Raw genomic sequence first — 53,693 nt, forward strand, 5'->3', positions numbered from 1 at the left:
TGGTCAGGTCGCCGGGATCGCGCCCTTCCGCCACCGCCTGCATCGCGCGCCGCAGCAACTTGCCGGAACGCGTCTTCGGCAGCGCATTGACAAAGAATACGCGCGCCGGCCGTGCCACCGCGCCGAGCTGCTGCTCGACGGTCTTCATCAACTCGCCCTCCAGCGCCAGCCGGTCCGCCTCCGTGGCGGTCCGCGCCGGGTCGCGCGCAATGCAGAATCCCATCGCCACCTGGCCCTTGAGCGCGTCCTGCACGCCGACCACCGCCACTTCGGCCACGGCCGGATTGGACGACAGGCTTTCCTCGATCTCGCGCGTGCCCAGCCGGTGCCCCGCGACGTTGATCACATCGTCGGTGCGTCCCAGGATAAAAACATAGCCGTCCTCGTCGCGCACGCCCCAGTCAAAGGTGGAATAGCACAGCCGGTTCGGCACCGCCTGCCAGTAGGTGCGCACGAAGCGGTCGTCGTCGCCCCACACCGTGCTCATGCAGCCCGGCGGCAGCGGCCCGTCGATCGCGACCACGCCTTTCTGGTTGGGCGGGCATTCCTCGCCGGTGTTCTCGTCGACGATCTTCAGGTCGTAGCCGTAGGCCGGCACGCCCGGCGAGCCAAGCTTGGGTGGCAGCGGCTCGATGCCGCGCTGGATCGCCAGGATCGGCCAGCCCGACTCGGTCTGCCAGTAGTTGTCGACCACCGGCTTGCCCAGGCCGTCCTGGATCCAGCGCGCGGTGGGTTCGTCCAGCGGCTCGCCCGCCAGGAACAGCAGGCGCAGGCTGGACAGGTCGTAGCGGGTCAGCCAGGACGGTTCCTGCTTCTTCAACACGCGGATCGCGGTGGGCGCGCTGAACATCAGGTTGACCTTGTATTGCTCGACCAGCCGCCACAGGATGCCGCCGTCCGGGCGGATCGGCGTTCCTTCGTACATCAGCGTGGTCATCCCGGCCAGCAGCGGCCCGTAGACGATATAGCTGTGGCCGACCACCCACCCGATGTCGGAGGCGGTGAACATGGTGTCGCCCGGCTTGCCGCAGAAGATGTATTCCATTGAGGTGGCCAGCGCCACCGCGTAGCCGCCGGTATCGCGCTGCACGCCCTTGGGCTTGCCGGTGGTGCCGGAGGTGTAAAGCACATACGACGGCTCGCTGGACTCCAGCGATGCGCAAGGAACCTGCGCGCCGGCCACGCGGTCGCGCCAGGCGGCATAGTCTTCATCGCGGCCTTCGGTGCGCGGCATGTCGGCCAGCTGGCGGTCGACCAGCAGCACCTTCTCCGGCTGGTGCGACGACAGGCGCAAGGCCTCGTCCAGCAGCGGCTTGTACGGCACCACCTTGCCGGCGCGCGAGCCGGCGTCGGCGCTGATCACCACGCGCGGGCGCGCATCGTCGATCCGTGCCGCCAGGCTCACCGAGGCAAAGCCGCCGAACACCACCGAATGGACCGCGCCGATGCGCGCGCATGCCAGCATCGCAAACGCCGCTTGCGGGATCATCGGCATGTAGATCAGCACGCGGTCGCCCTTCTGCACCCCCAGCCCCTGCAGGATCGCCGCCATGCGGTTGACCTCGTCGTGCAGCTCGGCGTAGGTGTAGGTGCGGGACTGGTCGACCTCGGTCGAGACCCAGTGCAGCGCCGGCTGGCTGGCGCGCGCCGCCAGGTGGCGGTCGACCGCGTTGTGGCACAGGTTGGTGCGCCCGCCCACGAACCAGCGGGTGAATGGCGCGCGGCTGTTGTCGAGCACCTGGTCGAACGGGGTTTCCCAATCGATGCGCGCCGCCTGTTCGGCCCAGAACCCTTGCGGGTCGGCCAGCGAACGGGCATGCACGGCATGGCTTGCCGTCATGGCAGTCTCCTCCGCGTCTGCGGTCGTTGTGATGATGACGGTAGTTTGCCACCGGCGCTGGCCCTGGGGAAACGGGATTGGGGGTGCCGCCCGCGGCCGGTACCTGCGGCAGATGCAAAAAGGCGTGCCGCCGGCACGCCTTTTTGCTCTCGAGCGCTGCGCTCAGCGCGTCTTGCTGCCCTTGCTGCTGGCCTTGACGCTGGATTTGGCCGACGCCTTCACCACCGGGCCCGCCTTGGCCTCGCGCACCGCCCTGGCCGGCGCTGCCTTGGCACCGCCGCGCGCAGAGGCTTCTACCGTGATGCGCTTGCGCGGCTCGGCCTTGCCCCGGCCCCCCTTCGCCGACACACGCACGATCCCGCCCTTGCTGCCGCGTTCGGCGCGCTCTTCGCGCTCGGCCCGGTCCGCGCGTTCGGCACGCGCCGCGCGCGCCGCGCCGGCGCCGCGCACCGGCACCATCAGCACCAGGCTCTGCCCTGCCACCAGCTTGGTGCCGGACAGCTTGTTCCACGACTGCACCTGACCCTGCGACACGCCGTAGCGCCGCGCCACCGACGCCACCGTATCGCGCCGGCCTGCGCGCACCACCACGCGGCGCGCGTCGGGCAGGTCGGGCTCCATCGCCAGCATGGCGGTGTCGGCCAGGGTCGCGCTGATGTCCTGGTCGTGGCGGCCCGAGCGCGGGATCATCACGGTCGAACCGGCCTTCAGCCGCATGCCCTTGGGAATGCTGTTGATTTCGCGCAGCGTGTCGGCATCGACATTGAGCCGCGCCGCCAGCGACTCGACGCGCTCGCGCCCGTCTACCGTGACCGCCGTCCAGCTCGACAGCCCGCCGCGATACGTATTCAGGTTGTACTGGAAGCGCTCGGCATTGTCGAACGGCAGCAGGATCTGCGGGTTGGACGCGCCCAGGATCACCGGCCGGTTGAACGACGGGTTCAGCGCCTTGAACTCTTCCAGCGTCATGTCCGCCAGCTTGGCGGCGAGATTCACGTCGATATCGCGCGACGTGGTCACCGTGACGAAGTACGGATGGTCCGGGATCTCGGGCAGCCTGACGCCATATGCCGCCGGATTGGCGATGATGTTCTTGACCGCCTGCAGCTTCGGCACGTAGTAGCGCGTCTCGTTGGGCATGGTCAGGCTGGCGTAGTCGGTCGGCAGCCCGCGCGCCTGGTTGCGCGCGATCGCGCGCGACACCGCGCCCTCGCCCCAGTTGTAGGCGGCCAGTGCCAGGTGCCAGTCGCCGAACATGTCATAGAGCCGCTGCAGGTAGTCGAGCGCGGCATCGGTCGACGCCAGCACGTCGCGGCGCTCGTCGCGGAACATGTTCTGCTTCAGGTTGTACGACTTGCCGGTGCTGGGGATGAACTGCCACATGCCGGCGGCCTTGGCGCTCGACTGGGCCTGCGGGTTGAACGCGCTCTCGACGAACGGCAGCAGTGCCAGCTCGGTAGGCATCTTGCGGCGCTCCAGTTCCTCGACGATGTGGTACAGGTAGCGGCTCGACCGCCCGACCATGCGCTCCATGTATTCCGGGCGCTGCGCATACCACTGGGTCCGGTCATCGACCAGCGTGCCCTCCAGGTCCTGCATGGCAAAGCCGCGCCGGATCCGGTCCCAGATATCGTTGGACGGGCCGCGCAGCCAGTCCAGGCCGCCCTGGTCGACATTGATGGTGGTGGATGACAGCGCGGATTTGCCGCTGAGCGAATTGAGCGGATCCGGGCGCCTGGCGGTCTGGGCGGTCGCGCCGTCGGCATCGGCGTCAGGCGGCGTAGGGGTGCTGGCGCAGGCTGCAAGCAGCGCCGCACACGCAACTACCGCCAGTAATCGACCAATTTTCATTAAGTTCTCGAATCGTGACGCTAAAAGGTTGCGTGATGCTAAAAAAAACGACCTATCGCGTCAATCAGATTTTCCAGGTGGCAGCCCGAAAGCCTTGACTCACAAGGGTTTTCGGCCGGGTCTGCCTTCAATTTAGCGGAAATTGTCCTTCCACCCGCGCAGCGCGCCAAATGCTTTGGCGTCGCTGTCGGTGGCACCGCCGTGCGCCGACACGGCGGCACGCACCGCCGGCTCGCGCGAGCGCAGGAACGGGTTGACCTCACGCTCGTGGGCGATGGTGGTCGGCAACGTCGGCGTGTCCGCGGCACGCAGCGCATCGACGCGTTGCTCCCACGCCGCCAGCGCGGCATTATCCGGCTCGACCGCCCGGGCGAAGCGCACGTTGCTGCGCGTGTACTCGTGGGCGCAGTAGACGCGGGTGTCGCCCGGCAGGCTCGCCAGCTTGTCCAGCGACGCCAGCATCTGCGCCGGCGATCCCTCAAAGAGGCGCCCGCAGCCGCTGGCGAACAGCGTGTCGCCGCAGAACACGGCACGGCCCGCTTCGCCCAGGTCACCCACGTAGGCGATATGGCCGGCGGTATGGCCGGGTACGTCCAGCACCCGCAGCGTCACCGCGGGCTCGGCCAGCGTCACCTCATCGCCTTCGCGCAGCGCCCGGGTGCGCCCGCCGATACGCTCGCCGGCGGGTCCGAGCACGGGCATCGGCGCGCCTGAGGGGGTGCGCGGGTGTGCCGCCAGCAGGTCGGCAACGCCACCCTGGTGATCGCCGTGGTGATGGGTGATTACAATAGCGCCCAGAGCCAGCCCCCGCTGCGCCAGAAATTGCTCTACCGGCGCCGATTCGCCGGGATCGACCACGGCGGCGTGATGCCCGTCGTGAATGGCCCAGATATAGTTATCCTGGAAGGCCGGGATCGGCTCAACCTTCAACATGCGCAAGCTCCTATGTCCAATCGTCCCAATCGCCGGCAAGGCGAGTACGGTCAGCACGGCCTGAGTGGCCCGAATGGTCCGATTGTAAGCTGGGAAGACTGGCTGGCCTCGCCGCCCGGCCAGTACATGCTGCGCTGGGAAGCGCAGCAGTACGACCGCACCGTGGCGGACATCTTCGGCTACCACGCCGTACAGCTGGGCATGCCGCACGTCGATACGCTGCGCGAGAACCGGATGCCGTTCTCGGCGCTGGCGCTGGACCCGTCCAGCGGGCCGCACGGGCCACGCGCGGCACATCCGGACGCACGCCAGCTGTTGTGCCGCTTCGACGAGCTGCCGTTCGACACGCAGAGCGTCGACCTGGTAACCCTGCCCCATATCCTGGAGTTTGCCGAAGACCCGCACGAAGTGCTGCGCGAAGTCTCGCGCGTGCTGATGCCCGAAGGGCGCGTGGTGGTCACCTGCTTCAACCCGATGAGCCTGTGGGGCGCGCGCCAGGGCATGAACCGGCTCGGCGCCACGTCCTTCCTGCCGACCGATGCCCAGCAGATAGGCTTTGTGCGCATCAAGGACTGGCTCAAGCTGCTTGGCTTCGATATCATCCGCGGCCGCTTCGGCTGCTACTGCCCGCCCTACCGCACCGAGCGCTGGCTGCAGCGCACCGCCTTCATGGAAAAGGCGGGCGACCGCTGGTGGCCGATCTTCGGCGCGGTCTATATGATCTCGGCGATCAAGCGCGTGCGCAACGTGCGCCTGGTCGGCCCGGCGTGGAAAGCCAAGCCGGCGCTGGCGCCGGTGGCATCGCCCGTGGCCACGCCCACCGGCACGCACGGCAAGGCGCCCCGCGATAAACACTGAATCCGCCGCCGGCGGAAAGACCCATGCGCCGGCCGCGCTACGCGGCCGGCCCTCAACGGAATTCCATGCAAGAAGTCACGATCTACTCCGACGGTGCCTGCAAGGGCAATCCTGGCCGCGGCGGCTGGGGTGCGGTGCTTGTCGCCGGCACCAATGAGAAAGAGCTGTTCGGCGGCGAACCCAACACCACCAACAACCGCATGGAAATGACCGCGGTGATCGAAGCGCTGCGCGCGCTCAAGCGGCCTTGCACCGTGCGCGTCTACACCGACTCGCAGTATGTCCAGAAAGGCATCAGCGAATGGCTGCCCGGCTGGAAGGCCCGTGGCTGGAAGACCGCCGACAAGAAGCCGGTGAAGAACGCCGACCTGTGGCAGGAGCTTGATGCGCTGACCCAGGGGCACCAGATCTCCTGGCACTGGGTGCGCGGCCACAATGGCCACCCCGGCAACGAACGCGCCGATGCGCTGGCCAACCGCGGCGTCGAATCGATCGGCCGCTGAACCTCCGCACCGCCATAACAAGAACCGAGGGGCAATGCCGCTCCGCTAGAATGCCCGCCATGCGACAAATCGTTCTCGATACCGAAACCACCGGCCTGAATGCCGCCACCGGCGACCGCCTGATCGAAATCGGCTGCGTCGAGCTGCTCAACCGCCGCCTGACGGGGCGCCACCTGCACTTCTACGTCAACCCGGAGCGCGACATCGACGAAGGCGCGATCGCCGTCCACGGCATCACGGTCGAGTTCCTGGCAGACAAGCCGCGCTTTGCCGAGGTCGCGCACGAAATCCGCGAATTCGTCGCAGATGCCGAGCTGATCATCCACAACGCGCAGTTCGACCTGGGCTTCCTCGACATGGAATTCCAGCTGCTGGGCATGCCGCCGTTCCGCGAACATGTCGGCAATGTGATCGATACCTTGCGCGAAGCGCGCCAGATGTTCCCCGGCAAGCGCAACTCCCTTGACGCCCTTTGCGACCGGCTGGGAATCAGCAACGCGCATCGCACGCTGCACGGCGCATTGCTCGATGCGGAATTGCTGGCCGAGGTCTACCTGGCGATGACCCGCGGCCAGAATTCGCTGGTGATCGACACGATGGACAGCAGCGCCGGTGCAGGCGGAGCCGCGGCTACGGCCGACCTGTCGCGTTTGGTATTGCCCGTGCTGCGCGCCACCGAAGCAGAACTTGAAGCCCATATCGACGTGCTGAAGGGCCTGGACAAGGCCAGCGGCGGCAAGACGGTATGGCAGGAAGACACTGCCGAGGAACCCGGCACACTGGCTGCCTGAGCAAAAAGTTTGGAAAAGGGCTTTACAAGATACAGGGAGCCCTGCATAATCTCATTTCTCTGCTGCACGACGGCAACGACGATGCAGAAAGGGGTGGTTAGCTCAGCGGTAGAGCACTGCCTTCACACGGCAGGGGTCACAGGTTCAATCCCTGTACCACCCACCAGCATTCAGGAAAAGCCAGCTTCGCGCTGGCTTTTTTCTTTCCCGCCTCCCCCGCGCCCACTTCTCGAGGGCGCAAAATGCGCCCTCCATCACCCCTCCCGCACACCTGCAACAGCCTCTTTATTCTTGTTGCAAACAGTTTCGAATTGATCCTTGACATCTGCTAATCTTGAACGCACGGCTCGAGCAATGGGCGAGGCAACAAGACAAGCCCTGGGACCGGGCCACGGGTCAGTGCGCACAAGAAAGATGTCAATCATGCAGCACTCATTGAAGTACCGGATGGCGTTCGCCACGGCGGGTGTGGTGACGCTGATCATCGTGCTGCGCGCCCTGTACGCCCAGTACTACGCCTACGAGAGCCTCAAGCACGTGCGGCAGCAGCAGCAGGACACGCTGGTTGAACTGGTGGCGGAGCAACTGGACGAAAAGGTGCAAAGCCGTGCAGCGATGTTGCGCCGTGTGGCCCGGCAGCTGGCGCCGATGCTTGCAGCCAGGCCGGCCGAGCTGCGGCGTGCCGCCGAAGCCCTGGTCGACATGCCGGAGCAGTTCAACGCCATCTTCCTTGCCGCGCCCGACGGCCAGCTGGTGTTCAGCACCGCCGTGCCGGACAGCATGCGCCTGCGGGTGGACGACCGCGACTATTTCCGTGATGTCCTGCGTGGCCAGCCGCTCGCGGTGTCGGACCTGATCCAGGGCAAGCTGACCAACGCACCGGGCATGGTGCTGGCCGTGCCGCTGCACGGGCCCAACGGCGAATTGCGCGGCGTGGTCGGCGGCGTACTGAATCTGTCCGCCAGCAATTTCCTGCGCGAGCTGACGCACAGCCGGGTCGGCGTCACCGGCAGCTTCTGCCTGGTTTCGGCGGGTGCCAGTCCGCGCTACGCCATGCATCCCGATTCCACACGCGTGCTGACGCCGGCGCGCGCGGTCGACGAGGCCTGCGGCGCCGAACGTCCCGCCTCGATGCTGGAAGTGGCCAGGCCGACGCAACCCATCGTGGCGCGCTACCTGTTGCAGTCCAACGGCTGGGAAGTGGTTGCCGTGCTGCCAGCGGCCGAGGCCTACGCGGCGCTGGTCGATGTGCGCCAGCGCACGATGGTCGTTGCCGGGGTATCGCTCCTGTTCGCGGCCGCGCTGATGTGGCTGGTGATGCGCCGGCTGCTGGCGCCGCTGCAGCGGCTGCACCGTGCCGTGCGCGAGATGGCCGCCAACCCGTCGGCACTGGCGGACCTGCCGACCGGCCGGGCGGACGAAATCGGCGAGCTTGCCACCAGTTTTGCCGAGGTAGTTGCGCAGTTGTCCGAGCGCGAGGCCGCACTGAAGGCCGCCAAGGACCGTGCCGCCGAGAGCGAAAAGCGCATCGAGGCCATTGCCAACCACGTGCCGGACTTCGTCTCGTTCATCGACCGGCAACAGCGCTACGCCTTCGTCAACCAGGCCTACGCGCAGCACTATGGGGTGCCGGCGCAGCAGATCGTCGGACTGTCCTTGCGCGAGTTGTGGGGCACCCAGGAATACATGGCCTGCCAGCCGTACCTCGAACGGGCCTTCGCCGGCCACGCGGTGACATTCACGCGCGAAAGCCCGGATGGCAACGAGTGCATGGAAGTCACCTACCAGCCGGCCTGGAACGACGCCCAGGACACCGTGGCCGGCCTCCACATGTTTGCGCGCAATGTGACGCATGAGCGCCAGAAGCTGCGCAACCTGGAGGCACAGACCGTCTCCGACCATCTCACCGGCCTGCTCAACCGCAAGGGCTTCGACCGGCGCCTGGCGGAATCCATGGCGCGCACGAGTGCCGGCGGCCGCGCCCTGGCCCTGCTGCTGGTCGACCTGGACGACTTCAAGGCGGTCAACGACAGCTACGGCCATCCTGCCGGGGACCGCCTGCTGGTGGCCTTTGCACAGCGCCTGCGTGCCTGCGTGCGCAAGGGCGATGCGGTCGCGCGCATCGGTGGCGACGAGTTCGCGGTGATCCTCGACGGGGTATCCGACCGCGGCGTGATGGAATCGGTCGCCAACGCTATCGTGCAGAGCGCGCGCATGCCGCTGGTGATCGACGGGCATTCGCTGTCGGTCACCGCCAGTGTCGGCTCGGCGATGCACGAAGGACGCCAGGTCGTGACTGTCAGCGAGCTGTTCATGCACGCCGACATGGCGCTGTACGAGGCCAAGCGGCACGGCAAGGCGTGCTATGCTGCCCAGCCCGCTTGCGCCCCTGCGGACAATGCCCAAGCGGGGGTAGTACCGACGCCTTCCCTGGAGCCTGCCGGCTTGCCCGCCTAACGGATAAAAATAAAGGGCGCACCAGGCGCCCGCTGCAGGTGACATCGCGCCCGGCGCCAGGCCTTGCGGCCTGGCCGGCGCCGCGGTCAGCGCACCTTGCCCTCCTTCCATGCCTGCAGCAGCTTGTCGTAGGGGATGGTCTCGCCCTTCGGCTTTTCATTGGCAAGTTTCTTCCACGGCGCGTGGTCGTTCGACAGCCACTTGGCCAGGTCGCCCTTCGGGTTGAGCTTGGGCGCGCAGTTGCTCATGCCGGCGCGCTGCAGCCGTGCCATCACCTGATCGATCTCGTCAGCGAGCGTGTCCATCGCGGCCTGAGGAGTCTTCTCGCCGGTCACCGCGGTGGCCACATTCTTCCACCATAGCTGGGCCAGCTTTGGATAATCAGGCACGTTGGTGCCGGTCGGCGTCCAGGCCACGCGCGCCGGGCTGCGGTAGAACTCGATCAGGCCGCCATACCTGGCCGCGTTCTTGGTAAGGTAGTCGTGGTTGATGTCGCTGTCGCGGATAAAGGTGAGTCCGGTCAGCGACTTCTTCAGCGACACCGTCTTCGACGTGACAAACTGCGCGTACAGCCACGCGCCGGCGAGCTTGTTGGGATCCGTGTTCTTGAAGAAGGTCCACGAGCCGACGTCCTGGTAGCCGTTCTGCATGCCCTGCTTCCAGTACGGGCCGTACGGCGACGGCGCCATGCGCCACTTGGGCGAGCCGTCGGCATTGACCACCGGCAGGCCCTTCTTGGTCATGTCGGCGGTAAAGGCGGTGTACCAGAAGATCTGCTGCGCCACCTGCCCTTGCGCCGGCACCGGCCCGGCCTCGGAGAAGGTCATGCCCATCGCTTGCGGCGGAGCGTATTTCTTCATCCAGTCGATGTACTTGGTCAGCGCATAGACCGCCGCCGGGCTGTTGGTGGCACCGCCGCGCGCGACCGAAGCGCCGACCGGCGTGCACTTGTCCTCGGCCACGCGGATGCCCCACTCGTCGACCGGCATGCCGTTGGGCAGGCCCTTGTCGGCGGTGCCCGCCATCGACAGCCAGGCATCGGTGAAGCGCCAGCCCAGCGAGGGGTCCTTCTTGCCGTAGTCCATGTGGCCGTAGACCTTCTTGCCGTCGATCTCCTTCACGTCGTTAGTGAAGAAATTGGCGATGTCTTCATAGGCGGACCAGTTGGTCGGCACACCCAGGTCGTAGCCGTACTTGGCCTTGAACTTGTCCTGCAGGTCCTTGCGCGCAAACCAGTCGGCGCGGAACCAGTAGAGGTTGGCGAACTGCTGGTCGGGCAGCTGGTAGAGCTTGCCATCCGGCGCGGTGGTGAACTTGGTGCCGATGAAATCCTTCACGTCCAGGCCCGGGTTGGTCCACTCCTTGCCGGCGCCGTTCATGTAGTCGGTCAGCGGCAGGATCGAGCCATAGCGATAGTGCGTGCCGATCAGGTCCGAATCGGAAATCCAGCCGTCGTAGATCGACTTGCCGGACTGCATCGAGGTCTGCAGCTTTTCGACCACGTCGCCTTCCTGGATCAGGTCATGGTTGACCTTGATGCCGGTGATTTCCTCGAAGGCCTTGGCCAGTGTCTTGGACTCGTACTCATGCGTGGTGATGGTCTCGGACACCACGTTGATCTGCGTGACACCCTTGGCCTTGAGCCTGGCGGCGGCGTCGATGAACCACTTCATCTCCGCCTGCTGCCTGTCCTTGGACAGCGACGACGGCTGGAACTCATTGTCGATCCACTTCTTCGCTTCCGCCTCGCCCGCCAGGGCGGAGGTGCCGCAAGCCAGCGCAGCCGCGCAGGCAAGGGCTGTCATCCCCAACTTCACGTGCACTTTCATCGGTGTCTCCTCATGGTTCCCCTCCCCGGCTATGGTCTGGATGGCGGCCCCGGGGCAGGGATAAGCCGCTGTACCGCTATCGCCCATCGATGCGGAAGCTGGTTCCGATGCTTCGGTCAGCCCTTGCGCAGGATCAACGCCAGTACCAGCATCGATACGCCGAAGCTGATCCAGACGGACGGTTCCTCGGCCAGGGACAGCCATGCGGTGACCTTCTCGCCCAGCCCGACCCATGCCAGGTTGACCCACGCCGCGCACATCAGGCCGATGAACAGCCGGTCGCCACGCGTGGTGGCGATCGGCAGGAGGCCCTTGCGCAGTACCGAAGGCGAACGGATTTCCCAGATGGTCATGCCGATCAGCATGACTACGATGCAGGCGAAGAACACCGCGACCGGTGTCGTCCACACCATCCAGCTCAGCATTGCCATGTCTCCTTGTCTCGCGTTCGCGTATCTACACGCGCCCCATCGCGAAGCCCTTCGCGATGTAATGCCGCACGAACCAGATCACGATGCCGCCCGGCACGATGGTCAGCACGCCGGCCGCGGCCAGCACGCCCCAGTCCATGCCCGACGCCGACACCGTGCGCGTCATGGTGGCCACGATCGGCTTGGCGTTGACCGAGGTCAGCGTGCGCGCCAGCAGCAGTTCCACCCAACTGAACATGAAGCAGAAGAACGCCGCCACGCCCACGCCAGCCTTGATCAGAGGCAGGAAGATGGCCAGGAAAAAGCGCGGGAAGGAATAGCCGTCGACGTAGGCGGTCTCGTCGATCTCGCGCGGCACGCCCGACATGAAGCCCTCCAGGATCCACACCGCCAGCGGCACGTTGAAGACCAGGTGCGCCAGCGCCACGCCCAGGTGCGTGTCCATCAGGCCGATGGTGCTGTACAGCTGGAAGAACGGCAGCAGGAACACCGCGGGCGGCGTCATGCGGTTGGTCAGCAGCCAGAAAAACACATGCTTGTCGCCGATGAACTGGTAACGCGAGAACGCATACGCCGCCGGCAGGGCAACCACGATCGAGATCACCGTGTTCATCGCCACGTAGATCATCGAGTTGAGGTAGCCGGAGTACCACGACGGGTCGGTAAAGATAGTCCTGTAGTGCTCCAGCGTGAATTCGGCCGGCCACAGCGACAGCGTGGAAACGATCTCCTCATTGGTCTTGAACGACATGTTCACCATCCAGTAGATCGGCACGATGGCGAACAGCAGGTAGACCAGCAGGAAGCCGGCGCGCCACCATGTCGTGGTGGTTGCCTGGGTGCGGATTTCAACCATTGGGCATGTCCTCGCTGCCGGCCGTGCCCGCGCGCTGCATCCAGTTGTAGAGGATGAAGCACAGGAGCAGGATGATCAGGAAATAGACGATGGAGAACGCAGCCGCCGGGCCCAGGTCGAACTGGCCCACCGCCTTCTGCGTCAGGTATTGCGACAGGAAGGTGGTGGCGTTGCCGGGGCCGCCGCCGGTCAGCACGAACGGCTCGGTATAGATCATGAAGCTGTCCATGAAACGCAGCAGCACCGCGATCATCAGCACCCCGCGCAGCTTGGGCAGCTGGATATGGCGGAACACCGCCAGCCGCGAGGCGCCATCGATCTGCGCGGCCTGGTAGTAGGCGTCGGGGATCGCACGCAGGCCTGCATAGCAGAGCAGCGCCACCAGCGGGGTCCAGTGCCAGACATCCATCACCAGCACCGTCACCCAGGCATCGAAGGCACTGCCGGTGTAGTTGTAGTCGAAGCCCATCGCCTCGAGCGCGGCGCCGAGCAGGCCGATATCGGTGCGCCCGAAGATCTGCCAGATGGTGCCGACCACGTTCCACGGGATCAGCAGCGACAGCGCGATAATCACCAGCGCCGCCGACGCCCTCCAGCCCCTGGCCGGCATCGATAGCGCCAGCAGGATGCCGAGCGGGATCTCCACCAGCAGCACCGCCAGCGAGAAGCCCAGCTGGCGCAGCAACGCGTCGTGCAGTTCGCCGTCGCGCAGCACGGTGCGGAACCATTCGGTGCCGACAAAGACGCGCCGCTCGGGGGAAATGATGTCCTGAACCGAGTAGTTGACGATGGTCATCAGCGGCAGGATTGCCGAGAACGCCACGCATGCCACCACCGGCAACACCAGCAGCCAGGCCTTCTGGCTAACGGGCTTCATGGGCTTCATGACACCAGTTCCTCGTTGACGTAGTAGCAGGTATGGCGGTTGAAGACCGACAGCCAGGCCGTGTCACCGGGCCGCAATGCGGCTGCCTCGGCGCCCAGGCGGGCACGCAGCGTCCCGGCCTGCGCGCCCGCTTCCTGCACGCTGCCGGTCACCAGCCAGTAGGTGCCGATGTCCTGCGCGCGCTGCACCTGTATCGGCACTGCCTGCATAGCGCGCTCCTCGCGCTCCGGTGCCAGCTGCAGGTACTCGGGCCGCACGCCGATGCGGAAGCTGCCCGCCGCGCGCAAGGCTGCGGCCACCGATGGCGCCAGCGGTGGCGTGTAGCGCCGGCCTGCCACCTCGATGGCGTCGTCGCGCCACTGGCCCGGCAGGAAGTTCATGCCGGGCGAGCCGATGAAATGTCCGACGAAGGTATGCGCCGGCCGCTCGAACAGCGCATCGGCCGGCCCCACCTGCACCGCCTTGCCGCGCGACATCACCACCACCTGGTCGGCGAAGGTCAGCGCCTCGGTCTGGTCGTGGGTGACGTAGATCAGCGTCAGGCGGAATTCGTGGTGGATCTCCTTGAGCTTGCGCCGCAGCTGCCATTTCAGCTGGGGGTCGATCACCGTCAGCGGCTCGTCGAACAGGATCGCCGAGACGTCATGCCGCACCAGGCCCCGGCCAAGCGAGATCTTCTGCTTGGCGTCGGCGGCAAGGCCACTGGCGCGCCGGTCCAGCGTGGCCGACAGGTCCAGCATCTCGGCCACGCGGCCGACGCGCTCGCGCACCTGCGCCTCCGGCACGCCGCGGTTGCGCAGCGGAAAGGCCAGGTTCTCGCCGACGGTCATGGTGTCGTAGATCACCGGGAACTGGAACACCTGGGCAATATTGCGCGCCTGCGGCGTGGCGCCGGTGACGTCGCGCCCGTCGAAGGCAATGGTGCCGTGCGAAGGCCGCAGCAGCCCGGAAATGCAGTTCAGCAGCGTGGTCTTGCCGCAGCCGGACGGACCCAGCAGCGCATAGGCGCCGCCGTCCTCGAAGGTGAACTTCAGCGGCAGCAGCGCGTAGTCGTCATCGTTGCGCGGATGCGGCAGGTAGGAATGCGCCAGGTCAAGCTCAATGCGTGCCATCGTCAGCCCCCGGCTGCCGCGCCGCCCGGCACATCCGCCGCCAGCCCGCCGGGCCGGCGCGGCGCATGGATGCGGCGCCCGGCCACGTCGAACAGGTAGATCTGGTCAGGCAACAGGTGCAATGACACCGGTTCCCCCAGCCGCAGGTCGAGCACGCCGGCGAACTGCGCCACCAGATTGCCCACCGGCGTATCGGCGTGGACAAAGGTGTCCGAGCCCGACAGCTCGGCCAGCGCCACGCGCCCCGGCACCGCAACCGCGCCCGGTTCGCCGGCCAGGCGCAGCGCGGATGCCCGCACCCCGACGGTGACCGGCCCGTCACCGCCACCGGCCCCGGGTACCGGCACCGGGATGTCACCGGCGAGGGTGACCCAGCCGCCGTTGAGCGTGCCCGCGACCAGGTTCATCGGCGGATCGTTGAACGCGCGCGCCACGCGCAGCGAATCGGGATGGTGGAAGACGTCGGCGGTCCTCCCGTACTGCAGCAGCTCGCCGGCATCGAGCACGGCCGTGTGGCCGCCCAGCAGCAGCGCCTCGCCGGGTTCGGTGGTGGCATAGACCACGGTAGCATCGCCATGCGCGAACAGCTGCGACAATTCTTCGCGCAGTTCTTCGCGCAGCTTGTAGTCCAGGTTAACCAGCGGCTCGTCCAGCAGCATCAGCGGCGCTTCCTTGGCCAGCGCACGCGCCAGCGCCACGCGTTGCTGCTGGCCGCCCGACAACTCCGACGGATAGCGGTCGAGCAGATGGTCGATATGCAGCCGCGCCGCCAGTTCGCGCACACGCGCGGCAATGTCGGCGCCGGAAACGCCCTTGCGCCGCAGCCGCAACGGCGAGGCAATGTTGTCGAAGACCTTGAGCGACGGGTAGTTGATGAACTGCTGGTAGACCATCGACACATTGCGCTCGCGCACCGGCACGCCGGTGACGTCACGGCCGTCGACCAGCACGCGGCCGGCGCTGGGCCGATCGAGCCCCGCCATCACGCGCATCAGCGAAGTCTTGCCCGCCTGGGTGGCGCCCAGCAGGATGGTCACCGCGCCGGGAACCGGCGCCAGCGTCATCGGATAGAGATACGCCTGCGAACCTGCGCGCTGCGCCACGGCCTCCAAACTCAGCTGCATCCGGTCTCCATGTTCGATATGCTTTCCGCTTCACCGCTTTCGCGTGAGGCAGGCGCACAATTCTTGGCTTCCGACCGTTTTAGTAACAAAACGAAAAGAAAACAAGTGTGCACCGCATCATTTGTTTTCGTTTCTGTTTGAACTAGAATCCCGGCATGACGCTCAATCCCCGCCAGACCGCCCTGCTCGAAGAAGTCCGCAGCCAGGGCTTTGCCTCCATCGACGAACTTGCGCGCAAGTTCGGCGTCACGCTCCAGACGGTGCGGCGAGACGTCAACCTGCTGGCCGAGAACGGCATGCTGGCGCGCTTCCATGGCGGCGTGCGGGCGGAGGGCTCCACCACCGAGAACATCGCCTACCGGCAGCGGCAGGTGCTGAATGCCGAGGGCAAGGCGCGCATTGCGCGCGCGGTGGCGAAGGCGGTGCCGGAGGGCTGCTCGCTGATCCTGAACATCGGCACCACGGTGGAGGAGATCGCGCGCGAGCTGATGCAGCACCGCGGGCTGCGCGTGATCACCAATAACCTGAACGTGGCCAATATCCTGGCGGACAACCCGGATTGCGAAGTCATCGTCGCCGGCGGCGTGCTGCGCTCGCGCGACCGCGGCATCGTCGGCGAGGCCACGGTCGAGTTCATCCGGCAGTTCAAGGTGGATATCGGCCTGATCGGAATCTCGGGCATCGAGACCGATGGCACGCTGCGCGACTACGACTTCCGCGAGGTCAAGGTGGCGCGGACCATCATCGAGCATTCACGCGAGGTATGGCTGGCGGCGGATACCAGCAAGTTCAACCGCCAGGCCATGGTGGAGCTGGCGCATGTGTCGCAGGTGGACCGGCTGTTCACCGATGAGCCGCTGGCGGCACCGTTCGACCGGATCCTGGCCGACAGTGGGGTGAAGTGTGTGGTGGCGGAGCGGGAATGAGCCTGCCGCAAGGCGAACCAAAGCTGCCGCAGCAGCGGCAGCCGGGTTCTCCGTTCGCGCTAATTCGAGTCGTATTGGCGCATCATTCGCTGGGAAGACAACCCCAGGCTCACTTGAACACCACAGTCTTGTGGCCGTTCAGCAAGATGCGGCGTTCGGCGTGCCACTTGACCGCGCGGGCCAGCGCCACGCATTCCACGTCGCGACCCACGGCGGTGAGCTGGTCCGGGTCCATGCTGTGGTCGACACGCTCGATTTCCTGCTCGATGATCGGGCCCTCGTCCAGGTCGGCGGTGACGTAGTGCGCGGTCGCGCCGATCAGCTTCACGCCGCGGTCGTGCGCCTGGTAGTAAGGCTTGGCGCCCTTGAAGCTGGGCAGGAACGAGTGGTGGATATTGATGGCGCGGCCGGCCAGCTTGCGGCACAGGTCGTCGGACAGCACCTGCATGTAGCGGGCCAGCACCACCAGGTCGATCTTCTGCTCCTGCACCACGTCAAACACGCGCGCCTCCTGCGCGGCCTTCTGCTCGGCCGAGGCGTTCATCAGCGGCAGGTGGAAGAACGGCACGTCGTACGACGCGGCCAGCTGATAGAAGTCGCGGTGATTGGACACGATCGCCGCGATCTCGACCGGCAGGCCGCCCACCTTGGCGCGGAACAGCAGGTCGTTCAGGCAGTGCCCGATCTTGGACACCATGATCATCACGCGCGGCTTGACCGAGGCGTCGTTCAGCTCCCACTGCATGCCGAACTGGTCGCCCACCGGCGCGAACGCTGCCTTCAGCGTGCCCAGGTCCGGGCCGCCGGCAGCCGCGCTGAAGTGCACCCGCATGAAAAAGCGGCCGGTGTACGCGTCGCCGTACTGGTCCGAGTCGACGATATTGCAGCCGTGCTGGAACAGCAGGCCCGAGACGGCGTGGACGATGCCCGGCTGGTCGGGGCACGAAAGGGTCAGGATAAATCCGGTGGTGCTCATGGTGTGTGGTTCTGTCGGAGAGGCGCGGTGTATGAGCGCAAAGGCCATGAAGGCCGTGAAGGCAGTGAAAGCCTTGCAAGCGCGGGCCAGGCCCGCTGCGCAAGCTCAAGCGCGACGGTCTTCGGTGCCCGGCCAGCCGCGCCGGCGAAGGGCATCCAGCGTCACCAGCGTGGCGTCGACCGTCATGGCGCCGCTCGACATGATATCAAGCAATGCGGCCAGCCCCACGCGCCTGTGTTCGCTGACCTCGCCGTCCTGGTTGCGCGGGACGAATCCCGGCGGCAGCATCAGGTCATAGACATAGACCTGTTCCCACTGCACGCCTTCGGGCAGGTCGCGCAGCACCTCGATCATGCCGTGCGGCTGCACGCGCCCGGCCAGCGCCGGCGGGATGCCGGACTCTTCCTCGCACTCGCGCACCAGCGTGGCCAGCGGATCACTGCCGTGCGGCATGCCGCCGGCGACCAGGTTGTCCCACATGCCGGGGTCGACCGACTTGGCGGGGCTGCGCCGCGAGATCCACAGCACGGGGCCGCCGCCGGCATCGGCTGTGTCCACGATCCCGTTCATGTGCGAGGCAAAGGTCAGCAATCCCAGGAAGCGCGCGGCCGCCCGCTCGACCGCCGCCAGCGCGGGCGCGTCCAGCGCCGCGGTGACCGCGAACAGTTCATGGCGCCAGCCGCGCACGTGGCCGGCATCGGCCAGCTGGTGCGCAAGCGCGGCCAGCGCGGCGCTCAGCACGTCGAAGCCGGAGCGTCCCGGCAGCAATTCCACCGCGGCGGTGCCATCCGCGACGCCCTCCTCCGGGCCGAGGATGCAGCCCATGCCGCGCAGTATCGCGGCATGGGACCGAGGCAGCCAGCCGACCTGCTGGCCGGCCACCACCAGGCGCAGCTTGCTGGCGGGATCGAAGCCGGTGCGCGCCGCCACCGAGGCGGCGATGCGCGCCATGTGGCTGGCATCGGCGCTGCTATTGTTGGACGGAACGCCGGAAGGATCGCCGGACGGCACTGTGGGCGGCAGGGAAAAGATTTCGGCCATGTCGGATCGGGGGCCGGCCGGGCCGGCGCATCTTGTCATTTTCAGGATTGAACGCATGAACCAGGCAGCAACGCAAGCCCAGGCGCAGCACGCCGGCCCAGGCCGGCATGGCTCAGAACCGCGCTATGTCCTGGCGCTCGACCAGGGCACCAGCAGCTCGCGCGCCATCCTGTTCGACCACGCCGGCAGCGTGGTGCGGCTGGCACAGCGCGAGTTCCGCCAATACTACCCACATCCGGGCCACGTCGAACACGATCCGTACGAAATCTGGCAGTCTCAGCTTGCGGTCGCGCACGAAGTGCTGGCCGACGCCGGCATCACGGCCACGCAGGTGCGCGCCATCGGCATCACCAACCAGCGCGAAACCACGGTGCTGTGGGACCGCAAGACCGGCGAGCCCGTCGGCCGCGCGCTGGTCTGGCAGGACCGCCGCACCGCGCCGATGTGCGAGGCACTGCAGGCCGCCGGCCATGGCGAGCTGTTCCGCGAGAAGACCGGGCTGATCGTCGATGCGTATTTCTCCGGCACCAAGCTGCGCTGGATGCTAGACAACATCGAGGGTGCCCGCGCACGTGCGCAGCGCGGCGAGCTGGCGTTCGGCACGGTCGACAGCTGGCTGATCTGGCAGCTGACCGACGGCGCGCGCCATGTCACGGACGTGTCCAACGCCTCGCGCACGATGCTGTTCAATATCCACCGCTTCGAGTGGGACGACACGCTGCTGGCGCTGCTCGACATCCCGCATGCGCTGCTGCCCGAGGTGGTGCCGTCCAGTGGCGAGGTGGCGCGCACCGCGGCGCGGCTGTTCGGCGTGGAGATTCCGATCGCGGGCATCGCGGGCGACCAGCAGGCGGCCACCTTCGGCCAGGCCTGCCTGTCGCCAGGCATGGCCAAGAACACCTATGGCACGGGCTGCTTCCTGCTGATGAATACCGGCACCGAGCCGGTGGCATCGCACAACCGGCTGCTGACCACCATCGGCTGGCAGTTCGGCGGGCAAACCCAGTATTGCCTGGAAGGTGGCGTCTTCATGGGCGGCGCCACCATCCAGTGGCTGCGCGACGGCCTGCAGATCATCAACAGCGCGCCCGAGGTCGAGCCGCTCGCGCGCCAGTGCGACGACACCGGCGGCGTGGTGCTGGTGCCGGCCTTTGCCGGCCTGGGCGCGCCGCACTGGGACGCCTTCGCGCGCGGCACGCTGGTCGGCATGACGCGCGGCACCGGCAGGCCGCAGCTGGCGCGCGCGGCGCTGGAGTCGATCGCGCTGCAGAGCGTCGACGTGCTGGAAGCCATGCAGAAGGACGCCGGCATCGCGCTGGCCGAACTGCGCGTGGACGGCGGCGCCTCGCGCAGCGACCTGCTGATGCAGATGCAGGCCGACCTGCTCGGCACGGCGGTGGTCCGTCCGCGCGTGACCGAGACCACCGCGCTGGGCGCCGCGTACCTGGCCGGCCTGGCCACCGGCTACTGGAGCGACCCGGCACAGATCGCGCAGCAATGGCAGGTGGAGCGCCGCTTCGAGCCCAACCTGTCCGCCGACGAACGCGGCCACCGGCTGGCGCGCTGGCACCGCGCCGTCGAGCGCGCCCGCGACTGGGCGCGCGAGGAGGACGCCGGCGGCCACGGCTGAGGGCCGGCCGCCCCCGCTCCGCCAAGACCGTACACACTCCGAACCAAGCGCCATGCAGAAAGTCTCCACCCCGACCCAGCCCCCCGCCCGGGCCGCCCTGCTCTCCACCCTGGAGCGCGAACCGCGCTGGGATGTCATCGTCATCGGCGGCGGCGCCACCGGCCTCGGCACCGCGGTCGATGCCGCCTCGCGCGGCTACCGCACGCTGCTGGTCGAAGCCGCCGATTTCGCCAAGGGCACCTCGAGCAAGGCCACCAAGCTCGTGCACGGCGGCGTCCGCTACCTGGCCCAGGGCAATATCGGCCTGGTGCGCGAAGCCCTGCACGAGCGCGGCCTGCTCGCGCGCAACGCGCCGCACCTGGTGTGGCCGCTGGGCTTTGTGGTGCCGGCGTACCAGATGTTCGACCAGCCCATCTACGGCATTGGCCTGAAGCTCTACGACATGCTGGCGGGCAACCTCAACCTGGCCGGCAGCCGCTGGCTGAACCACCGCGAGGTGCTGGCCGCCGTCCCCAACCTGGCCGAGCATGTCAGCGGGCGCCCGCTGCGCGGCGGCAACCTGTATTTCGACGGCCAGTTCGACGATGCGCGGCTGGCGGTGGCGCTGATGCGCACGCTGTTCGACGTGGGCGGCACCGCGCTCAACTACATGCGCGTGACCGGCCTGAGCCAGCAAGGCGGCGTGATCAGCGGCGTCACCGTCCAGGACGCCTTGGGCGGTGCCACGTTCCGGCTGCGCGCGGATTGCGTGATCAATGCCACCGGCGTCTGGGTCGACGCGGTGCGCCAGATGGAAGACGGCCATGCGCGCACCCTGGTGGCCCCGAGCCAGGGCGTGCACCTGACGCTGCCGCGCAGCTTCCTGCCGGGCGAGCGCGCCATCCTGATCCCCAAGACCGACGACGGCCGGGTGCTGTTCGTGGTGCCGTGGAACGGCCATACCATTGTCGGCACCACCGATACGCCGCGGCGCGACCTGCCGCTTGAGCCCGATGCCGGTGCCGACGATGTCGATTTCATCCTTGAGACCGCGTCGCGCTACCTGGCCAAGGATCCCACCCGCGCCGACGTCACCAGCGTCTGGGCCGGGCTGCGGCCACTGGTCAAGGCTACCGGCGAAGCGTCCACCGCATCGCTGTCGCGCGAGCATACGATCCTGGTCTCGAAGGCCGGGCTGATCACGGTCACCGGCGGCAAATGGACCACCTATCGCAAGATGGCGGAAGACGTGATCGACACCGCGATCCAGCGGCAGATGGTGCGCGCCGCGCCATGCGTGACCGCCGAGCTGCCGCTGCACGGCGCCGCCGGGCTGCCGGCGGAACTGCCGCTGGCGGATGCGGCCGCGCCGGACCGCTACTACGGCAATGAGCTGGCCACGCTGCGCGCCCTGCCCGGCCATGAGCGCGTGCTGGCGGCGGCATCAGGCCTGACCGAAGCCCATGTCCGTTTCGCGGCCCGGCACGAACTGGCGCGGCGCGTTGAAGACGTGCTGGCGCGCCGCAACCGCTTGCTGTTCCTCGACGCGCGCGCCGCGCTGCAGGCCGCGCCGGCGGTGGCCGCGGTCCTGGCCGAAGAGTTCGGGGAAAGCGAGGCCTGGCAGGCGCGCGAGCTCGACAGTTTCCGCGCGCTAGCCGCCGGCTACATACTGGAAGGCGCTCCGCAGCCCGAGGAACCGGCCGCCACCGCCCGCGTCTGACCCGACTGACACAAACCATCAGGAAAAGGCCCATCGACCATGAGCCGCCCGCCCTTGAACGCAAACCGCGGTGTGGTGCTGCTTGCCTTGCTGGCCGCCGTTGGCGGCGCCGATGCCGCGCGAGCCCCTGGCATCGACGGCGTGCGCTTTAGCGACGTACGTACCGTGCGCTACCAATGCGACGGCGACAGGACGCTGACCGTGCGCTACTTCCACAGCGCGGACAACCAGGCCGCCGTGTTCCGGCTGGACGGCAAGCCGGTGCTGGCGGTGACCACGGTCTCGGCGTCCGGCGCGCGCTATGTCGGCGGGCGCTACGAGTGGTGGACCAAGGGCGATACCGGCACGCTGCGCGACCTGATGCAGCAGGAAAACGCCGCGCCGGCGCTGTCGAACTGCCAGGCCAAGCCCTAGCGGGCGGGCACGCATCGCGGCCGGATCCGACGCCAACGTTTGAGGCAACGGCGTTCCGGGCGATAATGCGGGATTGAATCAGGGAGAACACCATGGACGAGATTGAAGATCTGTCCGATCTGCCGATGCCCCGCTTTATCTGGGGCTTCGCTGTTATCGCCGGCAAAAGCGGCGAGGTCATGCACGACGAGTTCGAGTATCTGACCCACACCCGCAGCCCGCGCTTTACCTGCCGCGTGGTCGAGCTGGAAGACATGCCGGCCGAAAGCGAGGAAGACGCCATCGACGGCCGCATCGTCCATCATGACGATCCACGCCGGATGTTCTATATCACCGACGCCGGCATGGCGCTGGTCAACTTCCAGCTGTTCGACAAGATGCCGGACAAGCAGAAGTTCAAGCGCATCTGCGACGAAGCCATCGCCAACTGGATGCTGCGCCGCGAATTCCTCGACGAGGAGGACGAGGACTGACCCACCCGCTTCCGGCCCCGCCGGATCGTTGCGGCCGCCTGCCTGCGCGGCCGCGCCTTTATCAGGCCTGGTCTTGCTCCGGCGGCAGCGCGCTCGTCAGCAGTTCATTGAGCAGGCCGGTCATGCCACCGGGATGATTGGCGGCCAGCGCCTGCAGGCGCCGCGCCAGCGTGCCGTCCAGCTTGCACGCGAACGGCACCAGGCCCTGCTCCTGGTCCAGCCGGCGCTGTTCACGTCGGTCCGGCCGCGCCCCGGCGGCGCCAGCAATCCCGCCCCGGGCCGCCGAGGCCTGTTTCAGGCTGTTGGCGATCTTCAGGCCCTTATTCTTTTCCAGGTCCGTTTTCTTCACGGCAATTTCCGAAAGTCTGTCGAGGCCGGCATTGTACGCGCAGGCTGGAGCCGGGCACGGCAACGCCTGCGCGCTGGAACATGCCACGGTCGCGCGCTACGTGTCGCTGACTTCGATCAGTTCGGCCGCCACACGCTGGATTTCCGCGTAGACCGGGATGGCGTCCATCGGGCCGGTGCAGCCTACCGCCGTCGCCTGGCTGGCATCCGCGCCCGGCGGCAGGAAGACAAAGGCCATGCCGGGTTGCCAGCCGGGATGCTTGCGCAGGCTGTCATTAAGGATGTCGAGATACTGCGCGCGCGTGAAGACGTGCCTTGCCATCGCTACCTCCGGATCCATGCCGATACGCCCTGCGCCTGCGGGCGCGGAGTCATGGCGGGGATCGTAGCATGGCAACCATGGCCGGCGTCACCTTGGGCGCCGGCTCGTGCACGCCTCAGCGCAGCCGCCTCAGCATTCGCCTTTCTTGGCGTGGCCCGGCGGGCAGTGGTAATCCTTGCCCTTGTTGCCCTTGCCGTTGCCCTTGCCATGGGAGCCGCCCTGGTCCCAGCGACCCGGCACCAGCACCCAGCCATCGCGCGACTGGATCCACCGCGGCGACTCATAGACGTAGCCAGTCCGCTCGCGTTCCCAGCGGCCCTTCTTCCAAGCGTGCTTATGGTGGTGGTCGTCCCAGTCCCAGTAGCCCGGCATCCAGACATAGCCAGGGCGCGGGGCGGGAATGGCCTCGTACATCGGAGCCGGCGGCGGCACGCCGATGGCAATGTTGACCGACACCTGGGCCATCGACGCCGCGCTGAAGGTGAGGCCGGAACCCAGTACGGCCGCCAGCAGAACAGTCCGGACGGGCCGGAGCGTGAGATGTGTCATGGACGCCCTTTCTCGTGGAGGAACACGCGCACAGTCTAGCGCGCGCCCGCCGCGGCGCCATGTAAGAAAGGGTATCGGTTGATCACAAAGATGCCGGCGCGCAACACTCGCTTGCACGCCGGCGGCATCAGTGATCCTCTGCCATCGCCTTGAGTTGGGCCTCGCCGGCATCGCGCGCGGCGTCCGCGGTGGTGAAGGTGTCGTCCGAGACGATGGCGCGACGGACCTGCCGTGCATCGAAGTCGACCAGCGCGACCACCCAGACATAGCGCCCAGCCTGGGGAGCGGTCTGCACGAAAGCTTTCAGGTTCGGCCGGGATTCACTCGTCATGATCCATCTCCTTGAGAAACGTTCTGGAAACGTCGTTGAGGGAAGTGCCGTAACACAAAGGTGTCTGAAAACTCTAGCACATGGTCCATGCCCTTACCCGGCTTACCCGGCTTACCCGACCTAGGAGGCTTGCCGGGAGGCGGCCTCGTCGGCAGGGGCCGGCTGGCAGCGAGGCGGCGAAGGGGATCCCAATGCAAGTGTTGCGTGCGGCACCGCCAAGTCCGCGGCGGGGCCACCCTTCAGTCAGCGTCGCGGCAACCGATAAACAGTCCACTGGCCGCCGCCGGCCTGCAGCCCGCCCCCCGGTCCGAACGCTTGGCCGCCTGGACCCGGCGCCCGGGCAATAGCCGCGGCCGCGGTAACCGAATCACCACAATCGCAGCGCACACGCTCCACCTTCCCGAACCATGGCTCCTGCCCCGGCCAGCGCCACGCCCATCTCCCCCGCACGCCGACGACCGCTGCTGCGCCGATGGGCGCCTGCCCTGCTGGGCGCCACGCTCGCGTTGCTGCCCGCGGTGCTGCCGCCCCAGCTGACCGGCCTGCGCCAGGCATTGGCCGAATGGCTGAGCATGAACGCGGCGGATCAGCCTATCCTGCACCAGGCGCAGCAAGTCGGCCTGCTGCGGGTCAGCGGCGATCCCCGCAACCTGCTGCAATTTCTGCTGCGAGGGGCGCTGGGCCTGCTCGGCTGCCTGTTGCTGACGCGGTCGGCGCGCACTACCTGGCCAGCCGCATGCTGGTGCAGATCGTCGAGCCGTTGCGCAACCTGATGCGGGTGGCGCACGCGGTGCGCTCCGAACGAGACTTCGCGCAACGCACGCCGCCGGCGCGCATCGCCGAGCTCAACGCGCTCGGCGACGACTTCAACGGGCTGCTCGATGAGCTGCAGACGTGGCAAAACCAGATGCAGCACGAAAACCGCTCACTCGCCCACCGTGCCAACCATGATGCGCTGACGGGGCTGCTGAACCGCGCCGCCTTCGTCGAAGCGCTGGAGCATGCGGTGCGCCATGCCGCGGCCAACCATGAATATGCGGCGGTGCTGTATCTCGACAGCGACGACTTCAAGGACATCAACGACCGGCACGGGCATGCCTCCGGTGACGCGGTGCTGGTGGCCGTGGCGCAGCGCATCCGTGCCAGCCTGCGCAATGGCGACACCGTGGCGCGCATCGGCGGCGACGAATTCGCGCTGCTGGCCGCGGGCCTGCGCTCGCCAGCCGACGCCGTTCATATCGCCGAACATATCCTGCAAGCCATGGCGCGAACCGATCGCGCTGCCCCACGGCGCCTCGGTGCAAGCGTCCGTCAGTATCGGCCTGGCGGTGTTCCCGGTCCACGCGCAGGCCAGCCAGGCGCTGCTGCACGCGGCCGATGCGGCCATGTACGGCGCCAAGCGGCGCTCCGGGGGCATCTGGCAAAGCGCCGAGCCGCACCTGGATGTCACGACGTGAGCTTCCGATGACTGCTCCCCGCCCCGGCCGGTGGCCGAACGCTCAGACGTCAAAGGGATTCGGCGCGCGGTTCTCGACCGACTCGTTCAGGTCGAACTCGTCGCGCACCTTGTCGACCACCGCGCGGATGCTGGCCTCATAACCGGTTGCGTTGCCAAAGCCGCTCATGTCCCAGTTGCGGCCGCGGGCATCGCGCGCATGCGGCACCGGCGCGGGCACGCGGACTTTGGCGCCGTCCTCGCCGATTTCGTAGATTTGCTGGATGCGCCGGCTGACCTCGTCCTGCAGGGCACGCCGGCCACGCTCGCGCTTGGCCATGGCTGACTCCTCGATGCATGCGCTGGCATGCTAGCACGGTGCGCCGGCGTGGTTCAAAGTGCCGCGATCGCGTCCTGGTAGGCCGCATAGAGCCGCACGAAGACCGGTCCGGGCACGCCGGCGCCAACGGTGCGGCCGTCGATGGTGACCACCGGCAGAAGTTCCTTGCTTGCCGACGACAGCAGCACTTCGTCCGCCGCGAACAAGTCTTCCCTGGCGATCCGGCGGGCCTCCAGCGGAATCTCCAGCGCCGCGCAGACCTCTTCCATGAAGCCGTAGCGGATGCCTTCCAGGATCAGGTTGTCCTTGGGCGGCGCCAGCACGCGGCCGTTGCGCACCACCCAGACGTTGGACGACGAGGCTTCGGTCAGCCAGCCGTCGCGGAACTGGATCGCCTCGGTCACGCCATGCTCCGCGGCGTGCTGCGCGGCCAGCACGTTGCCCAGCAGCGAGGTCGACTTGATCTGGCAGTTCAGCCAGCGCCGGTCCTCCATCGTCACGCAGGCCACGCCCTGTTCGCGCATGTGCGCGGGCGGCAGCGCCATCGGGTTGGTCATGATCAGCACCGTCGGCACGACTTCCTTCGGGAAGGCGTGCGCACGCCGTGCTACGCCGCGCGTCACCTGGATATAGAGCATCTGGTCCGACATGCCGTTGGCACGGACCACTTCGTCGATCAGCGCCTGCCACTGCGCGGCGCTGTGCGGGTCGGGAATCCCGATCGCCTCCAGGCTGCGGTGCAGGCGCGCAAGATGCTGCGCACCGCGGAACGGCTTGCCACCGTAGTACGGAATGACTTCATAGACGCCATCGCCAAAGATAAAGCCGCGGTCGAGGACCGGGATGCGGGCCTCGGACAGCGGGATCAGGGAACCATTGAGGTGGACGACGGGGTCGGTCATGGGACTTCACGCGGTGGAGAGAATGAAACAATTCTTCCACAGGGGCCAAGGCCAGGTTATGCGCAATTTGCATCGATTGCTTCGCAGACCTGGCGCCGCAGCAAAGCGTTGATTCCAATCACCCATGTGGGGGTGTCCGCTGCAGCACTTCACACCCAGAATCAAGGGGTCGTGAGTTGACCCCTCTCGGCATTTTCCCGCAGCCCGCCTTCGTGCGGGCTTTTTTTGCATCACCAGAACTGGGGATGCGCGCCGAACCGGTAACGACGACGATAAGGCTTGGGCGGACTGCGACACGCCCAACGCCACTTCAAGCCCTCGCCTGCCCTGGCCGAGGGCTTTTCTTTTCGATGCCATCACATGAACAGGCCTGCGCCGGTTCATAGCGCGCAAGCGGGCCCAAGATACGCGTCGTGGCGCATATACCCTTCTTCGTAGCCAGTGTTCACAGGCGCAACTGTGCGGCGACGACCATGCGCGTCCGGTGCAGCTGGCGACGAGTTGGTGCTTCAAGGCCGCATCGCGAGTCCCCGGGTGCCCGTCGTCCATGCACAACACCTCTATTTAGAGGGATGCGCGATCCATGCGGCTGTACGACCATCGTCACGGGCGGTTCCGCGACTCGCCCACCACTACTTCAAGCCCTCGACTACCCTGGCCGAGGGCTTTTTTCTATGGCGCATAGAGCCTGTGGCGCATCCGCACCGCAACAAACCTTTACAACTGAGCCCGTGAATTCCCGCAGGGTTGCCCTAGCCTTTCCCCATGCTTTCCGAAGGAGACTGCCATGCCTTCGTCACGGGACACATTCAAGTTGCGCCGCCCCGGGCGCCGGACGATGAACTGGCATGACGTTGCCTTGATTTCAGCGGCGTGGATCGGATTGTGTCTGGGGCTTGGGTGGACGCTTTCCAAGGCGGCCGGGACCTTTGAGTAAGGCGAGGTCGCCATGACCATCACCGATGCCACGCAGCCTGGCAACACCGGGAGCAACCTGGCGTTGGGAGCGTGACACCGGGCGTGGTGAACGGCTACGCTACTTTTACCATGAGCTATCAATGATCTGGCCCGGCGCAGGGCCAAAGCAGTGGCATGCCTGCAGGCAAACAAAAAGGGCCTGGGTCAATGACCCAAGCCCTTGTTTATGACCCAACGGTCAGCACACGCTAACCCGTCAAGCCTTACAGAATCAGTGGCGGAGAGAGGGGGATTCGAACCCCCGATAGGCTATTAACCTATACACGCTTTCCAGGCGTGCGACTTAAACCACTCATCCATCTCTCCGGGAAGTCCGCGATTATAGCAGAGTCGCCCGACGAATCCACAAGTTCGTGCGGCACCGCCCTACCCCCGGCGCAAATATGTCACCAGCCTGCCGATCACTGGCGCGTTGCGCGGCGTGAGCAGGCTGACGATGATCGCCACCGCAAACCCCGCGGGCACGCCAAAAGCGCCGGAAGCGATCGGGTCGACGCCAAACCAGCGGTTGCCGAAGATGCCGGTCATGCGGGTGAAGAACGGGTAGTTGACGAAAATGTAGTACACCGCCACCCCAAGCCCGGCGGCCATGCCGGCAACAGCGCCGGCCGCGGTCGTCCGGCGCCAGAAGATGCCGAGTACCAGCACAGGGAAAAAGCTCGATGCCGCCAGCGAGAAGGCGGCGCCGACCAGGAACAGGATGTTGCCGGGCCGCAGCGATGTGACATATGAAGCGAACAAGGCAACGCCCAGCAGCACGATCTTGGCCGTCGTGACGCGGCGCTGGTGGCTCGCCTGGCGGTCGACCATGTGATAGAAGACGTCGTGCGAGAGCGCGTTGGCGATGGTCAGCAGCAGGCCGTCGGCAGTCGACAGCGCCGCTGCCAGCGCGCCGGCGGCGATCAGGCCGGAGATGACGTAGGGCAGGCCGGCGATCTCCGGGGCGGCCAGTACGATCATGTCGGGCTGCAGCAGGATCTCGGCCCATTGCACAATGCCGTCGCCGTTGACGTCGCGAATGCCGAAAACCGGCGGATCGACCTTGCGCCATTGCACTACCCATTGCGGCAGTTCCGCATACGACGTGCCGACCAGGTGCTCGAAGAACTCGTACTTGACCAGCGCGGCCAGCGTCGGCGCGGACACGTACAGCAGCGCGATGCAGAACACGGCCCAGGCCACCGAGTTGCGGGTCTCCTTGACGGAGGGCGTGGTGTAGAGGCGCGTCAGGATATGCGGCAGGCTCGCGGTGCCGACCATCAGGCAGAACACCAGCAGCACAAAGTTGAGCCGCTTTGTCTTGCGCTCCTGCTCGGACGCCGCGGGATACGGCTCGGTGGACGACATAGAATGCCGGCTGCGCGCAAGCGCGTCTTCGCGCTGCAGGTTCCACTGCTGCTGCGCGGCGGCGGGATCCCGCGGGAACTCCAGGCGCTCACGTTCCAGCGCCTTGATTTCGCGCAGCGGCGCATTGCGCGCACGAAGATCCTGCAGCCGCGCGTTCAGCGTATCGCGCTCCTGCTGGAAGGATTCCGGCAGGCGGGCGATGCGTTCCTGCAACAGGATGGCCTGCTGCTTGTAGTACTCGCGCACGGCCTGCTCGGCGGGCGCGCGCTCCAGCTCCTGCTCACGCGCATCAAGCTGCGTCAGCAGCGTGCCGTAGCTGAGCTGCGGCGCCACGTCCCGGTGATGCTTCCACGCGATCATCGACACCGTGACCAGGAACGCCACGATCATCATGATGTACTGCGCCACCTGGGTCCACGTGACTGCGCGCATGCCGCCCAGGAACGAGCACACCAGGATGCCCGCCAGCCCGAAGAAGATGCCGACGGCGAATTCCACACCGATGAAGCGCGTCACCACCAGCCCTACCCCCTGGATCTGTGCCACCAGGTAGACGAACGAACACAGCGACGCCGCCAGTACCGCGATGGCGCGCACCGGCAGGTTGCCGCCGGGCTTGCCGTTGCCGTAGCGCGCGGCGAGGAAATCCGGGATGGTATAGCCGCCGTACTTGCGCAGGTAGGGTGCCAGCAGGAAGGCCACCAGGCAGTAGCCGCCGGTCCAGCCCATCACGTAGGCCAGGCCTTCGTAGCCAGAGGCGAACAGGATGCCGGCCAGGCCGATGAACGAGGCCGCGCTCATCCAGTCGGCGGCGATCGCCATGCCGTTGAACAACGCCGGCACGCGCCGCGAAGCCACGTAATATTCGTTGAGATCCGAGGTGCGGCAGATCAGCCCGATGCAGGCATAGATCGCGATGGTGACGAAGAGGAAGACGTACCCCAGCCACAGCGCGTCGGCATTGGAGCGCTCCAGCAGCCCCATCATGCCGACGAAGCCGAACAACCCCAGGGTGAACAGGCCGTAGTACAGCAGCAGCCGGCGGCGGAAGCGCGACTGGGCATCTGGCATGGGCAACGATCCATGGTCGGTGGGGCGCTATCGTAACAAACCCGCCGGCGCGCGGGAACGCGGCGGCGGGTTCTGGGGGCAAGGCTACGGGATCACTGCGCCTGCTTGAGCTGCTCCAGGATCGCGGGGTTCTCCAGGGTCGAGGTGTCTTGCGTGATTTCCTCTCCCTTGGCCAGCGAGCGCAGCAGGCGCCGCATGATCTTGCCCGAGCGCGTCTTGGGCAGGTTGTCGCCGAAGCGGATGTCCTTGGGCTTGGCGATCGGGCCGATTTCCTTGCCGACCCAGTTGCGCAGCTCCGTGGCGATCTTGAGGGCCTCTTCGCCGTTCGGGCGGGCGCGCTTGAGCACGACGAAGGCGCAGATCGCCTCGCCGGTCATGTCGTCCGGGCGCCCCACTACGGCGGCTTCCGCCACCAGCGGGTTGGCCACCAGCGCCGACTCGATCTCCATCGTGCCCATGCGGTGGCCCGACACGTTCAGCACGTCATCGATGCGGCCCATGATGGTGAAGTAGCCGGTGTCCTTGTCGCGGATCGAGCCGTCGCCCGCCAGGTAGAGCTTGCCGCCGAGCTCTTCGGGGAAGTAGCTCTTCCTGAAGCGTTCCGGATCGCCCCAGATGGTGCGGATCATGGCCGGCCACGGGCGCTTGACCACCAGGATGCCGCCGTTGCCGTTGGGCACGTCATGACCGGTCTCGTCGACGATGGCGGCCATGATGCCCGGCAGCGGCAGCGTGCACGAACCCGGCACCAGCGGCGTCGCGCCCGGCAGCGGCGTGATCATGTGGCCGCCGGTCTCGGTCTGCCAGAAGGTGTCCACGATCGGGCAGTTCTCATTGCCGACGTGCTTGTAGTACCACATCCAGGCTTCGGGGTTGATCGGCTCGCCCACGGTGCCGAGCAGGCGCAGGCTCGACAGGTCGTATTGCTTCGGGTGGATCTTCTCGTCGGCCTCGGCGGCCTTGATCAGCGAGCGGATCGCGGTCGGCGCGGTGTAGAAGATGCTGACTTTGTGGCGCGCGATCATGTCCCAGAAGCGGCCGGCATTCGGGTAGGTGGGCACGCCTTCGAACACCACCTGCGTGGCGCCAGCGGCCAGCGGGCCATAGGCGATGTAGGTGTGGCCGGTGACCCAGCCGATGTCGGCGGTACACCAGAACAGGTCGTCGGGCTTGACGTCGAAGGTCCACTGCATCGTCATCAGCGCCCACAGCAGGTAGCCGCCGGTGCTGTGCTGCACGCCCTTGGGCTTGCCGGTCGAGCCCGAGGTGTAGAGCACGAACAGCGGGTGCTCGGCGCCGACGGGCTCGGCTTCGCAGGTATCGGGCTGGTTGGCGCAGACGTCGTCGAGCCAGCGGTCGCGGCCCTCGGTCCAGCCAACGTTGCCGCCGGTGCGGCGGTACACGATCACGTTCTTCACGGCCTCGCAGCCGCCCAGCGCCAGCGCATCATCGGCGATGGCCTTCAGCGGCAGCGCCTTGCCGCCGCGCATCTGCTCGTCGGCGGTGATCAGCGCCACCGCGCCCACGTCGACCAGCCGCTCCTGCAGCGACTTGGCCGAGAAGCCGCCGAACACCACCGAGTGCGTCGCGCCCAGGCGCGCGCAGGCCTGCATCGCGGCCACGCCTTCGACCGACATCGGCATGTAGATCACGACCCGGTCGCCCTTCTTGATGCCGAGCGTCTTCAGGCCATTGGCCAGCCGGCACACCCTGGCATGCAGCTCGCGGTAGGTGACGCGCCTCACGGTGCCGTCGTCGGCCTCGAACACGATCGCGACCTTGTCGGCGTTGCCGTTCTCCAGGTTGCGATCCAGGCAGTTGTAGGAGGCGTTCAGCTGCCCGTCCTCGAACCACTTGTAGAACGGCGCGTTGCTCTCGTCCAGCACCTTGGTGAAGGGCTTGTTCCAGTGCAGCAGCTCGCGGGCGTGGCGCGCCCAGAAGCCTTCGTAGTCGCGTTCGGCTTCCTCGCACAGCGCGCGGTAGGCGGCCATGCTGGGAATCGCGGCCTGGCTGGCGAACGACTCAGGCGGGTTGAACACGCGGTTCTCTTGCATCACCGATTCGATGGCGGACATAGACTCGTCTCCTGATTTTGGAATGGCTTTGGCTGCCAAGTTACGCCCGACGGCTTACTTAAACCTGACGGTCGGCGGCTGCTGCCTGTGGTGGCCGACCGGTGTCCGAGATCGCCGCATGCTGCAATGCAGCAGGAAACTTCGTGCCATCGGGGCGAAAGTGCAGCCTTGTCCATTAGGCTAGCACAGCTATAATCCCGCGAGCCCTATACCTGAACGCGGCGCTTACCCTTGCCGCGGCCTCTCACGCTTGAACCGGCCTGCCACGCCATCGCGCTAACCGCGCTCGCGTCCGCCGGCTGACCGAGGCATTGACCGTGCCCGCCAACACCTCCACCGCAGCCACTGCCCACTCTCAGCTTTTCTCCCCGGTCCACGCCCTGTTCCTGGTCGGATCGATGGCGCTGGTCGGCAGCAATGTGGGGCTGGGCAAATCGATCATCGCCCATGTGCCGGTGCTGCTGTTCGCGCTGCTGCGCTTCGTCATCGCGATCGTCTGCCTGGCGCCGTGGTACCGGCCCGCACGCATGCGCCGGGTGTCGCGCGCCGAATGGCTGAACCTGTTCCTGCAAGCGTTCTTTGGCACCTTCCTGTTCACGCTGCTGATGCTCAACGGCGTGCGGCTGACCAGCGCCATGGCCGCCGGGGTCATCACCAGCACCATCCCCGCCACGGTGGCGATCCTGTCCTGGCTGGTGCTGCGCGAACGGCTGTCGCGCCGCACCGTGGCCTCGGTGCTGCTGGCGGTGGCCGGCATCGCCGTGCTCAACATCGCCCGCGGCGATTCGCACGGCGCCGGCGAAAACAGCCAGGCCTGGCTGGGCAACCTGATGATCCTGGGCGCGGTGCTGTGCGAATCGATCTACGTGATCCTGTCGCGCCGCCTCACGCAGACACTGGCCGCCATCGAGATCTGCGCCTATACCCACCTGATCGGCGGCTTGTTGATGCTGCCGCTGGGGCTGGTGCCGTTGCTGACCTTCGACGTCTCCACGGTGCCGGCGCAGACCTGGCTGATGCTGCTGTGGTACGCGCTGTCGGCCAGCGTGTTCTCGTTCTGGCTGTGGATGAAAGGCATCCGCCATGTGCCGGCGCAACTGGCGGGCGTGTTTACCTCGGTGCTGCCGGTGGCGGCGGCCACCTACGGCATCGTCGTGCTGGGCGAGCAGCCGGGCTGGCCGCACGGCGTGGCGCTGGCCTGCGTGCTGGCCGGGATCGTTCTTGCAAGCTGGCCGGGGCGGATTTCGCGCGGCGCCTGGCGCGGCAAGGCGGCGAGCGCCGATCCGGGCGCGGGGGCCTGACCGGTACGGCATGGCTGTGGTTACCTGGTAACACAGCGTTGTCATCGTCGCTTGGTACAATCCACGCCGTTTTTCAACTCGCCGACACCGCCCTGCCCCATGGCTTCCAATCCAATGACCAAGCCGCAGGCCCAGAGCCTGCGGCCCATCCCGAGCATTATCTTCGCGTCGCGCTGGCTGCAACTGCCGCTATACCTGGGCCTGATCGTGGCCCAGGGCGTCTATGTCTACCATTTCCTGGTCGAAGTCTGGCATTTGCTGGCGCATGTGACCGAGTTCGACGAAAACAAGATCATGCTGGTGGTACTGGGGCTGATTGACGTGGTCATGATCTCCAACCTGCTGATCATGGTGATCGTGGGCGGCTACGAGACCTTCGTCTCGCGCCTGGGGATCGACAACCATCCGGACGAGCCGGAATGGCTGGACCATGTCAACGCAGGCGTGCTCAAGGTCAAGCTGTCGATGGCGCTGATCGGGATTTCGTCGATTCACCTGCTGAAGACGTTTATCGACGCGGAACAGCGCACCACGCACACCATCATGTGGCAGGTGGCCATCCATGTGGCGTTCCTGGCTTCTGCGGTGGCGATGGCGTGGGTGGACCGCATGGTGTCGCACCCAGCCGGCGCACATGCCAAGCGTGAATCACATTGAGGCGTGCACAAGCCGAGGCTTACCTCCGAACCGCGGCCATGTGCCGCGGTTTTTGCTTTTGGCATGCCGCGGCCGCGTCATGAGATCCAGGCGGCACATAAGAAGGCTGTAGACCAATGTATGCAGCCGGGCAGACTGCCCCGGCTCGGTGTATGATTTCGGGCTGTGTTTCACCGCTGCCCACCCCACAAAATGACAGTCATCAAGCAAGAAGACCTCATCCAGAGCGTCGCCGATTCCCTGCAGTACATCAGCTACTACCACCCGATGGACTACATCACCAGCCTGGGCCGTGCCTATGAGCTGGAGCAGAGCCCGGCGGCCAAGGACGCGATCGCGCAGATCCTGACCAACAGCCGCATGTGCGCGGAAGGCAAGCGCCCGATCTGCCAGGACACCGGCATCGTCACGGTCTTCGTCAAGGTGGGCATGGACGTGCGCTGGGACGGCGCCACCATGGGCCTGACCGACATGATCAACGAAGGTGTGCGCCGCGGTTACACGCACCCCGACAACGTGCTGCGCGCCTCGATCGTCAGCCCGCCCGAAGGCGGCCGCAAGAACACCAAGGACAACACGCCGGCTGTGATCCACTATGAAGTGGTGCCGGGCAACACCGTCGACATCCAGGTCGCGGCCAAGGGCGGCGGCTCGGAGAACAAGTCCAAGTTCGTGATGCTGAACCCGTCCGACTCGATCGTCGACTGGGTGCTGAAGACCGTGCCGACCATGGGCGCCGGCTGGTGCCCGCCGGGCATGCTGGGCATCGGCATCGGCGGCACCGCCGAGAAGGCGATGGTGATGGCCAAGGAATCGCTGATGGAGTCCATCGACATCCAGGACATCATCGCGCGCGGCCCGAAGGACTGGGTCGAGGAACTGCGCGTCGAACTGTACGAGAAGGTCAACGCCCTGGGCATCGGCGCGCAGGGCCTGGGCGGCCTGGCCACCGTGCTGGACGTCAAGATCATGGCCTGCCCGACGCACGCCGCGTCCAAGCCGGTCGCGATGATCCCGAACTGCGCCGCCACCCGCCACGTGCACTTCACGCTGGACGGCAGCGGACCCGCCAAGCTGGAAGCGCCGGACCTGTCGCAATGGCCGAAGGTCGAGTGGGCACCGAACACCGAGACCTCCAAGCGCGTCGACCTGAACACGCTGACGCCGGAAGAAGTCGCCTCGTGGAAGCCGGGCCAGACCCTGCTGCTCAACGGCAAGATGCTGACCGGCCGCGACGCCGCGCACAAGCGTATCGCCGACATGCTGGCCAAGGGCGAGAAGCTGCCGGTGGACTTCAAGAACCGCGTAATCTACTACGTCGGCCCGGTCGATCCGGTGCGCGACGAAGCGGTAGGCCCGGCCGGCCCCACCACCGCCACGCGCATGGACAAGTTCACCGAGATGATGCTGGCCGAAACCGGCCTGATCTCGATGATCGGCAAGGCCGAGCGCGGCCCGGCGGCCATCGAGGCCATCAAGAAGCACAAGTCGGCCTACCTGATGGCCGTGGGTGGCGCCGCCTACCTGGTGGCCAAGGCGATCAAGGAAGCCAAGGTGGTCGGCTTCGAAGACCTGGGCATGGAAGCCATCTACGAGTTCGACGTCAAGGACATGCCGGTAACGGTCGCCGTGGACAGCGAAGGCACCTCGGTGCACAAGACCGGCCCCGCGGAGTGGCAGGCCAAGATCGGCAAGATCCCGGTCGCCGCGCTGTAAGCAGCGCCACACGCCGAGGCGGTAGAATCTGCCGTCGCGCTCGAAAAAGCCGGGTTTCGACCCGGCTTTTTTCTGCCCTCTCCTTTCCAGTCGTCCTCGCGTCCCCGTGAACCCCGCACCCATCGGCGTCTTCGATTCTGGCCTTGGCGGCCTGTCCGTGCTGCGCGAGATCCGCGCGCTGCTGCCGCATGAATCGCTGCTGTACCTGGCCGACTCGAAATACGCGCCTTACGGCGAAAAACCCGAGACGTTCGTCGAGGCGCGCACGCTGCAGGCGTGCGAATGGCTGCTCGGACAGGGCTGCAAGGCGCTGGTGATCGCCTGCAATACGGCGACTATGCACGCGGTGCAGACGCTGCGCGAGCGGCTGCCGGTGCCGATCATCGGCGTCGAGCCCGGCCTCAAGCCGGCCGCCGCGGCGAGCCGCAGCAAGGTGGTGGGCGTGCTGGCCACCGCAAACACCCTCAAGAGCGCCAAGTTCGGGCGGCTGCTGTCCTCGCTCGACGGGGAATGCCGCTTTATCTGCGAGGCGGGTCTTGGCCTGGTATCGCTGATCGAGCAAGGCGACCTCGACGGCCCCGCCGTGCGCGAGCGCCTCGATGCGTACCTCACTCCCATGCTCGAAGCCGGTGCGGACACGCTGGTGCTGGGCTGCACCCACTACCCTTTCCTGTCGGGCACGATCCGCGAGATGGTCGGAGACCAGCTGGCGCTGGTCGACACCGGCAACGCCATTGCGCGCCAGCTCGCCCGCAAGCTGGCCGAGCACGACCTTGCCGCGGACGCCGGCGCGCTGCCGCGCGACCGCTTCGTTTCCACCAAGGACGCCGCGCACTTGCGCGCGATGGCAGCGGCGCTGCTGCGGGTCGACGCGGATGCGGAAACGGTGGTGATCGAGCCGGCGCCGGCCCTCTAGCCGGCGCCGGCGCTAATGCGCGTCCTACTGCAGGTTATTGCAGGAAGCCCAGCGGCCGGTGCTCCCGCACCTCCGGCTTGATGGCATGTTCCTGGCGCAGCTGCGCGAGGAATTCGTCCGGCGTCAGCGCCTCGCCCAGCAGCACGCACTGGCGCTTGACAGTGGCAAAGTCGCCCGGCGTCAGGCAATCCATCGCATCCAGTTCGCGCCGCATGGCATCGCTCAACAGGATCGCGTCGCCGCCCAGCGCTTCGTCGACGAACATCGCCGCCCGCTGCTCCGGCTTCAGCGCCAGGAAACGGATCTTGAACGAGAAGCGCCGCAGCGCGGCCTCGTCGATGCGGTCGAACAGGTTGGTGGTGCAGATGAAGATGCCGTTGAAGCGCTCCATGCCCTGCAGCATCTCGTTGACCTCGGAGATCTCGTAGTTGCGCACCGCCTGCTGGCGGCTCTGCATGAAGCTGTCCGCCTCGTCCAGCAACAGCACCGCACCGTCCTCCTCGGCGCGCGCGAACATCGCCGCGATCTGCTGCTCGGTCTCGCCCACGTACTTGCTCATCAGGTCCGACGCGCGCCGGATCATCAGCGGCAGGTCCAGCTCGGCGGCGATGTGCTCGGCCAGCGCGGTCTTGCCGGTGCCGGGCGGCCCATAGAAGCACAGCGTGCCGCGCTGGCGCACGCGCAGTGCATCGATGATCTTCGCCACCTCGTAGCGGGTTTCCAGGTGCAGGTTCTCCAGCCGGTAATGCGTGACCACCGGGCGGGCTTCGGCCTCGGGACGCAGGCCCATGGCCCGGTCGGCATGCTCCAGCTGGCGCAGGATCAGCGCCTCGACCGGTTCCTGCACATCGGGCCGCGCCAGCTCGACAAAGCGCGCCGCCGATTGCACTTGCGCCGGCGTCAGCGTCTTGCGCGCGGCCAGGCCGCTGATGAAGGCATCGCTGACGTCGAGGCCGCCCAGGTGCTTGCGGATGATGTTCTCGCGCACCAGCGGCGGCGGGATCTTCAGTTCCAGGTGGAACTGGAAGCGGCGCAGGTAGGCCGGATCGATCTGCCGGATCGAATTGGAGATCCAGATCACCGGCACCGGGTTCTGCTCGAGCGTCTGGTTGACCCACGCCTTGCCGTTGACCGATGCACGCGTGTCCTCCTGGCCGAACAGGCTCATCAGCTCGCGCGCGCTGCCGGGGAAAACGTCTTCCACCTCATCGAACAGCAGCGCGGTATGGGCACGGCCGCGCAGGAAGGCCTGCGACACCTGCAGCGAGCGGTAGCGGTCCTTGCCCGACAGGCTGTTGCCGTCACGGTCCAGGCAATCCACCTCGTACAGCTCGCAACCGGCTTCGCGTGCCAGCAGGCGCGCGAACTCGGTCTTGCCGGTGCCGGGCGGGCCGTAGATCAGCACGTTGACCCCGCTGGCGTGCTGGCGCGTGGCGTTGGCCAGCAGCGCGCACAGGTAGCGGGCATCGGTCTCGACATGCGGGTAGTCGGCGACGGTCAGCGTCGGCGGTGCGGCCGGGCGGGTGAATACCGCCATCATCTCGGCTTCGTTGGCGTAATTGCCCAGCAGCACGTGCAGCAGGCGGTCGGACAGGCGCATCAGGTCGCCCAGATCGGTCACGCTGTTCTCTGGCAACGGCTGCTCGATCAGGTTCAGCGTTTCCAGCCGCGAGCCCGGACGCAGCGACGCCGCCACGTCCGCGGCCCCGGCGCCGGTCAGGCCGGCCAGGATCTGGAACGCTTCCTGGCTGTGCGCCACCTTGCAATCGACCATCACCGCGCGCAGGTCGCGCTTGTACTTGGCCAGCGCCGCGTACAGCAGCAGCTTGCGCTCGTGGTCGGGCAGGTCCAGCACGCGGCTGAGCATGTCGATATTGCGCACCAGCAGCACGCGCTCGCCGTCCAGCCGCTGCGCGATGGCAGCGGCCGAGGCGTCGAACACGGCGAACATGTCCTTGGCGTGGTGCTTGACGTACTCGTCGAGGTAATAGAAGAGCGCGCTTTCGTCGAAGGCGCTGTTCCACTGGCCGTGGCGGTCCAGGAATTCCTCGGGTGTCAGCCGCGCCGCCCCCTTCCACGCGGGCATGTCGGCGCAGCGGGCGGCCAGGAAGCGTTGCACGCGCAGCACTACCCCATATGGCCACACCATTTCCTGCGCGCTGACGGTCAGCACATCATTGATATTGCTGCGCAGGTTGAAGCGCGGACCCAATGCGCACACCACGCGCAGGGCAAACTGCGCGCACATCCAGTCCAGCGCGGAGCTGGACGACACCCCGGGCATGGAGCGCAGGAGCGTCGATCGGTCATCTTCAGCGGAACGTGTGAAATCCATGGACGGTTCCCCGAGCTCGCCGTGGCAGGGCCGACCGACCGGCGCACCGCCTCGTCTGCAGTTTCTTTCTATGCTAGCGCGCTTTGCAGCCCTCCGCGCACGCGCGGGCGAACTGGTCGCCAGCGATCGTGGCCTGGGCCACCGAAGCCTGTGGATCCTTGCGGGCGCGCAAACCCGCGCAAGATAGCGCCAACCGCTCCACCATGCAGCCTGATCTGGGGGTATAACTTGCCGGGACAGAAAATTCCAGTTGCGGCGCACAAATCACAACAAATAAGAATCATTATCGTTTATACTAGCCAGCTGACACGCTGCCCCAGAGTGGCGCTCCCACGGCAACCCAGTTGAAGGAGCGTTTATCATGGAATTGCTGCTTAGCCTGCTGGTCGGTTGCGGCATCTCGCTGATCCTGTTCTACCGCAAGTGACGGCGCACAGTTGCTGCTGCTTGTTCCGAGCCAGGTGCCATCCTGCGCCTGCCGGCCGACTTTTGTTGTTGACACATGTTCGACCAACGCTTCTTCAAGATTACGCTCGCCGTCCTGCTGTTCCACGCCGGCCTGCTCTACCTGATCCAGAGCGGCCTGGCCCGCAAGCTGACCGAGGCGGTGGTCGCCCCCGAGATCATCGCGCGCATCATCCCGCTCGAACCGCCGAAGCAAGAGGCCCCGCCCGAGCCGCCCAAACCCAAGCCCAAGCAGGAAACGCCGCCGAAGCAGGTCAAGGTGACCACGCCCAAGCCGACGCCGCCCAAGCCCACCCCCACGCCGCAACCAGTAGCCGACCTGCCGCCGACGCCGAACGCGCCGGAAGCGCCACCCGCACCGCCGGCTCCGCCCGCGCCGGCTGAACCCGCACCGGCACCGGTCTCCGCAGCCCCACGCGCCGTCGGAATCGGCGAAATCCAGTGCACGCCGCCGCAACCGAAGTATCCTTCCCAATCGCGCCGCATGGGCGAGACCGGCAAGACCGTGGTGCGCCTTACCACCGATGAAAGTGGCAAGGTCACCAAGACCTCCGTGGTGTCGTCGAGCGGCTCGTCGCGCCTGGACCAGGCCGCGGTGGACGCCGTGCAGGCCATGCGCTGCAAGCCTTACATGGACAACGGCCGCGCCGTCGCCGTCACGGCGCAGCAGCCGATCGGCTTCGAACTGAACTGATCGCCAATCCGCTGCGCCATACCGGCGATCCGATTTCCGATCATCTGATCTGACCTAAACCAAGCGAACTCACCAGGAACCCACCCATGCAGGACCTCGGACTCTCCCACCTCTGGACGCAAGGCGACTTCGTCATGCGTGCGACCGCCATCATTCTGCTGATCATGTCACTCGCGTCTTGGATCGTGATCTTCACCAAGGCCTGGGATCTGGTGCGCCTGAAGAAGATGGCACAAGGCGCCGAAAAGCGCTTCTGGCACTCGGACGACTTCGACCACGCGCTGGAAACCCTGGGCTCCAATGATGCCAACCCGTTCCGCACCCTGGCCGTCGCCGGCAAGGAAGCCGCCCAGCACCACCGCGCCAGCCAGCCGCAGCTGCACGACGTGATGGATATCTCTGACTGGCTGACCCGCTCGCTCAAGAGCTCGATCGACGATGCCGTGGCGCACATGCAGTCGGGCCTGGCGGTGCTGGCTTCGGTGGGCTCGACCGCGCCGTTCGTCGGCCTGTTCGGCACGGTATGGGGCATCTACCACGCGCTGATCGGTATCGGCGCCTCGGGCGTGCCGACCATCGACAAGGTCGCCGGCCCCGTGGGCGAGGCCCTGATCATGACCGCCTTCGGCCTGGCCGTGGCAATCCCCGCGGTGCTGGGCTATAACGCACTGACGCGGGGCAACAAGGCGGTGATCTCCAAGCTCAACCGCTTTGCCCACGACCTGCACGCCTACTTCGTGACCGGCGCCCGCGTGCGTCCCACCGGTGCCCGCAGCGAAGATGGCACCGTGCGCCTGGCCGCGGCCCAGCGCTAATCCGCAAGCAAGGAAGTCATCATGGCATTCGGTACTCTCGACGGTGACGACGACGAGGTGATGAGCGAGATCAACATGACGCCGCTGGTCGACGTCATGCTGGTGCTGCTGATCATCTTCATCATCACCATCCCCGTGATCAACCACGCGGTGAAGATCGACCTGCCGCGCGCCACCAACTCCCCGAACGATCCCAAGCCGCAGAACATCAACGTCTCGATCGACGCCAGCGGCAAGGTGTTCTGGAACCAGGTGGAAGTGGACCAGGCCACGCTGGAAAGCAATATTTCGCTGGCCGCGCAGCAGCAGCCGCAGCCTGAACTGCACCTGCGCGCCGACCGCGACGTGCGCTACGAGCGCGTGGCCGAGGTCATGGCCGCCGCGCAGCACGGCGGCCTGGGCAAGATCGGCTTTATCACCGAACCAAAGCAGTAAGACACGCGCCGGCAGGCGTTGCGCGCAACAGGAAGGGCATCCCGCGGGATGCCCTTTTTCATTTACCGGCTGCTCGCCGTCGCAGATCGTTGGTCCGGCTCGCTGATTGTCGTATCTTTGATCCAGACTATTGTAATGATAACAATTCGCATTTAAGATCATCCCATCGACTGCGCCATCGGTGGCGCGCCCCTGATGCCATTCCCCTGCGCGCCCAGAGCGCCAGGCAGACCCGGAGCCAGATGATGAGCACTCTTTCCCTGCCGCTGTCGCAACCGCGTGAAGTCACCCGCCGCCGCCTGTCGCTGCGCCGTGTCGAGGTAGCCCAGCCGCGTCGCGAGACAGCAGCCACGAAGGAAGCCGCAAAGTCAGCGCCGTCGACGATCGCATCCATGAAATCGGTCGTAGCCGGCCTGCCCGCCCGCCTCGAAGCGTTGGTGCGCGACAGCCTGTCGTCGGCGCCCGCTGGCGAGCCGGTCGCACTGGACGCGATCATGCGCGGCAACAGCACGCTGCCGATCCTGCATAACGGCGAGGTCTACACGTTGCGCGTGACGCGCTACGGCAAGCTGATCCTGACCAAATGACGCATCCCGGCGGCAAGCCCATGCGCTGACGCCGAAGGGAACCGTTTGAGAACGTTTTGAGGCCCGCGTCTGCCGCGGGTGCCACGTAGGTGGCAGTACAAACTTTTGTGGGGACCACCTCGGAATGAGGTGTTGGGCAGTAGCCAGGTGCTGGCGCCGCGGCGGGAATTCCAGACCCTTCGCCTTACTGGGTGGGTTCACCCAGGTCCGCACCCAGCCATGCCCTCTTTTATTCCGCCGCGCAGGCCAGGCCTGCGGGGCTTTTTCCTGCGCGGCTGGCGCCGCGCAATGGGAATCCTGTTATTACAGGCCCAGAGCGGCGATGCCAGCGCGGGCAACCTGCGCGTCTTCAGTCGACTTCACGCCAGACACGCCGACGGCACCGACCACCTGCTCGTTGACGACGATGGGTACACCGCCCTCCAGCATGCCTTGCAGCACCGGCGCGGTCATGAACGAATAGCGGCCGTTGTTGATCATGTCTTCGTAGATCTTCGATTCACGACGACCCAGGGCGGACGTACGGGCCTTCTCCGCGGCAATATGGGCCGAGATTGGCGCGGCGCCGTCCAGGCGCTGCATTGCCAGCATATGGCCGCCGTCGTCGACCACGACAATGGACACGGCCCAGTGATGGTTCTTTGCTTCGGTTTCCGCCGCGGCCATGATCTTCTTCACATCGTCTGCCGTCAGAACCGTCTTTTGCTGCATGCCACTCTCCTGGTCATTCATTTGGTTGGAGACCGAAGTATACCCCGCAGCCCATGCCATCGTCATCGCACCCACGCAGCAAGCGGCGGGCAATGAAAATGGCCCGCACCAGGCGGGCCATTCATCATGCAGGCACTGCGGCGATCAGGCGCCATCGGTGTAAGGATCCGGCTTGGCGATACGGGCACCGTCGGTGTACGGGTCAGGCTTGCCGATGCGCGCGCCATCGGTGTACGGGTCGGTCTTGCCGACGCGGGCCCCATCGGTGAACGAATCGACCTTGCCCATGCGGGCGCCATCCAGGTATGGGTCGGGCTTGCCGGTCGCGGCGAACGAGGCGGTGGACACTGCGCACAGCGCGGCCAGCACGGAAACGGCGGCAATCGATTGTTTGAGCTTCATGAGATTCCCCTAGCAATTCTGGTCGGTACGGGCACCGCGGCGGGCTCCTTCGGAAACAAAAAGCACCGATGTCATCGCGATGTCATGCCTGTAGTTTAGGGAAAACCCTGATGACCATAGACGTGACGCTTTGAGCAGTCCGTTCAAATAATTTGACCGGCCTCAAGATAGGGAATCATTCCGGGAACCGGCGCCCACGGCTCGTGTCGCCATTTGCAAGCCCAAAAGGAAAGGGCCCCGCAGGGCCCTGTCATCCGCAGCGTTTCGGCGCTGGCCGGTCAGTCGTGACGCCAGTGACCATGACCGCGGTGGCCCGGCGGACCATAGTAGCCGCGATGATGGCCATAGTAACGCGGCGGGCCATAGTAACGCGGGCCATAGTAGACCGGACGCGGACGCACCACCACTGCCGGCGGGCCGTAGTAGACCGGCGCCGGCGCGACCACCACCGGCGGGGGCGCATAGTAGGCCGGAGCGGGCGGATAGTAAGCCGGTGCGCCGACCACGACGCCCGGAACGCCGATCGCGACGCCGACGCTCACATGGGCCATCGCGGCCCCGGATGCCAGGCCGGCTGCGACACCGAATGCTGCGAGCCACCAACGTTTCATATCCGCCTCTCTCAAAATTGAGATTTCTCTTACCCGATATTTTAGAGCGCCGGAATTTTCCAGGTGCAACCGAGCGCACGACATTGTTACCAGCCGTAACAGTGCGTCACTTTTGTCTTCCGCGACGCCATCTCCTTGACAAAACCGAATTAAAGGCTGCGGCGGACTTGCATCCGGATTGCGAAGCCACCACAATACCGGGCTTGCCGTGCGGCCGTGGAGAAATTGGTAGACTCAGCAGACTTAAAATCTGCCGCCTTTCCAGGCTTACGGGTTCGAGTCCCGTCGGCCGCACCAGGGCCACCGCAGCGGCAACCCTGCGCCCAAAGCAAAAGAGGAGGCCCTCTGCCCCCTCTTCAGATCCTTCGCGCTGCGCCGCGCTCCCCGCGCCGCGCACCACGCCATCCATTACGCCATCACGTAGCACATCAGCGCACCGACCCCCACCAGGAACACAAACAACACTCCGGCCAGTGCCAGCGGCTTGCGTCCGGCGCGCACCAGGTCGCCGATACGGGTATGCAGGCCGATTGCCAGCATCGCACAGGCCAGCAGCCAGTTATCGAGCGCGATCAAGGGGGCCTTCCAGGCTGCGGGCACCGTGCCGGCCGAATTGAGCGCCATCACCGCGACAAAACCCACCGCAAACCACGGCACCGACTTCAGAATCCCGGCGAAGCGGCCCTTGCCGGCGGGCGCCTGGCCTGCCTCGGCCTTGCCTTGCGGCCACAGCGCCATCACCAGCAGCAGCGGCCCCAGCGCCAGTACGCGCACCATCTTGGCCACCACCGCGGCATCGGCGGTCGGCTCGCTGATCATCTTGCCCGCGGCGATCACCTGTGCCACCTCATGCAGCGTCGCGCCGGTGAAGATGCCGAACATGCGCTCGCTGACCGCCCAGTGCCAATGGCCGTTGGCCAGTTCGAACAGGTAGGGATAGAGCAGCATGCCGACGGTGCCGAACAGCACCACCGTGGCGACCGCCACTGCGGTCTGGCGGTCGTCGGTGCGCACCACCGACGACACCGCGATGGCCGCTGCCGCGCCGCAGATGGCGCTGCCGGAGCTGACCAGGATCGCTTCGCGGCGGCTCAGACCGAAGAAGGTCGATCCGACCCAGGTGCCGAACAGCAGCGTGGCGACCAGCATCGTCAGCGGCACCACGATTCCCGGCAGGCCAAGTGCGACGATGGACGCGAATGTCAGCCGCAGGCCGTACAGTGCCACGCCCAATCGCAACAGGTAATGGCGCGCCACCTGCATCCCGGGTGCCAGCGGCGCCAGCCAGTGCTTCGGCAGCGTATTGGCAGCGACCATGCCGGCGCACATGGCGAGCGTCAGTGCGCTCAGGCCATAGCGGGCGATCGCCGGATGCTCGGCCAGCGCCAGTGCCAGCCAGGCAATGCCGCCCAGCGGCACAAGCGTCAGAAGGCGCTGGGACCAGGGCGGAGAAACAACCGCCGGCGTGGCGACTGCGGTGCGGGGGGCGCTGCTGGAAGTGGCGGAAGACATGGCAGTTCACTTGTTCTGTAGTGACTCCAGCGTACTGGCCCGCCCTTAACCCGTAAAACGGGTAATATCGTTATGCCTTATCTATTCATTCGATATGGAATACCGCCCAGAGCCCCGCCCCGAGCAGCGCCCGTTGCGCCTTACGCTGCGCCAGCTGTCCGTCTTCGTCGCCGTCGCCCAGCACGGCAGCACCATGGCAGCCGCGCAGGCGCTGGCGATGTCGCAGTCAGCAGTCAGCGCTTCGCTGGCAGAGCTCGAACGTGCACTGGACAGCCCGCTGTTCGATCGCATCGCGCGCCGCCTCAGCATCAACGAGACCGGCCGCCAGTTCTTCCCGCGCGCGCTGGCGCTGCTGGACCAGGCTCACGAGTTGGAGCGCTTTGCCACGCAAAGCGGGGTGCAGCTGCGGATCGCGGCCAGCAACACCATCGGCAGCTATATCCTGCCGCCGCTGCTGGCGGGTTTCCGTCATTCGCGCAGCGGCCCCTGCACTCTGGACTTGCGCATCGGCAACACCCGCGAGGTGCTGCAGTCGCTGCTGCAGTTCGAAGCCGACATCGGCCTGGTGGAAGGCGCCAGCCACGAACGCGACCTGCGCAGCATGCACTGGTGCGATGACGAGATGGTGGTGGTGGTCGGCCCGTCGCATCCGCTGGCGCTCACGCCGACTGACCTGGTGGCATTGCGCGATGCCGAGTGGATCGTGCGCGAACCGGGGTCGGGCACGCGCGAGGTGATCGAGGAACGTCTGGTGCCGTTGCTGGGCGAACTGCGCTTCGCACTGGAGCTGGGGAACGCCGAGGCGATCAAACGCGCGGTGATGAGCGGCTTCGGCGTCAGCTGCCTGTCGTTGCACGTGGTGCGCGATGAACTCGCGCAAGGCACGCTGGTGGCGATCCGCGAAGGCTTGCCGCGCATCGTGCGGCCGCTGCAGCTGGTCGTGCACCAGGACAAGTTCCCGACGCAAGGCCTGCTGGCCTTCACCGAATATCTGCGCACCATGGCGCCGCGTATCGGCGCGTGATGCGGGGTGCGGATCGATAGATGGACCGATAGGCGGACAGCTAGGCCACCTGCGGCTCGCCGCGCTTGCTGCGCGCGGTGTACCGGTCGAGCAGGTGGAACAGCACGGGATTGAGCATGATCGAGAGCAACGCGCCCGCCAGGATCAGCGCCTGGCCGCGCTCGGGCAGGATATTCAGATAGACGCCGAGGCTCGCCAGGATGAAGGAAAACTCGCCGATCTGCGCCAGGCTGACGGCAATCGTCATGCCGGTCTGCCCTGAGTGCCCGAAAACCCGCACGATACCCATCGCCGCCAGCGATTTGCCGACCACGATGATAAACAGCGTCGACAGCACGCCCCACGGGTCATTGACCAGCACCATGGGATCGAACAGCATGCCAACCGAGACGAAGAACAGCACCGAAAAGGCATCGCGCAGCGGCAACGATTCTTCGGCCGCGCGGTGACTGAATTCGGATTCGGCCAGCACCATGCCGGCAAAGAAGGCGCCCAGTGCGAAGGAGACGCCGAATAATGAATACGCGCCATAGGCCACGCCCAGCGCGGTCGCCAGCACGCCCAGGCGGAACATCTCGCGATTGCCGGTCCAGACGATGCGCTCGAGCATCCATGGAATAAAGCGGCGCCCGATCAGCAGCATCACCGCGACAAAGGCGACGACCTTGCCCAGCGTCGAGAACACCGCCATAAGGACTTCGCCGGTACCCGGGCCGCCGTCGGCGCCGGTGTCCGCAGCGCCGGCAAGGAGTCCCGCCATCGCTGGCAACAGCACCAGCGCAAGCACCATGGCCAGATCTTCGACGATCAGCCAGCCTACCGCGATGCGCCCCTGGGGCGATTCCACCAGGTCGCGCTCCTGTAGCGCCTTGAGCAGCACCACGGTACTGGCCACCGACAGCGCCAGCCCGTACACCAATCCCTGCCCCCACGACCAACCGAAACCCCACGCCACCAGCATGCCGAGCAAGGTCGCGATACCGATCTGCACGACCGCCCCGGGAATCGCGATGCGCTTCACCGCCATCAGGTCCTTGATCGAGAAGTGGAGCCCGACGCCGAACATCAGCAGGATCACGCCGAGCTCGGCCAGTTCAGGCGCGAGCGCCTGGTCGGCCGTGTAGCCCGGTGTATGCGGCCCCACCACGATCCCCGCGCACAGGTAGCCGATCAGCGGCGGCAGCCGTAGCTTGCTGGCGATGGCGCCAAGGATGAAGGCCAGGACGATACCGCCGACGATGGTACTGATGAGCGGGGTGGCGTGATGCATGCGTGCGGGTTCCTCGTGTCAGGGGCTGGACGGCGATGGCTGGATCCCACCCGCCTTCCCCGCTTCGGCCCGCGCGCCACGATGCCGCGAACGGCGCGCACCAGCGGTCGGCGCGGCACGATCGGCAGCCTCGGAACGGAACAAGAAAGGAAAGAACGGGAAGTGCCGCAGCGGCCCCGGACACGCTGGAGGCGCATCACGGATCGGGAATGGCGTGTGACGTGCTGCGCCGCGATCCATCGCGCGGCGCACCCCGAAAAGCGTACGACAAGAGTAATGTAACATGCCCGCCACGCGCTCAAAGCGCAGAAATACAAGGCAATTCGCGGCGAACGAGCGCCTGTGCGAGGCGGAGCGGGCGAGCGCAAAACAAAAACGGCGCCCAAAGGCGCCGTTCTGCATTGCAACTGGAGGCGGAGGTCGGAATCGAACCGGCGTACACGGCTTTGCAGGCCGCTGCATAACCACTCTGCCACCCCGCCAGGTGACGTGATGCTGGATTGTAGCCGCATTCAGCCGATGCTGCCGGCCTGCCTGCCGCGGCAATTCAACCCAAACAAAAAGGGAAGCGTTGCTTCCCTTTGGGGATTGGAGCGGGAGACGAGTCTCGAACTCGCGACCTCAACCTTGGCAAGGTTGCGCTCTACCAACTGAGCTACTCCCGCGTACAACTTTTTGCTGCCAGCCCGGCCTGTGCCATGCACGTTGCCGAACCTTCGATAACCTGGAGCGGGAGACGAGTCTCGAACTCGCGACCTCAACCTTGGCAAGGTTGCGCTCTACCAACTGAGCTACTCCCGCAGGGTACTGCTTCAAAAACTTTTCAAGGCATTTTGTTTCGCAATTTGCCGCTATCACACAACATCCTGCGCCAAACCTGCCTTATCTCGCTGCTTTCGTTTGCGTCGTCAGCAACGAGAATGAGATTATGCAAAAAGCTCCTCGCTGCGTCAACACCTTTTTGGAATTTCTTTTCACTTCCGTGCGCCGGCGCCCGCCACCACACTGCTGCGCTCCCGGATCTGCGGCCAGGCCAGCTTCATGTAATAGATCATCGACCACAGCGTCAGCACCGCGGCCAGATAGATCATCCAGGTGCCCAGCACGTAGGCATCGAAGCCGAGCAGTTGACCGCTGAACAGCAGCAGCGGGATCGCGATCATCTGCACAGTGGTCTTGAGCTTGCCAAGGAAGTTCACCGCCACGCTCTTGGACGCGCCGATCTGCGCCATCCACTCACGCAGCGCCGAGATCGTGATCTCGCGCCCGATGATGACCAGCGCGATCAGGTCGGTGACCCGGTCCAGCGCCAGCAGCGACAGCAGCGCGGCCGTCACCATCAACTTGTCGGCGACCGGGTCCAGGAATGCGCCGAACGACGAGGTCTGGTTCCAGCGCCGCGCCAGGAAGCCGTCGAGCCAGTCCGTCACCGCGGCGATGATAAAGAACGCCGCCGCCGTCAGGTTCTTGGTGTGCATGGGAAGCCATGCGTCGGGCAGGTAGAACACGCCCACCACCAGGGGAATCATGGCGACACGAAGCCAGGTCAGCAGGATCGGGATATTGAAAGGCATGGAGCTCGGGCGGCGGGGGAACGTGACCAATCCCGCGATTGTCGCCGATTTCGGGACCAATCGACCATCATTGGTCATTTTCGTGCCCGCGCCGGCAACTGCCGCGGGTCAATGCAACTGCCGGTAGATCTCTTCCGCCAGCCCGCGCGAGATGCCCTCGACGCTGGCCAGTTCGTCGATGCTGGCGGCCATCACGCCGCGCAGGCCGCCGAAACGGGTGAGCAGCTTTTGCCGCCGGCGCGCGCCGACGCCTTCTATTTCTTCCAGCCGCGAGGTCGTGCGCGCCTTGGCCCGGCGCGCGCGCATCCCGGTGATGGCGAAGCGGTGGGCCTCGTCGCGGATCTGCGCCACCAGCATCAGCGCCGCGCTCCCCTGCCCCAGCTCCAGCGACGGCCGGTCGTCGGCGAACACCAGTGTCTCCAGGCCGACCTTGCGCCCTTCGCCCTTGGCCACGCCGACCAGCAGGCCGATATCCAGCCCCAGTTCCTCGAACACCTGGCGCGCCACCTCGACCTGGCCCTTGCCGCCGTCGATCAGCACGATCTGCGGCAGCAGCGCCGCTTCGCTGCTCGGCGGTGCGCCGCCGTCTTCCTGCATCTGCTCGACCAGCTTCTGGTAACGCCGCGTCAACACCTGGCGCATGGCGGCATAGTCGTCACCGGGGATGATGTCCTGGATGTTGTAGCGGCGATATTCGCTGTTCTGCATGTCATGGTGGTGGTACACCACGCACGACGCCTGCGTCGCCTCGCCCGCGGTATGGCTGATGTCGAAGCACTCCACCCGCAGCAGCGCCAGGTCTTCCAGGTCCAGGCCGATGGTTTCCGCCAGCGCGCGCGTACGCCCCTCCTGGCTGCCCTGCTCGGCCAGCCGGCGCGACAGCGCCAGCGCCGCGCCCTGCTGCGCCATCTCCAGCCACACTTTGCGCTGGCCCTGCGGCTGGCGCACCAGCGTCACCTTGCGGCCGGCATGCAGCGACAGCGCCTCCACCACCGCGCCGTCGTCCGGCACATGGCTGACCACGATGATGGGCGGTGCGGGTTGCTCCAGGTAATGCTGCACCATAAAGGCGGCCAACACCCGGGCGGCGATCCGCTCGACAGTGAGCGGCGGCGCGGCGCCGGCGCCGGCTTCGTCCACCGTGTCGCGCTGGTCGGCATCCTCGACGATCATCGCAGCCTCGTCGGCATGGGCCGGGAAATAGGCCTTGTCGCCGAGATGGCGGCCGCCGCGTACCATGGCGAGGTTGACGCAGGCACGCCCGCCTTCCACCGCCACGGCCAGTACGTCGATATCGCGCGCCTGCCCGCCCACCTCCTCCACCGCCTGGCGCTTGAGCACGGTCGACAGCGCCGCGATCTGGTCGCGCACCGCGGCGGCCTGTTCGAACTCCAGCCGCTCGGCGTGCTGCTCCATCTTGCCCTGCAGGCCTTCCAGCACTTCGGTCTGGCGGCCCTGCAGGAAGCGCGCCGCGTTGGCGACGTCGCGCGCGTAGTCCTCTTCGCTGATGGCATTGACGCACGGCCCCGTGCAGCGATGGATCTGGTGCAGCAGGCAAGGCCGGGTACGGTTGTTGAAGACGGTGTCCTCGCAAGTGCGCAACTGGAACACCTTCTGCAGGATCTGCATGCTCTCGCGCACCGCATAGGCGCTCGGGAACGGGCCGAAGTACTGGTGCTTGCGGTCGGTGGCGCCGCGGTAATACGCCATGCGCGGGAAGCGGTGCCCCGTCAGCTTCAGGAACGGGTACGACTTGTCGTCGCGGAAGAGGATGTTGTAGCGCGGCGCCAGCGCCTTGATCAGGTTGTTCTCGAGCAGCAGCGCCTCGGCCTCGGTGCGCACCACCGTGGTTTCGATGCGGGCGATGCGCGCGACCATCATCGCGATGCGCGGCGATGGCTGGGTCTTGGTGAAATAGCTCGAGACCCGTTTCTTCAGGTCGCGCGCCTTGCCGACGTACAGCACATTGCCGGCGGCATCGAAATAGCGGTACACGCCGGGCAGGCCCGGCAGGCGCGAGATGACCGGCTTGGGGTCGAAGGGCTCTGCCGGCAGCTCACCCGGCGCCGCGGCGGCGATCTCGGGCTGCGCCTCAGCCGGGAATTCGGCCGGCGATTCGGCCGGCGATTCGGCCGGCGATTCGGCCGGCGATTCGGCTGGCGATTCGGCCACCACATCGGCCTCAGGTTTCGGTGAATCGGATTGCTGGTCGGACATTGGGGGACGGTGACCGCTACACGGCTAGCGCGCAACAAAGTGGCGCGGCCTCTAAAATCGCAAGTTTAGAGCAATTCAGCGCGCATCCCGCGTGCGCCTTTACCCGCCATGCCTATCCGCTCCTGGGACATCTTCTGCACCGTGATCGACAATTTCGGCGACATCGGCGTCTGCTGGCGGCTGGCACGCCAGCTCGCGCAGGAGCATGGGCACGTGGTGCGGCTATGGGTCGATGACCTGGCGAGCTTCGCGCGGCTGGCGCCTGAACTCGATACCGGCGCCACCGTGCAGCGCCTGGCGGGCGTGGAAGTTCGTCCGTGGCGGCCGGGAGACGATACTGACGTGGATGACACCGCCGGGGCAGCGCCACACGATGCCGTCGTCGAAGCCTTCGCCTGCGAAGTGCCGCAAGCCTTCCTGGCGCGCATGGCCGCGCGTGACCCCAAACCCGCCTGGATCAACCTCGAGTACCTGAGCGCCGAGCCATGGGTGCGGGAGCACCATGCGATGCCCTCGCCTCATCCGCGGCTGCCGCTGGTGAAACACTTCTTCTTCCCTGGCTTCGAGCCCGGCACCGGCGGCCTGCTGCGGGAGTCGATGCTGGGCGCGCAGCGCGCCGCCTTCCTCGGCGGCACCGCCGCCCAGGCGGCCTTGTGGCACCGGCTGAGCGTGACGCCCCGCCCCGACGCGTTGCGCGTGAGCCTGTTTGCCTACCGCAACCCGGTCCTGCCCGCGCTGCTCGAGCAATGGCGCGATGCCGCCGAGGCAGTCCATTGCCTGGTACCCGCCGGCCTGGCCGCTGACCAGGTCGCCGAATGGCTGGGCGCGTCGCTGCGGATAGGCGACCCGGTCGAACGTGGCAACCTGTGCGTGCAACTGATCCCGTTCGTACGCCAGGAGCACTTCGACGAACTGCTGTGGGCCTGCGACCTGAACTTCGTGCGTGGCGAGGATTCCTTCGTACGCGCGCAGTGGGCAGCGCGGCCACTGGTCTGGCATATCTATCCCCAGGACGATGCCGCACACCGGGTCAAGCTCGACGCCTGGCTCGACCTGTTCCGCCAAAGCGGCGCGGCACCCGAGGCGGCTGCTGCGTTGACGGATTTCTGGCACGCCTGGAACGGCTATGGCGTTCCCGTCGACTGGCCGCGCCTGCGAGCGCATCTTGCGGCACTTGCCGCCATCGCGCCGCGCTGGGAGCGGCGCTTGCAGCATCCCGGAGATCTTGCCGCCAACCTGGTGGCGTTTTGCGAAAATCAGGTAAAATAACCGGTTGATTCAAATGGCGACCGGGCCGGAGAACCAGGTCCTCTCCCATGCGTCGAACGCAGTGGGTGAAGACCTGAATGCAAGCTGAGCACGGGGTCGCGAGCGCGTGGATATACCGGCTTTCGGTGGAGCATCTGGCCTACCGCAGCGGTCATGCCGGCAGCGCGCCTTCGCCATTCCAGATTCCTACTTTCTTATTCAGGAAAACAGTTCAGATGAAAATCGCACAGGAACTCCGCGTCGGTAACGTGTTCATGATCGGCGGCGATCCGATGGTCGTGCAGAAGGCCGAGTACAACAAGTCGGGCCGCAACGCAGCCGTGGTCAAGATGAAGTACAAGAACCTGCTGACCGACGCCCCGGGCGAGTCGGTGTTCAAGGCCGATGACAAGTTCGAAGTCGTGGTGCTGGAGCGCCGCGAGTGCACCTACTCGTACTTCGCCGACCCGATGTACGTGTTCATGGACACCGACTACAACCAGTACGAAGTCGAGAAGGACAGCATGGGTGACTCGCTGAACTACCTCGAAGACGGCATGAACGTTGAAGTCGTGTTCTACAACGACAAGGCCATCTCGGTCGAAATGCCGACCACGCTGGTCCGCGAAATCGTCTACACCGAGCCGGCCGTCAAGGGCGATACCTCGTCGGGCAAGGTGCTCAAGGGCGCCAAGATCAACACCGGTTTCGAGCTGCAAGTGCCGCTGTTCTGCAACATCGGCGACAAGATCGAAATCGACACCCGCACCGGCGAATACCGCAGCCGCGCCAACTAAGCCGAACTTTGACTTCCCAAATAGCCGGAACCCGCATCGGCGCTGGGTTTCGGCTATTTTTGAGACTATTATGTAGCC

At 66.3% G+C, this 53,693-nt stretch carries 47 protein-coding genes, 6 tRNA genes and 1 pseudogene (1 of these 54 only partly in view); 23 read left to right on the forward strand and 31 right to left on the reverse strand.

The window, feature by feature from the left end; all coding sequences use genetic code 11:
• The 3 genes from J8I34_RS16940 to gloB form a co-directional block, all read right to left on the reverse strand.
• A protein-coding gene (locus tag J8I34_RS16940) for a propionate--CoA ligase (protein ID WP_371748087.1) crosses the window boundary here: on the reverse strand, window positions 1-1,873 show its 5' portion. It extends 53 nt beyond the left edge of the window; only the first 1,873 of its 1,926 coding nucleotides appear in the window; it begins with the start codon at window positions 1,871-1,873; the stop codon falls past the left edge of the window.
• Between the two features lie 129 nt (window positions 1,874-2,002).
• Window positions 2,003-3,691: a transglycosylase SLT domain-containing protein gene (locus J8I34_RS16945; RefSeq protein ID WP_209806494.1), complete on the reverse strand. Its 1,689-nt coding sequence runs from the start codon at window positions 3,689-3,691 to the stop codon at window positions 2,003-2,005.
• A gap of 132 nt (window positions 3,692-3,823) precedes the next feature.
• A complete protein-coding gene (gloB, locus tag J8I34_RS16950; protein ID WP_029046363.1) occupies window positions 3,824-4,624 on the reverse strand; it encodes a hydroxyacylglutathione hydrolase in 801 nt (266 codons plus the stop codon).
• 126 nt (window positions 4,625-4,750) lie between these two features.
• Here gloB and J8I34_RS16955 point away from each other — a divergent pair, with 126 nt between their 5' ends.
• From J8I34_RS16955 to J8I34_RS16975, 5 genes are all read left to right on the forward strand, one after another.
• A complete protein-coding gene (locus J8I34_RS16955) occupies window positions 4,751-5,482 on the forward strand; it encodes a class I SAM-dependent methyltransferase (RefSeq protein WP_029046362.1) in 732 nt (243 codons plus the stop codon).
• 65 nt (window positions 5,483-5,547) lie between these two features.
• A complete protein-coding gene (gene rnhA / locus J8I34_RS16960; RefSeq protein WP_029046361.1) occupies window positions 5,548-5,985 on the forward strand; it encodes a ribonuclease HI in 438 nt (145 codons plus the stop codon).
• A 59-nt stretch (window positions 5,986-6,044) separates the two neighbouring features.
• Entirely contained in the window at window positions 6,045-6,776 is a 732-nt protein-coding gene (gene dnaQ, locus J8I34_RS16965) for a DNA polymerase III subunit epsilon (protein WP_029046360.1), read from the forward strand.
• A gap of 91 nt (window positions 6,777-6,867) precedes the next feature.
• Window positions 6,868-6,942 (forward strand) — tRNA-Val (locus J8I34_RS16970).
• A gap of 257 nt (window positions 6,943-7,199) precedes the next feature.
• Window positions 7,200-9,233 carry a sensor domain-containing diguanylate cyclase gene (locus tag J8I34_RS16975; RefSeq protein ID WP_051320407.1) on the forward strand — a complete coding sequence of 678 codons (2,034 nt, stop codon included), beginning with the start codon at window positions 7,200-7,202 and terminating at the stop codon, window positions 9,231-9,233.
• A gap of 86 nt (window positions 9,234-9,319) precedes the next feature.
• Here the strand turns inward: J8I34_RS16975 and J8I34_RS16980 are convergent, their stop codons facing one another.
• The 6 genes from J8I34_RS16980 to J8I34_RS17005 form a co-directional block, all read right to left on the reverse strand.
• Window positions 9,320-11,050: an ABC transporter substrate-binding protein gene (locus J8I34_RS16980; protein ID WP_209775823.1), complete on the reverse strand. Its 1,731-nt coding sequence runs from the start codon at window positions 11,048-11,050 to the stop codon at window positions 9,320-9,322.
• Between the two features lie 128 nt (window positions 11,051-11,178).
• Window positions 11,179-11,487, reverse strand: a complete 309-nt coding sequence (locus tag J8I34_RS16985; protein WP_209775814.1) for a DUF2160 domain-containing protein — start codon at window positions 11,485-11,487, stop codon at window positions 11,179-11,181.
• A gap of 31 nt (window positions 11,488-11,518) precedes the next feature.
• Window positions 11,519-12,349: a carbohydrate ABC transporter permease gene (locus tag J8I34_RS16990; protein WP_209775815.1), complete on the reverse strand. Its 831-nt coding sequence runs from the start codon at window positions 12,347-12,349 to the stop codon at window positions 11,519-11,521.
• Window positions 12,342-13,226 (reverse strand): carbohydrate ABC transporter permease, encoded by an 885-nt coding sequence (locus J8I34_RS16995; RefSeq protein ID WP_209775824.1) that lies wholly within the window; start codon window positions 13,224-13,226, stop codon window positions 12,342-12,344. The genes J8I34_RS16990 and J8I34_RS16995 overlap by 8 nt, the downstream gene beginning before the upstream one ends.
• Window positions 13,227-13,231: 5 nt before the next feature.
• A complete protein-coding gene (locus tag J8I34_RS17000) occupies window positions 13,232-14,347 on the reverse strand; it encodes an ABC transporter ATP-binding protein (protein WP_029046355.1) in 1,116 nt (371 codons plus the stop codon).
• Window positions 14,348-14,349: 2 nt separating this feature from the next.
• On the reverse strand, window positions 14,350-15,471 hold the full coding sequence (locus tag J8I34_RS17005; RefSeq protein ID WP_209806495.1) for an ABC transporter ATP-binding protein: 1,122 nt from the start codon (window positions 15,469-15,471) through the stop codon (window positions 14,350-14,352).
• Window positions 15,472-15,626: 155 nt separating this feature from the next.
• Between J8I34_RS17005 and J8I34_RS17010 the strand changes: the two genes are divergently transcribed.
• Window positions 15,627-16,397 carry a DeoR/GlpR family DNA-binding transcription regulator gene (locus tag J8I34_RS17010; protein WP_029046353.1) on the forward strand — a complete coding sequence of 257 codons (771 nt, stop codon included), beginning with the start codon at window positions 15,627-15,629 and terminating at the stop codon, window positions 16,395-16,397.
• A 109-nt stretch (window positions 16,398-16,506) separates the two neighbouring features.
• Here the strand turns inward: J8I34_RS17010 and purU are convergent, their stop codons facing one another.
• Both purU and J8I34_RS17020 read right to left on the reverse strand, forming a co-directional pair.
• The gene (gene purU / locus J8I34_RS17015; RefSeq protein WP_063238204.1) at window positions 16,507-17,373 is read right to left on the reverse strand and encodes a formyltetrahydrofolate deformylase; all 867 of its coding nucleotides are present in this window, start codon (window positions 17,371-17,373) and stop codon (window positions 16,507-16,509) included.
• A 105-nt stretch (window positions 17,374-17,478) separates the two neighbouring features.
• A complete protein-coding gene (locus J8I34_RS17020) occupies window positions 17,479-18,414 on the reverse strand; it encodes an NUDIX hydrolase (protein WP_209806496.1) in 936 nt (311 codons plus the stop codon).
• A gap of 55 nt (window positions 18,415-18,469) precedes the next feature.
• Here J8I34_RS17020 and glpK point away from each other — a divergent pair, with 55 nt between their 5' ends.
• From glpK to J8I34_RS17040, 4 genes are all read left to right on the forward strand, one after another.
• Window positions 18,470-20,044, forward strand: a complete 1,575-nt coding sequence (gene glpK / locus J8I34_RS17025; protein ID WP_209806497.1) for a glycerol kinase GlpK — start codon at window positions 18,470-18,472, stop codon at window positions 20,042-20,044.
• Between the two features lie 52 nt (window positions 20,045-20,096).
• Window positions 20,097-21,743, forward strand: coding sequence for a glycerol-3-phosphate dehydrogenase/oxidase (locus J8I34_RS17030; RefSeq protein ID WP_209806498.1), 1,647 nt, complete (start codon window positions 20,097-20,099; stop codon window positions 21,741-21,743).
• A 54-nt stretch (window positions 21,744-21,797) separates the two neighbouring features.
• Window positions 21,798-22,157 carry an MliC family protein gene (locus tag J8I34_RS17035; RefSeq protein ID WP_232232353.1) on the forward strand — a complete coding sequence of 120 codons (360 nt, stop codon included), beginning with the start codon at window positions 21,798-21,800 and terminating at the stop codon, window positions 22,155-22,157.
• Between the two features lie 92 nt (window positions 22,158-22,249).
• Window positions 22,250-22,630, forward strand: a complete 381-nt coding sequence (locus J8I34_RS17040; protein ID WP_029046347.1) for a hypothetical protein — start codon at window positions 22,250-22,252, stop codon at window positions 22,628-22,630.
• 61 nt (window positions 22,631-22,691) lie between these two features.
• Here the strand turns inward: J8I34_RS17040 and J8I34_RS17045 are convergent, their stop codons facing one another.
• From J8I34_RS17045 to J8I34_RS17060, 4 genes are all read right to left on the reverse strand, one after another.
• Window positions 22,692-22,985: a hypothetical protein gene (locus J8I34_RS17045; RefSeq protein ID WP_209806506.1), complete on the reverse strand. Its 294-nt coding sequence runs from the start codon at window positions 22,983-22,985 to the stop codon at window positions 22,692-22,694.
• A 90-nt stretch (window positions 22,986-23,075) separates the two neighbouring features.
• Entirely contained in the window at window positions 23,076-23,300 is a 225-nt protein-coding gene (locus J8I34_RS17050; RefSeq protein WP_029046345.1) for a hypothetical protein, read from the reverse strand.
• A gap of 129 nt (window positions 23,301-23,429) precedes the next feature.
• Entirely contained in the window at window positions 23,430-23,849 is a 420-nt protein-coding gene (locus J8I34_RS17055; RefSeq protein ID WP_029046344.1) for a YXWGXW repeat-containing protein, read from the reverse strand.
• Window positions 23,850-23,976: 127 nt separating this feature from the next.
• A complete protein-coding gene (locus J8I34_RS17060) occupies window positions 23,977-24,180 on the reverse strand; it encodes a hypothetical protein (protein WP_029046343.1) in 204 nt (67 codons plus the stop codon).
• 533 nt (window positions 24,181-24,713) lie between these two features.
• On the opposite strand from J8I34_RS17060, the pseudogene dgcN reads away from it, so the two are divergent.
• A pseudogene (dgcN, locus tag J8I34_RS17065) lies at window positions 24,714-25,637 on the forward strand (diguanylate cyclase DgcN/YfiN); the annotation flags it as partial.
• Window positions 25,638-25,679: 42 nt separating this feature from the next.
• On the opposite strand, the gene J8I34_RS17070 reads toward dgcN, so the two are convergent.
• The 5 genes from J8I34_RS17070 to acs all read right to left on the reverse strand — a co-directional run bounded on the left by J8I34_RS17070 (window position 25,680) and on the right by acs (window position 32,328).
• Window positions 25,680-25,955, reverse strand: coding sequence for a hypothetical protein (locus J8I34_RS17070; protein WP_029046342.1), 276 nt, complete (start codon window positions 25,953-25,955; stop codon window positions 25,680-25,682).
• Between the two features lie 53 nt (window positions 25,956-26,008).
• On the reverse strand, window positions 26,009-26,857 hold the full coding sequence (locus tag J8I34_RS17075) for a D-amino acid aminotransferase (protein WP_029046341.1): 849 nt from the start codon (window positions 26,855-26,857) through the stop codon (window positions 26,009-26,011).
• A 1,193-nt stretch (window positions 26,858-28,050) separates the two neighbouring features.
• Window positions 28,051-28,141, reverse strand: a tRNA-Ser gene (locus J8I34_RS17080).
• Between the two features lie 60 nt (window positions 28,142-28,201).
• Entirely contained in the window at window positions 28,202-30,253 is a 2,052-nt protein-coding gene (locus J8I34_RS17085; RefSeq protein ID WP_029046340.1) for a VC_2705 family sodium/solute symporter, read from the reverse strand.
• Window positions 30,254-30,345: 92 nt separating this feature from the next.
• Window positions 30,346-32,328, reverse strand: a complete 1,983-nt coding sequence (gene acs / locus J8I34_RS17090) for an acetate--CoA ligase (RefSeq protein ID WP_209806499.1) — start codon at window positions 32,326-32,328, stop codon at window positions 30,346-30,348.
• A 317-nt stretch (window positions 32,329-32,645) separates the two neighbouring features.
• Here acs and J8I34_RS17095 point away from each other — a divergent pair, with 317 nt between their 5' ends.
• From J8I34_RS17095 to murI, 4 genes are all read left to right on the forward strand, one after another.
• On the forward strand, window positions 32,646-33,629 hold the full coding sequence (locus J8I34_RS17095; RefSeq protein ID WP_029046338.1) for a DMT family transporter: 984 nt from the start codon (window positions 32,646-32,648) through the stop codon (window positions 33,627-33,629).
• A gap of 99 nt (window positions 33,630-33,728) precedes the next feature.
• On the forward strand, window positions 33,729-34,286 hold the full coding sequence (locus tag J8I34_RS17100) for a TIGR00645 family protein (RefSeq protein WP_029046337.1): 558 nt from the start codon (window positions 33,729-33,731) through the stop codon (window positions 34,284-34,286).
• Between the two features lie 192 nt (window positions 34,287-34,478).
• A complete protein-coding gene (locus J8I34_RS17105) occupies window positions 34,479-36,002 on the forward strand; it encodes a fumarate hydratase (protein WP_029046336.1) in 1,524 nt (507 codons plus the stop codon).
• 106 nt (window positions 36,003-36,108) lie between these two features.
• Window positions 36,109-36,918 (forward strand): glutamate racemase, encoded by an 810-nt coding sequence (gene murI / locus J8I34_RS17110; protein WP_209806502.1) that lies wholly within the window; start codon window positions 36,109-36,111, stop codon window positions 36,916-36,918.
• Window positions 36,919-36,952: 34 nt separating this feature from the next.
• Here murI and J8I34_RS17115 read toward each other — a convergent pair whose 3' ends face one another.
• A complete protein-coding gene (locus J8I34_RS17115) occupies window positions 36,953-39,253 on the reverse strand; it encodes an AAA family ATPase (protein ID WP_209775821.1) in 2,301 nt (766 codons plus the stop codon).
• A 502-nt stretch (window positions 39,254-39,755) separates the two neighbouring features.
• Between J8I34_RS17115 and J8I34_RS17120 the strand changes: the two genes are divergently transcribed.
• The 4 genes from J8I34_RS17120 (at window position 39,756) to J8I34_RS17135 (ending at window position 42,249) form a co-directional block, all read left to right on the forward strand.
• Complete coding sequence (locus tag J8I34_RS17120) at window positions 39,756-40,412, forward strand: energy transducer TonB (protein WP_029046333.1); 657 nt, start codon at window positions 39,756-39,758, stop codon at window positions 40,410-40,412.
• A gap of 86 nt (window positions 40,413-40,498) precedes the next feature.
• Window positions 40,499-41,227: a MotA/TolQ/ExbB proton channel family protein gene (locus J8I34_RS17125; protein WP_029046332.1), complete on the forward strand. Its 729-nt coding sequence runs from the start codon at window positions 40,499-40,501 to the stop codon at window positions 41,225-41,227.
• 21 nt (window positions 41,228-41,248) lie between these two features.
• The gene (locus J8I34_RS17130; RefSeq protein ID WP_029046331.1) at window positions 41,249-41,662 is read left to right on the forward strand and encodes an ExbD/TolR family protein; all 414 of its coding nucleotides are present in this window, start codon (window positions 41,249-41,251) and stop codon (window positions 41,660-41,662) included.
• A gap of 245 nt (window positions 41,663-41,907) precedes the next feature.
• Complete coding sequence (locus J8I34_RS17135; protein ID WP_029046330.1) at window positions 41,908-42,249, forward strand: hemin uptake protein HemP; 342 nt, start codon at window positions 41,908-41,910, stop codon at window positions 42,247-42,249.
• Window positions 42,250-42,552: 303 nt separating this feature from the next.
• On the opposite strand, the gene J8I34_RS17140 is transcribed toward J8I34_RS17135, so the two are convergent.
• The 3 genes from J8I34_RS17140 to J8I34_RS17150 form a co-directional block, all read right to left on the reverse strand.
• A complete protein-coding gene (locus J8I34_RS17140; protein ID WP_029046329.1) occupies window positions 42,553-42,960 on the reverse strand; it encodes a heme-binding protein in 408 nt (135 codons plus the stop codon).
• Window positions 42,961-43,104: 144 nt separating this feature from the next.
• Window positions 43,105-43,362, reverse strand: a complete 258-nt coding sequence (locus J8I34_RS17145) for a hypothetical protein (protein ID WP_029046328.1) — start codon at window positions 43,360-43,362, stop codon at window positions 43,105-43,107.
• A gap of 278 nt (window positions 43,363-43,640) precedes the next feature.
• The gene (locus tag J8I34_RS17150; RefSeq protein ID WP_029046327.1) at window positions 43,641-43,973 is read right to left on the reverse strand and encodes a hypothetical protein; all 333 of its coding nucleotides are present in this window, start codon (window positions 43,971-43,973) and stop codon (window positions 43,641-43,643) included.
• Window positions 43,974-44,183: 210 nt separating this feature from the next.
• Between J8I34_RS17150 and J8I34_RS17155 the strand changes: the two genes are divergently transcribed.
• Window positions 44,184-44,270: transfer RNA gene (locus tag J8I34_RS17155), tRNA-Leu, on the forward strand.
• Window positions 44,271-44,381: 111 nt separating this feature from the next.
• Here J8I34_RS17155 and J8I34_RS17160 read toward each other — a convergent pair.
• Window positions 44,382-45,485: a YeiH family protein gene (locus J8I34_RS17160; RefSeq protein WP_029046326.1), complete on the reverse strand. Its 1,104-nt coding sequence runs from the start codon at window positions 45,483-45,485 to the stop codon at window positions 44,382-44,384.
• A gap of 94 nt (window positions 45,486-45,579) precedes the next feature.
• Between J8I34_RS17160 and J8I34_RS17165 the strand changes: the two genes are divergently transcribed.
• Window positions 45,580-46,509 carry a LysR family transcriptional regulator gene (locus J8I34_RS17165; RefSeq protein ID WP_029046325.1) on the forward strand — a complete coding sequence of 310 codons (930 nt, stop codon included), beginning with the start codon at window positions 45,580-45,582 and terminating at the stop codon, window positions 46,507-46,509.
• Window positions 46,510-46,549: 40 nt separating this feature from the next.
• On the opposite strand, the gene J8I34_RS17170 is transcribed toward J8I34_RS17165, so the two are convergent.
• The 6 genes from J8I34_RS17170 to uvrC form a co-directional block, all read right to left on the reverse strand.
• Window positions 46,550-47,779, reverse strand: coding sequence for a cation:proton antiporter domain-containing protein (locus J8I34_RS17170; RefSeq protein WP_209775921.1), 1,230 nt, complete (start codon window positions 47,777-47,779; stop codon window positions 46,550-46,552).
• A 408-nt stretch (window positions 47,780-48,187) separates the two neighbouring features.
• A tRNA-Cys gene (locus J8I34_RS17175) sits at window positions 48,188-48,261 on the reverse strand.
• A 107-nt stretch (window positions 48,262-48,368) separates the two neighbouring features.
• Window positions 48,369-48,444 (reverse strand) — tRNA-Gly (locus tag J8I34_RS17180).
• 60 nt (window positions 48,445-48,504) lie between these two features.
• A tRNA-Gly gene (locus J8I34_RS17185) sits at window positions 48,505-48,580 on the reverse strand.
• A gap of 173 nt (window positions 48,581-48,753) precedes the next feature.
• Window positions 48,754-49,353 (reverse strand): CDP-diacylglycerol--glycerol-3-phosphate 3-phosphatidyltransferase, encoded by a 600-nt coding sequence (gene pgsA / locus J8I34_RS17190; RefSeq protein ID WP_029046324.1) that lies wholly within the window; start codon window positions 49,351-49,353, stop codon window positions 48,754-48,756.
• 108 nt (window positions 49,354-49,461) lie between these two features.
• Window positions 49,462-51,570, reverse strand: a complete 2,109-nt coding sequence (uvrC, locus tag J8I34_RS17195) for an excinuclease ABC subunit UvrC (protein ID WP_245175970.1) — start codon at window positions 51,568-51,570, stop codon at window positions 49,462-49,464.
• Between the two features lie 108 nt (window positions 51,571-51,678).
• On the opposite strand from uvrC, the gene earP reads away from it, so the two are divergent.
• A complete protein-coding gene (gene earP, locus J8I34_RS17200; protein ID WP_029046322.1) occupies window positions 51,679-52,839 on the forward strand; it encodes an elongation factor P maturation arginine rhamnosyltransferase EarP in 1,161 nt (386 codons plus the stop codon).
• Between the two features lie 215 nt (window positions 52,840-53,054).
• A complete protein-coding gene (gene efp, locus J8I34_RS17205) occupies window positions 53,055-53,615 on the forward strand; it encodes an elongation factor P (RefSeq protein ID WP_029046321.1) in 561 nt (186 codons plus the stop codon).
• Window positions 53,616-53,693 lie beyond the last annotated feature (78 nt).

Origin of the sequence: Cupriavidus phytohabitans (assembly GCF_017815025.1) — a bacterium.
GTDB lineage: Bacteria > Pseudomonadota > Gammaproteobacteria > Burkholderiales > Burkholderiaceae > Cupriavidus.

Excerpts from the sequence above, each read along its gene's own strand:
- J8I34_RS16945 (WP_209806494.1), bottom strand. The coding sequence starts at position 3,691 with ATGAAAATTGGTCGATTACTGGCGGTAGTTGCGTGTGCGGCGCTGCTT.
- gloB (WP_029046363.1), bottom strand. The coding sequence starts at position 4,624 with ATGTTGAAGGTTGAGCCGATCCCGGCCTTCCAGGATAACTATATCTGG.
- J8I34_RS16955 (WP_029046362.1), top strand. The coding sequence starts at position 4,751 with ATGCTGCGCTGGGAAGCGCAGCAGTACGACCGCACCGTGGCGGACATC.
- rnhA (WP_029046361.1), top strand. The coding sequence starts at position 5,548 with ATGCAAGAAGTCACGATCTACTCCGACGGTGCCTGCAAGGGCAATCCT.
- dnaQ (WP_029046360.1), top strand. The coding sequence starts at position 6,045 with ATGCGACAAATCGTTCTCGATACCGAAACCACCGGCCTGAATGCCGCC.
- J8I34_RS16975 (WP_051320407.1), top strand. The coding sequence starts at position 7,200 with ATGCAGCACTCATTGAAGTACCGGATGGCGTTCGCCACGGCGGGTGTG.
- J8I34_RS16985 (WP_209775814.1), bottom strand. The coding sequence starts at position 11,487 with ATGCTGAGCTGGATGGTGTGGACGACACCGGTCGCGGTGTTCTTCGCC.
- J8I34_RS16990 (WP_209775815.1), bottom strand. The coding sequence starts at position 12,349 with ATGGTTGAAATCCGCACCCAGGCAACCACCACGACATGGTGGCGCGCC.
- J8I34_RS16995 (WP_209775824.1), bottom strand. The coding sequence starts at position 13,226 with ATGAAGCCCGTTAGCCAGAAGGCCTGGCTGCTGGTGTTGCCGGTGGTG.
- J8I34_RS17000 (WP_029046355.1), bottom strand. The coding sequence starts at position 14,347 with ATGGCACGCATTGAGCTTGACCTGGCGCATTCCTACCTGCCGCATCCG.
- J8I34_RS17005 (WP_209806495.1), bottom strand. The coding sequence starts at position 15,471 with ATGCAGCTGAGTTTGGAGGCCGTGGCGCAGCGCGCAGGTTCGCAGGCG.
- J8I34_RS17010 (WP_029046353.1), top strand. The coding sequence starts at position 15,627 with ATGACGCTCAATCCCCGCCAGACCGCCCTGCTCGAAGAAGTCCGCAGC.
- purU (WP_063238204.1), bottom strand. The coding sequence starts at position 17,373 with ATGAGCACCACCGGATTTATCCTGACCCTTTCGTGCCCCGACCAGCCG.
- J8I34_RS17020 (WP_209806496.1), bottom strand. The coding sequence starts at position 18,414 with ATGGCCGAAATCTTTTCCCTGCCGCCCACAGTGCCGTCCGGCGATCCT.
- glpK (WP_209806497.1), top strand. The coding sequence starts at position 18,470 with ATGAACCAGGCAGCAACGCAAGCCCAGGCGCAGCACGCCGGCCCAGGC.
- J8I34_RS17030 (WP_209806498.1), top strand. The coding sequence starts at position 20,097 with ATGCAGAAAGTCTCCACCCCGACCCAGCCCCCCGCCCGGGCCGCCCTG.
- J8I34_RS17040 (WP_029046347.1), top strand. The coding sequence starts at position 22,250 with ATGGACGAGATTGAAGATCTGTCCGATCTGCCGATGCCCCGCTTTATC.
- J8I34_RS17050 (WP_029046345.1), bottom strand. The coding sequence starts at position 23,300 with ATGGCAAGGCACGTCTTCACGCGCGCGCAGTATCTCGACATCCTTAAT.
- J8I34_RS17055 (WP_029046344.1), bottom strand. The coding sequence starts at position 23,849 with ATGACACATCTCACGCTCCGGCCCGTCCGGACTGTTCTGCTGGCGGCC.
- J8I34_RS17060 (WP_029046343.1), bottom strand. The coding sequence starts at position 24,180 with ATGACGAGTGAATCCCGGCCGAACCTGAAAGCTTTCGTGCAGACCGCT.
- J8I34_RS17070 (WP_029046342.1), bottom strand. The coding sequence starts at position 25,955 with ATGGCCAAGCGCGAGCGTGGCCGGCGTGCCCTGCAGGACGAGGTCAGC.
- J8I34_RS17075 (WP_029046341.1), bottom strand. The coding sequence starts at position 26,857 with ATGACCGACCCCGTCGTCCACCTCAATGGTTCCCTGATCCCGCTGTCC.
- J8I34_RS17085 (WP_029046340.1), bottom strand. The coding sequence starts at position 30,253 with ATGCCAGATGCCCAGTCGCGCTTCCGCCGCCGGCTGCTGCTGTACTAC.
- acs (WP_209806499.1), bottom strand. The coding sequence starts at position 32,328 with ATGTCCGCCATCGAATCGGTGATGCAAGAGAACCGCGTGTTCAACCCG.
- J8I34_RS17100 (WP_029046337.1), top strand. The coding sequence starts at position 33,729 with ATGGCTTCCAATCCAATGACCAAGCCGCAGGCCCAGAGCCTGCGGCCC.
- J8I34_RS17105 (WP_029046336.1), top strand. The coding sequence starts at position 34,479 with ATGACAGTCATCAAGCAAGAAGACCTCATCCAGAGCGTCGCCGATTCC.
- J8I34_RS17115 (WP_209775821.1), bottom strand. The coding sequence starts at position 39,253 with ATGGATTTCACACGTTCCGCTGAAGATGACCGATCGACGCTCCTGCGC.
- J8I34_RS17120 (WP_029046333.1), top strand. The coding sequence starts at position 39,756 with ATGTTCGACCAACGCTTCTTCAAGATTACGCTCGCCGTCCTGCTGTTC.
- J8I34_RS17125 (WP_029046332.1), top strand. The coding sequence starts at position 40,499 with ATGCAGGACCTCGGACTCTCCCACCTCTGGACGCAAGGCGACTTCGTC.
- J8I34_RS17130 (WP_029046331.1), top strand. The coding sequence starts at position 41,249 with ATGGCATTCGGTACTCTCGACGGTGACGACGACGAGGTGATGAGCGAG.
- J8I34_RS17135 (WP_029046330.1), top strand. The coding sequence starts at position 41,908 with ATGAGCACTCTTTCCCTGCCGCTGTCGCAACCGCGTGAAGTCACCCGC.
- J8I34_RS17140 (WP_029046329.1), bottom strand. The coding sequence starts at position 42,960 with ATGCAGCAAAAGACGGTTCTGACGGCAGACGATGTGAAGAAGATCATG.
- J8I34_RS17145 (WP_029046328.1), bottom strand. The coding sequence starts at position 43,362 with ATGAAGCTCAAACAATCGATTGCCGCCGTTTCCGTGCTGGCCGCGCTG.
- J8I34_RS17150 (WP_029046327.1), bottom strand. The coding sequence starts at position 43,973 with ATGAAACGTTGGTGGCTCGCAGCATTCGGTGTCGCAGCCGGCCTGGCA.
- J8I34_RS17160 (WP_029046326.1), bottom strand. The coding sequence starts at position 45,485 with ATGTCTTCCGCCACTTCCAGCAGCGCCCCCCGCACCGCAGTCGCCACG.
- J8I34_RS17165 (WP_029046325.1), top strand. The coding sequence starts at position 45,580 with ATGGAATACCGCCCAGAGCCCCGCCCCGAGCAGCGCCCGTTGCGCCTT.
- J8I34_RS17170 (WP_209775921.1), bottom strand. The coding sequence starts at position 47,779 with ATGCATCACGCCACCCCGCTCATCAGTACCATCGTCGGCGGTATCGTC.
- pgsA (WP_029046324.1), bottom strand. The coding sequence starts at position 49,353 with ATGCCTTTCAATATCCCGATCCTGCTGACCTGGCTTCGTGTCGCCATG.
- uvrC (WP_245175970.1), bottom strand. The coding sequence starts at position 51,570 with ATGTCCGACCAGCAATCCGATTCACCGAAACCTGAGGCCGATGTGGTG.
- earP (WP_029046322.1), top strand. The coding sequence starts at position 51,679 with ATGCCTATCCGCTCCTGGGACATCTTCTGCACCGTGATCGACAATTTC.
- efp (WP_029046321.1), top strand. The coding sequence starts at position 53,055 with ATGAAAATCGCACAGGAACTCCGCGTCGGTAACGTGTTCATGATCGGC.